We start from the raw sequence: 56,684 nt of genomic DNA on the forward strand, positions 1-56,684 counted from the left end.
AAGATGACGAGGGGGAAGTCCGGAGCGAAGGCTCCGGACCGCAATCGTGGGCGATCGTGCCCACGGTGACCGCGGCGCCGGGCGACCTACGAAGATCTGCAACACCGAGCTACGAAGATCTGCAACACCGACCTACGAAGCCGTGCAGCACCGACCTACAAAGCCCGGCATCACCGGCCTACGAAGCCCTGCAGCACCAACCTACGAAGCCCAAGGCACCAACCTGCAAAGCCCAAAGCACAAAAGAAAAGTCGGCCACCCAGGCCGCCTCACACTCATCCAGCACATCAAATTCAAAGCCTTCAACCGCCCTGAATCTTCTTCACCAACGCCGTCGTAGACCTCTCGAACTCAAAGGGAATCGCAACCGCACGCCCCCCCCAAGTCTTCACCAACGCCGTCTCCGGCAACGTCTCCATGTCGTAATCGCCACCCTTGACGATCAGATCCGGCCTCAGCTCCCCGATCAACGCCTCAGGCGTATCCTCGGAAAACGACGTCACCGCCGACACAAACCCCAACGCCGCCAGCAACGCCGCCCGATCTTCCATGCGATTGAGCGGGCGCTCCGCCCCCTTGCCAAGCCGCCGCACCGATTCATCGGTATTCACGGCGACAATCAGCGTCGCGCCCAGCTGCGCCGCCTGGTCCAGATACGTCGCGTGCCCCCGATGCAGGATGTCGAACACCCCGTTCGTGAACACCAGCGGCCGCGGAAAGCGGCCAGCGGCGACGGCGGCGACGAGTTCGTCGCGGGACAGGACCTTGGATTCGAAACGGGCGGCAGGCATGCGGCGATTATAGGAGGGATCAGCTGCCCGCCAGGATGATCTCTTTGTCCTTCGGAACGATCAGCGCCGTCATTTCCTTGCGGTAGCGGTTCAGATCCTTCACCGTCTCGAAGCTGCGATCCATCAGCTTGGACAGGATGTGCAGGATGCGGCTGGCCACCTTCTGTTCCCACACGCCGTCAAAGCGAATCTGCGTGTCCAGCCAGTGTTCCAGCCAGCCTGGCTCCGGCAGGCGCGACTGCACCGTGTCGTTCGGGAACAGATCCTTGTTCACGTGCAGATTCGTCGGATGCAGCGCCTGCTGCGTGCGTCCCGCCGAAGCCATCAGCACCCCGATCTTCGAGAACGCCAGACGGGCTTGCTCGCTCGTTTCCTGCCCGCGGTCGTGCAGCGCACGGCGCATGTATTGCAGGTAGGCGCCCGCGTGACGGGCCTCGTCCTGCGCCACCGTCTTGTAGATCGCCTTGATGACCGGCTCCGTATGCCAGTCGGCCGCGCGGCGGTACCAGTGGTTCAGGCGGATCTCGCCGCAGAAATGCAGCATCAGCGTTTCGAGTTCCGGCGCCTGATCGAATTCAAAGCGCACGTTGTGCAGCTCTTCTTCGGTGGGCACCAGATCCGGCCGGAAGCGGCGCAGATATTCGATCAGCACCAGGGAATGCTTCTGTTCTTCAAAGAACCAGACCGACATGAACGCGCAGAAATCACTGTCGCCGCGGTTGTCGCGCAGGAACATCTCGGTGGCCGGCAGCGCCGCCCACTCCGTGATGGCGTTCATCTTGATCGTGTGGGCCTGCTCGTCCGAGAGCTTGCTGCGGTCGAAATCGCCCCAGGGAATATCGTGCGCCATGTTCCAGCGCACGGCTTCCATGGTCTTGAAGAGTTCAGGATAAAGCATGTTCTGCCCTTGTATTCGTCCCGCTAGTGGGGCTATGAAAATTGATGAATGGCGCGCGCGTTCTTATAGGCGTCGGCGCTGCATGCCACCTCTCGCAGCGCTATTTTTCGCCGTCTCCCGCGAAGCTATGATGACCGTCTCATGAATGAAACATGACAGTAAGGTCTAGATCATCGCGCCGCCTATCGGGTCAGCGCCCATATCGCGACCCCCACCGCCAGCGCCAGTACGCCAACCAGCGCTGCAACCAGCCGGTTGTTCTGCTCTTGTGCGCGACGTAGCTGCATCATCTCGGCCAGCATCGCCGGCGAGACATTGGGGCGGCTCAGATGGTCATGGACCAGCCTGGGCAGGGCGGGCAGCATCTGCGACCACTGCGCTGCCTCTTTTTCCAGGCTTTGCCGCAGGCCCTTGAATCCGACACGCTGGCGCATCCAGCGTTCCAGATAGGGCTTGGCGGTCTTCCAGAGATCGAGGTTGGGGTCGAGCTGACGCCCCAGTCCCTCGACGTTCAGCAGGGTCTTCTGCAACAGGACCAGCTGCGGCTGGATCTCGACGTTGAAACGGCGCGAGGTCTGGAAGAGCCGCAGCAGCACCTGCCCCAGCGAGATCTCCGACAACGGCCGGTCAAAATAGGGTTCGCAGACGGCGCGCACCGCGCCTTCCAGTTCTTCCTCGCGCGTATCCGGCGGCACCCAGCCCGATTCGATATGCAGTTGCGCCACCCGGCGATAGTCGCGGTGAAAGAACGCCAGGAAATTCTGCGCCAGGTAATTCTTGTCGAACTCGGACAGCGAGCCCACGATGCCGAAGTCCAGCGCGATGTAGCTGCCCAGCGTGTCCGGGCGGTCCGACACGTAGATGTTGCCCGGGTGCATGTCGGCGTGGAAAAAGCCGTCGGTAAAGACTTGCGTGAAGAAGATCTCGACGCCCGTGCGCGCCAGCGTCGGAATGTCGATGCCGGCCTCGCGCATGCGCTCGACCTGGCCCACCGGCATGCCGTACATGCGCTGCATCGTGAACACGGTGGAAGCCGTGTATTCCCAGATCACCTCGGGCACGATCAGCATGTCGCCACGCCCCGATTCCGGACCGAAGTTGCGCCGCAGCTGGCTGCAATTGGAGGCCTCGCGCACCAGGTCCAGCTCGTCGTGCAGGTACTTGTCGAATTCGGCCACGACCTCGCGCGGCTTCAGGCGGCGGCCGTCCGGGCCCAGGCGCTCGATGATGCGCGCCACCACCTTCAGCAGCGACATGTCTTTTTCGATGATGCTGAGCATGCCCGGACGCAGCACCTTCACGGCGACTTCACGGCCGTCGTGCAGCACCGCGAAGTGCACCTGCGCGATCGACGCCGACGCCACCGGGTCCACATCGAACTGCGCGAACAGCTTTTCGGGCGGCGCGCCCAGCGCCGCCTCGATGCAGGCCGCTGCCTGCGCCGACGGGAACGGCGGCACGCGGTCCTGCAGCAGCGCCAGTTCGTTGGCGATGTCGGCGGGGATCAGGTCTCGGCGGGTGGACAGCACCTGCCCGAACTTCACGAAGATCGGGCCCAGCGATTCCAGGGCAAGTCGCAGCCGTTGCCCGCGCGGCGAACGCGGGCGCGTGCCCAGGCGCATGACGCGCAGCAGGCAGGTGGCCAGCGGATGATTCAGGCTGGACAGCACCAGCTCATCCAGGCCGTAGCGCAGGGAGACAACGATGATGCGAAACAGGCGCAGCAAGGGGAACATGGATCAGGCGCCCCGCTTTGCGCCGGCCGTGGCCAGGCGGGTTTGCAGCGCAGCCGCGGAACGCGCCAGCGCGTCGGCGCGGGTATTCAGGTCGGCCAGGTCCAGGCGCCATTGCTCCAGGGCCGGACGGCCCGCCAGCACACCGCTTTCCTCGGACAGGTATTCGGATACGTTTTCGGCCAGGCGCTTGCCCGCCGTGCGCGCGCCATCCGACACGGCGCGCGCGCCGCCCACGATGCGCAGCGCGGCGATGTCGCCCACCACGCGGGCCAACGCGTCCTCCGGATCCCAGCGCAACTGCTTGGACAAATCGGCAACCACCTGGGCCAGCGCCGCGTCGCCTGAAATATGCGTGGCCTCGGCAAAATCCGGCTTCTCGTGCCCGGCGCCCAGGCGCGGCAGCGGCAGCTTCTCGGGCGACACCGTCAGCGTCACGTCGGGCACCACGGCCGGATCAGCCTGATCGGCCAGCCCTTCGCTATCGATGGACAGGCCCAGCGTGAAGCCGCCCATGGCAAACCGGACGGTCTTGCCGGCATGCCGAGCCAGGCGTTCGCGCGCCCAGTCCTCGCGCCGCAGCAAGGCATTGAGGGCGCTGATGGCCAGACGCTTCGGTGTGGGCAGGAACGAAAAAGGCAGCATGGCGGTTGCAAGAACCCTGAGAGGGCTTGCCGAAGTTGATGGGTAAATCGGGAGTGTAACGGGTTAGATGGGAGCCTGTTTTGCGTAGGCACATTGAAAAACCGGCCCTCTGGGGGCCGGTTCGGGCGGACGCCTTGCGGCGCCCGCGGCAGATGGCCGGTTGCGAGCCGGACCGCCAGGTTTAGCTGGCGTGTTCCACCGGGATCTGCTGGATGCCGGCCAGCAACCAGCCGCCATTGGCCGGCTTGAACAGGTTCCAGACTTCTTCGAAGCGGAACGCTTCGGTGCCCGGCGCCTCGCGCAGCATGCCCGAGAAGCGCACGCTGGCCAGGTGGCCGTCGGAGACGGTCTCGATGCCCAGCATCTCGGCGTTCAGCAGGACCACTTCGGTCTTGTTGGGCGCCGCGCCGCGCTCGGCCAGCTGGGGCTTGAGCTCGGTGATCAGGTCATCGGTCAGGAATTCGCGCAGACCGTCGGTGCTGCCGCTGTCCCAGACCGCCTGGATGCGAACGAACTGTTCCTTGGCTTGCTTCAGGAAGTTCGGCGTGTCGAAATCGCCCGGCACGAACCAGTTGTTGTCGTCGCCCGCCTTGGGCAGGACAGCCGGCGGCTCGACCGGCGCGGCGGCCACCGGAGCGGCAGGCGCGGCGGCGCCCGGCTTCAGCGATTCACGCCACATGGGCTGCTGTTGCTGGCCCGAGGCGTTGTTGGCCCCGCCGAACGCACCTTGCGTGGCAGTGCGCGGACCGGCGCCGCGCAGACGGCGGATGATGAACATGACGGCGAAGACCACGGCGGCGATCAACAGCGCGGACGACAGGAACTCCAGGAAAGCGCCGGACAGGCCCATGCTGGAGAGCAGCGCGGCGATACCGAGGCCGGCGGCGATGCCGGCGATGGGACCCAGCCAACGCGAGGCGCCGCTCTTGGCGGCGGCGCCTGCCGCGCCAGCCGTGGCCGCGCCGGCAGCTGCCGGTGCGGCGGTGGCGCCCGCGGTGTTGTTGGTGGCAGCCGGCGGCGTGGTGGCCTGGCGCTGCGTCGTGACGTTGGAAGACTGGCGGCCGACACTGGCGCCGCCGCCTGCGCGGCGAGCTTCGGCGTCAAACGACGCCGTCACCAGCGCCGCGCCCGAAACGGCGATGAGCGCCGCGGCGACAAAGCGCGAAAGACTGAATTTAGACATGAGTTTGCTCCCTCGTACTCGCGCCCCCGCTGCCCCGAGCAACGGGAGGGCCCCGCAATGCGCGGGGCCATCTGCGCGACTTTTCTTACAGTAATCTGAATGGCGTAAGAATAACGGACAAGCTGCCGCCCCACAAGTTCCCCGCGGGGTGGCGAAATCCGCCGTGGTCGCCGGGCGTCAGCCCAGGCGCACGCCTTCGTGCAACGCGGCGATGCCCGCCGTCAGGTTGAAGTACTGCACCCGCTCCAGGCCGGCGGTGCGCAGCATGGCGGCCAGGGTTTCCTGGTCCGGGTGCATGCGGATCGATTCGGCCAGGTAACGATAGCTGGCCTCGTCCTTGGCGATCTTCTTGCCCAGCCACGGCAGCACGTTGAAGGAATACCAGTCGTAGGCCGGGGACAGGGGCTTGGCGATGCGCGAGAACTCCAGCACGAGCAGCTTGCCGCCCGGCTTGAGCACGCGGGTCATTTCGGCCAGCGCGCGGTCCTTGTGGGTCATGTTGCGCAGGCCGAAGGCCACGCTGACGCGGTCGAAGTAACCGGTGGGGAACGGCAGGCGCTCGGCGTCGCACACGGCGGCGGGCACCAGCAGGCCGGCGTCGGTCAGCCGGTCGCGGCCCACGCGCAGCATGGAATCATTGATGTCGGTCAGCCAGACCTCGCCCGTGGGGCCGGCGCGCTTGGCGAACGCGCGCGCCAGGTCGCCCGTGCCGCCGGCAATGTCCAGCACCTTCATGCCGGGGCGGATGGCCGCGCGGCCGATCGTGAACGCCTTCCAGACGCGGTGCAGGCCCGCCGACATGAAATCGTTCATGACGTCGTAGCGCTGGGCGACCGAATGGAACACTTCGGCAACCTTGCGGGCCTTTTCGCTTTCGGGGACCGATTGGAAGCCGAAGTGCGTGGAGGTCGAGCCGGCGCCGGCGGATTGTTGCGATTCGGAGGGGTTTTGCATGGTGTATTCCCGATATATCGTTCAATGGTAGCCTATCGGGCGCGCGCCTGCGGCGGGCGAGCCCGCCAGATGGCGCGCCGCGGTCACATACCTGAAATATTGCGGCCATACTATCGCAATGTTCGCGCCGCGCCGGCGCTCCGAAGTGTGCCCAATTCGATATGTCCAGCACCATCCTCGTCGTCGAAGACGAACCCGCCATCCAGGAATTGATCGCCGTCAACCTGTCCTTCGCCGGCCACAAGGTGCTGCGCGCCTTCGACGCCGACCAGGCCCAGACGCTGATCCGTGCCGAGCTTCCCGACCTGATCCTGCTGGACTGGATGCTGCCCGGCACCTCTGGCCTGGCCATGGCCCGCAAGCTGCGCAACGACGAGCGCACCCGCGCCGTCCCGGTCATCATGCTGACCGCCAAGGGCTCCGAGCAGGACAAGGTCGACGGCCTGGAAGCCGGCGCCGACGACTACATCACCAAGCCCTTCTCGCCCAAGGAGCTGATGGCCCGCATCAAGGCCGTGCTGCGCCGCCGCGCGCCCCAGCTCACGGACGACGTCATCGACGTCGGCGGCCTGAAGCTGGATCCGGTGACGCATCGCCTGTCGGGCAACAGCCAGTCCCTGCAGATCGGCCCCACCGAATTCCGCCTGCTCCACTTCTTCATGACGCACCCCGAGCGCGTGTTCTCCCGTTCGCAGCTCCTGGACCAGGTGTGGGGCGACCACGTCTTTGTCGAAGAGCGCACGGTCGACGTGCACATCCGCCGCCTGCGCAAGGCCCTGGAACCCAGCGGCCATGACGCGCACGTCGAAACGGTCCGCGGCAGCGGCTATCGGTTTACGGCACAGCTCCCGACGCGGTAAAACGTGCGCACGATGATCTGGCTGCGCACCCTTATTCTGGTCGTCCTGTGGGCGGCATTTGCCTTGTTGGCGCAATGGCTCATTGGAGACCCCGCGGGCTGGATCGTGTTTTCGGTGTCGCTGTGTGCCATGCTGCTCTGGCGCAGCTGGCGCCTGTCGCTGGTGTCCAAATGGGCCAATCACCCGGATTCCGCCCCGCCGGCCTCCGTGGGCCCGTGGGACGATATTCTTGCCCCGCTCTATCGTTACACCCGCGCCCGCGCGCGCGAGCTGGCTGAAACCCGCGACACCATGCAAGGGATGCTGGCGGCTGCCCAGGCCCTGCCCGACGGCGCCGTCACACTGAACGAGGATTTCCAGATCGACTGGTGCAACCGCATGGCGCGCCAGCATCTGGGCCTGCGCCTGCCGGCCGACCGCGGCCACAATCTGCTGAACCTGCTGCGGGCCCCGGAATTCGTGGAATACGCGCATCGTCCGTCCTGGCCCGAGCCCATTCTGGTGCGGCTGGGCCAGCAAGGCCAGGAACGGCTGATGATGATGCAGCTCACTGCATACGCGAGCAACCAGCGCCTGCTCATCACCCGCGACGTGACCCAGATCGAACGCCTGGAAACGACGCGCCGCGACTTCGTCGCCAACGTGTCGCACGAATTGCGCACGCCGCTGACGGTGCTGGCGGGTTTTCTGGAAACGCTGCGCGACATGCCCGACGAGGCGCTGCCCAAAGAGCAGCGCGAACAATACATCGACATGATGTACGAGCAGGCCCACCGCATGCAGGCCATCGTTGAAGACCTGCTGACGCTGTCCACATTGGAATCGTCGCCGGGCAGCGATCCGCGCGCCGTCAACATGGGCGCACTGCTGCAAAAGGCGCGCCAGCAGATCGAGGCGCTGTCGGGCGGCCGTCATCAACTGGTCTGGCACATCGACGAAACCCTGGACGTGCTGGGCGCCGAAAACGAACTGACCTCGGCGCTTTCCAACCTGCTGACCAACGCCGTGCGCTACACGCCGGACGGCGGCACCATCACCGTCCGCTGGGAACGCGACCCCGAAGGCGGCGCATGCTACAGCGTGCAGGACACCGGCATCGGCATCCCGGCGCGCCACCTGCCGCGCCTGACCGAACGTTTTTACCGCGTGGACAGGGGCCGCTCGCGCGCCGTCGGCGGCACCGGGCTGGGGTTGGCGATCACCAAGCACATCGCCATGCGGCACGACGCCGAACTGCTCATCACCAGCGAACCCGGCAAGGGCAGCGTCTTCTCGCTGCGCTTTCCCGCCGACCGCATCGCCATCGCCGAAACGGCATGATTCCGCCCGCCTGCCCGCCTGACGGCGGCGCGCGGGTGGTAAATTTTTGGCCATGCGCATCCTGGTCATCGAAGACGAACCCAAACTGGCCGACTACCTGAAGAAGGGACTGTCGGAGCAAAGCCACGTCGTGGACGTGGCGCGCGACGGCGTAGACGGCCTCCACCTCGCGCTTGAAGGCGCGTACGACCTCATCGTGCTGGACGTGATGCTGCCCGGCGTGGATGGATTCGAGATCCTGGCCTCGGTGCGCGCGCAAAAAGACACCCCCATCCTGATGCTGACCGCTCGCGATGCGGTGGAAGACCGGGTCCGCGGCCTGGAAGGCGGCGCCGACGACTACCTGGTCAAACCCTTTGCGTTCTCGGAACTCTTGGCGCGGGTGCACGCGCTGCTGCGCCGCGGCCGCTCGCAGGAGCCCACGCTGCTGCGCCTGGCGGACCTGGAGCTGGATCTGGCGCGCCGGCGCGCCCAGCGCGGCGGCCAGCGGCTGGACCTGACCGCCAAGGAATTCAGCCTGCTGGCGCTTCTGCTGCGCCGCCAGGGGCAGGTGCTGTCGCGCACCACCCTGGCCGAACAGGTCTGGGACATGAACTTCGACAGCGACACCAACGTCATCGACGTCGCGGTGCGGCGCCTGCGCGGCAAGCTGGACGATCCCTACGCCACGAAACTGCTGCACACCGTGCGCGGCATGGGATACGTGCTGGAATCGCGCCCTGCTGACGGCCACGCCGGATGAGCCGCCCCCGCGTGCGCTCCATGCAGGCGCGGCTGACGCTGCTGCTGGGCGCCATCGCGCTGTTTGTTTCCAGCGTGGCGGGCGCCACCCTTTTCTGGGCGCTCAAGCGCGAAGTCGAGCGCCAGGAGATCACCGAAGTCAGCGGCAAGCTCGAGCTCATCGACCACTTGATCGACATGCAGAACAGCGCGAGCGGCCTGCACGACCTGGCGGCCACCTTCGATCAGATGCGCGCGGGCCAGGGGCAGCTTGGCATCTGGATCGTGGACGCGCAGGGCCAGGCCGTCTATGGCGGCGCCGCGCCCGAAACGCTGGAAACCACGGATGGCCGGCAGGTCCTCTTGCAGACGCCGGATGGCGGGCGCATGCGGGGCCTGCGCGTTGCCATGAACGATCGCATCCTGCCCGGCGCGCAGCTGACCGTCGCGGTCAGCACGCGCACCAGCGCGCAATTCCTCTATGCCTACGGCACGGCGCTGGCGCTGATCTGCGCGTTGTGGGTTGGCGCGACGGTCGTCCTGGCCGCGTGGGCCGTGCGGCGCAGCATGGCGCCCGCGCGGCGGCTGTCCGGGCAGGCCGCGGCCATCCAGCCCGACAACCTGGCGCGCCGCCTGCCGCTGCAAGACACCGACCGCGAGCTGCATGAACTGGTGCGGTCCTTCAACCGCACACTGGACCGGCTGCAGGCCGCCTACCAGCAGATGGAGGGCTTTAACGCCGATGTGGCGCACGAACTGCGCACGCCGCTGGCGACCCTCATCAATGGCACGCAGGTCATGCTGTCGTCGCCGCGCGATGCGGCCGAGTTGCGCGACGCGCTGGAATCCAACCTGGAAGAACTGGAAGACCTGAAGACGCTGGTCAACGACATGCTGTTCCTGGCGCGGGCCGACCGCGGCGAGCGCGCCGCCGACCTGGCGCCGGTGTCGCTGGCCGCCGAAGCCCGGCGGGTGGCCGAATACTACGAGGCCACGCTGGAAGAACACGCCGTGCGCCTGCGCTGCGTGGGCGACGCCACTGTGGCCGCCAACCGGGGGCTGGCGCGCCGCGCGCTGGCCAACCTGATCTCCAACGCCATCAAGGCGACGCCCCCGGGCGGCGAGATCGTGCTGACGTGCACCCCCACCGCGCGCGGGGCGCGGGTCACGGTCCACAACCCCGGCACGCCAATCCCGCCCGCGGACCTGCCCCGGATCTTCGACCGCTTTTTCCGCTCCGGCCAGACGCGCGCGCCACGCAGCGAAGGTCACGGCCTGGGCCTGGCCATCGTCCGCGCCATTGCGCGCATGCATGGTGGCGACGTGGATGCGGCGTCCGGCGCCGCCGGCACCGTGGTCGGCATCACCTTCAACAACCCGGGGCCGGCCGCGAACATTACAAAAACGTAATCTGCGCGACAGGATCGGGTCACCCCGGTCTTCCTACAGTGTCATCACGCCCATTCCCATTGCAAGGATTCCCGTGAAAGGCACCCAGTTACGCACTTGCGCCGCCGCATTGGCGCTGATGATGTCCGGCGCCGCGTTCGCCGCAGGCGACCATGCGCACGGCGGCCACGCGCCGTCCGCGGCGGCCGCGCCCATCGGCGCGCCGGGCGATCCCGCCCGCGTCACGCGCACCATTGACGTCGACATGACCAACGCCATGCGCTTCACGCCCGCCAGCATCGATGTCAAGGCCGGCGAAACCGTGCGGCTGAACGTGCGCAATGCCGGGAAGATCCGGCACGAACTCGTGCTGGGCACCGACGCCGACCTGAAGGCGCATTACGCCATGATGATGAAGGACCCCGGCATGCGTCACGATGAACCCAACGCGGTGTCGCTGGACGCGGGCAAAAGCGGCCAGATCGTCTGGCGCTTCGGCAAGGCCGGCACGGTGGCCTTCGGCTGCCTGGAGCCAGGCCATTACGGCGCCGGCATGAAGGGCGCCGTCTCGGTGCTGTGACATGACAGCGCACACGCTCACGACCCGCCGCCGCTTCGTGCAGGGCCTGGCCGCCGGCGGCGCGCTCGCCGCCCTGGGCGGCTGGCGCCAGGCATCGGCCCAGTCCGGCGCAGCAGCGGCCGCCGAACTGCGCGGCACCGAGTTTCACCTGGAGATCGGCGAGACGCCCGTCAACTTCACGGGCGCCGCGCGCGTGGCCACCACGGTCAACGGCCGCCTGCCCGCGCCGCTGCTGCGCTGGCGCGAGGGCGATACGGTGACGCTGCACGTCACCAACCGGCTGCGCGAGCAGACCTCCATCCATTGGCACGGCATCCTGCTGCCCACCGGCATGGATGGCGTGCCCGGCCTGAGCTTTGCCGGCATCGACCCCGGCCAGACGTTCACTTACCGTTTCGACGTGCGCCAAAGCGGCACCTACTGGTATCACAGCCACTCGGGATTCCAGGAACAGACGGGCCTGTACGGCGCCATCGTCATCGACCCGCGCCACCGCGATCCCATCGCCTCCGACCGCGACTACACGGTGCTGCTGTCGGACTGGACGGACGAAGACCCGATGCGCGTGTTCGACAAGCTGAAGGTGATGCCGGATTACTACAACCGCATCCAGCCCAGCATGCAAAGCCTGGCAGACAACGCCGGAGACAAGGGATGGCGCGCGGCGCTTGCTGACCGGCTGATGTGGGAACGCATGCGCATGAATCCGACGGATCTGGCCGACGTGTCCGGCGCAACCTACACCTACCTCACCAACGGCGCCACGCCCGCGGCCAACTGGACGGGCCTTTTCAAGCCGGGCGAGCGGGTGCGGCTGCGGTTCATCAACGGCTCGGCCATGACGTACTTCGACGTCCGGATCCCGGGCCTGACGATGACCGTCGTGGCCGCCGACGGCCAGGATGTCCGGCCCGTGGATGTCGAGGAATTTCGCATTGGCGTCGCTGAAACGTATGACGTGATCGTCACGCCCGCGCAGGACCGCGCCTACACGATCTTCTCGCAAGCCATGGATAGATCGGGCTATGCGCGCGCCACGCTGGCGCCCCGCGCCGGCATGCAGGCAAGCGTGCCCGAGATGGACCGTGTGCAGGTGCTGGGCATGATGGACATGGGCATGGCCCACGACGTGAGCGGGTCGCAGCCGATGCCGGCCGGACACGCCGGGCACGGCGCGGGCGCGGACCAGGGCGGCATGGTCGAGGTCAGGCACCCCTATCCTGCCGAGCGCGGCGTGGGCAATTCCATGCTGCCTGACGTGGTGTCGACGCGCCTGGACGATCCCGGCCCCGGACTGCGCGACAACGGCCGCCGCGTGCTGACGTATGCCGACTTGCGGTCGGTGCGGGAGCCCGACGACAACCGCGCGCCCTCGCGCGAGATCGAGCTGCACCTGACGGGCAACATGGAGCGCTACATGTGGTCGTTCAACGGCGTGAAGTTCTCGGACGCGCGGCCCATCGTGCTGCGCCACGGCGAGCGCGTGCGCTTCGTGCTGGTCAACGACACGATGATGACGCATCCCATCCATCTGCACGGCCTGTGGAGCGACCTGGAATCCCCGGACGGCGCGTTCCAGGTCCGCAAGCACACGATCTCGTTGAACCCGGCGCAGCGCATCAGCTATCGCGTCAGCGCCGACACGCGTGGGAACTGGGCCTACCACTGCCATCTGCTGTATCACATGGAGGCCGGCATGTTCAGGGCGGTCGTGGTGGAGTAAACGATGAAGCCGATCAGTTTCCAGAAACACGCGCCGGCCCTTTGCGCCATCGCCCTCGCGCTGGCGCCCCCCTTGGCCGCGGCGCAAGCGGCGCAAATGGATCATGCCGGCATGACCGGGATGGACCACGGCTCGATGGACCACGGCCAGGCGCCATCACCGGAAAGCCCGGAAAACCACCAGGGAATGGACCACGCAGAGGCGAACCATGACGCGCCCACCGCAGACGCCCCGCCCATCGGCAGCCTGCCTGCAAGCGATGGCGAAGGCCCGCGCGGCTACGACAGCTACGGCATCCATCCGCACATGATGGACAACGCGCCCACGTGGCAGGTGCTGTTCGACAAATTCGGCGCATCGCGCAATCGCAACGGGCAGAACGCGCTCGAATGGGATGGCCGCTTCTGGTTCGGCACCGCCACGGACCGCCTGCTCGTCAAGAGCGAGGGCGAGCGCGAAAGCGGCGGCGGGTCGGACGGCAAGGTCGAGGCCTTCTGGAGCCACGCCATCTCGCCCTTCTGGGATCTGCAACTGGGTGCGCGCCGGGACGTCGGCGCAGGCCCCAAGCGCAACTGGGCCGCGGTCGGCGTCGAGGGCTTGCTGCCCTACAACATCGAACTGACGGCCACCGCCTATGCAGGCCCGTCAGGCCGCAGCGCCCTGGCACTGAAGGCCGAATACGATCTGCTGCTGACCCAGCGCCTGATATTCACGCCCGAACTGCAAGCCAGCGTCTACGGCAAGAACGACCCGCAACGCGGCATCGGTTCCGGTCTGTCGCAGGGATCCCTGTCCCTGCGCCTGCGTTACGAGGTCACGCGCGAATTCGCCCCCTACGTTGGCGTATCCTTTGAACGGAAGTTCGGCCAGACGGCGAGCTATGCCTCGGACGCCGGCGAAAGCCGATCGCAGGCAGCCGTCATCGCGGGCGTGCGGTTCTGGTTCTGACCGGCCCTCGCCTGAACATCCCCCCTTTATGCCCCGGAGCATCATGAACGTTTCCCGTCTTACGCGCCGCCTCGTCCTTGCCGCGGCCCTCAGCATTCCCGCGATTGCCGCCGCGCAGGCGCCCGTGAAAGTCGAGGTCTGGAAGACGCCCACCTGCGGCTGCTGCGAGGATTGGGTCAAGCACATGCGCGACAACGGCTTTGCCGTGACCACGCATGACGTCGAGGACACCGGGCCCATCCGCCGCAACGCCGGCATGTCCAACTACGGTTCCTGCCACACCGCGATGGTCGATGGCTATGCGGTCGAAGGCCACGTGCCCGCCAGCGACGTGCGCCGCCTGTTGCTGGAAAAGCCCGACGCAGCGGGTCTGGCCGCCCCCGGCATGCCGCTGGGATCGCCCGGCATGGACGGGCCGGAATACGGCGGACGCAAGACGCCGCACGACGTGGTGCTGGTCGACAAACGTGGCGGCGCCCAGGTTTTTCAGGCCTATCGCTAAGGCTGGCTTGAAACAATTCATCCACAACGCTTCAATGGCTACTCCTTGCACCGCAGCAAAAATGGTCCACAATAAATAAAAGCGTTTCTCACCCACCCCTTGGCAGTCATGGCACAAATCGTCCTGTTCGAGAACATCCACCCGAGCGCCCGCGCCGTCTTCGAGGCCGCCGGCTACACCGATATCGTCACGCATGCCGCGGCCCTGCCGCCGGCGCAATTGCACGACGCCCTGCGCGGCGTGCAAGTGGCGGGGATCCGTTCTCGCACGCACCTGGATGCCGCCCTGCTGTCCGGCAACCCCGACCTGCGCGTCGTGGGATGCTTTTGCATCGGCACCAACCAGGTCGACCTGGACACCGCCATGCAGCGCGGCATTCCGGTCTTCAATGCGCCGTTCTCGAACACGCGCTCGGTGGCCGAACTGGTGTTGGGCGAGGCCATCCTGCTGCTGCGCCGGATTCCCGAAAAGAATGCCCGCGTCCATCTGGGCCACTGGGATAAAAGCGCCGCGGGCGCTTTTGAGACCCGCGGCAAGACGCTGGGCATCGTCGGCTACGGCAACATCGGCTCGCAGATCAGCACGCTGGCCGAAAGCCTGGGCATGCGCGTCATCTATCACGACGTGGAAGCCAAGCTGCCGCTGGGCAACGCCCGGCCGGCCGGCACGCTGAACGAACTGCTGGAGCAGGCCGACGTGGTGACGTTGCACGTGCCCGGCGGCAAGTCCACCGAAAACATCATGAACGCCGAGACCATCGGCCGCATGCGCCGTGGCGCGATCCTGATCAACGCTTCGCGCGGCACCGTGGTTGATATCGCCGCGCTGCACGCAGCACTCAAATCCGGTCATCTGGCCGGCGCCGCGCTGGACGTGTTCCCCACCGAGCCCAAGAGCGCCGATGAACCGCTGGCCAGCCCGCTGATCGGCATGCCCAATGTCATCCTGACCCCGCACATCGGCGGCAGCACGCAAGAGTCCCAGGAGAACATCGGCCGCGAAGTGGCCGAAAAACTCGTGCGCTTCCTGCAGGCCGGCACCACCAAGGGCGCCGTCAATTTCCCCGAGCTGCCTTTCCTTGAGCAGGCCGGCGGCACGCGCATCCTGCACGTGCACCGCAACGCGCCGGGCGCGCTGGGCACGCTGGACAACCTGATGGCGCAGCACGGCCTGAACATCGTCAGCCAGACCTTGCAGACACGCGGCCAGATCGGCTACGTGATCACCGACGTGGAAGGCCAGGTCGACGATATCGTCATGACCGCCTTGCGCGATCACCCGATCACGGTCCGCTGCGACCGGCTGTAAAGCAGCAAGCGCCAGGCAGCAAGGGCCCCTTCGGGGGCTTTTTTATTGCCCGGCAGTTGCCTGGAACGGTGTCAGACACCGGCCCAATCCGCTTGGGTCACGCCCCATCCGGCTCAGCCGCCGCCCGGTGCAGGCACTGCGCGATCTTCTCGCGCACGCTGCCCGCGTCGAACGGCAGCCGGCCGATGATGCCGATGTCGCGATGAAACGCGTGTTCGCCCAGCGGCAGCAGCCGCAGACCCGTCATGTCCAGCCGCCGCAAGCGCGGCAGCAGCGCCACGCCAAGGCCATGCCGCACCATCCCCGCGATCGCCTCGATCTCGTCGAGCTCCACGGCCTCGTTCACGGTGATGCGGTGCTTTTTCAGGAACACGTCGACCACGCGGCCCCCGAATGAGGCGCGGTCGTAGCGGATGAAGGGCTGGGTCGCCAGCAGCTCCCGCCACGGGGCGACCGGCATGGATTCGGGCATGGCCAGCATGACGGGCTCGGTCATGAGCGGCTGCCAGCCCAGTTCGGGCGGCAGGGCGAAGGGCGGGCGGATCAGCACGGCCAGGTCCACTTCGCCGGCGTCCACCTGGCCCAGCAACGACAGCGAGACGCCCGGCACGATGCGCACGCGCACATCGGGATAGACCGCGCGGAACTCGCCCACGGCATGGACGAGAAGATCCTGCTGCACGGAGGCGATGGCCCCGATGCGGAGCAGCCCGCTGACGTGCGCGGCGCCAGCCGAGGCCGCCATGCGCTCGGCCATGGCGACCAGCTCTTCGGCCTGGGGCAGCATGTCCCGGCCGTTGGCGTTGAGCGCCGCCGCGCGCGGACCTCGGTCGAACAGCTCGACGTCCAGGTATTCCTCCAGCCGCCGGATCTGGGCGCTGACCGCGGACTGCGTCAGGCCAAGCTGGACCCCGGCCCCGGTGAAGGTCCCGTCCCGCGCCACGGCGATGAAGGTCTTGAATTCCTTGAGCACAATCAATTTTTTCGATGCTAAGACTCGAAAAATATCGTTTTGCTATAAAAAAAACAATACCTAAACTATGCCCTGGTGATAACGCCGACACATTGCGGCGTTCGCTGAACTGAATAACCCTCTTTTGCCTGACCCGGAGCCTTGCATGTCCGCTCAAACCAACCTGCCGCCGTTCCACCTGGCCTTCCCCGTGCGGGACCTGGCCGAAGCCCGCGCCTTCTATGGCGAAAAGCTGGGCTGTCCGGAGGGCCGCAGCTCGTCCGAATGGATCGACTTCAATTTCTACGGCCACCAGATCGTGGCGCACCTGGCGCCCAGCGAATGCGGCCACAAGGCAACCAGCGCGGTCGATTCGCACAATGTGCCCGTGCGCCATTTCGGCGCCGTGCTTTCCATGGAACAATGGGAAGCCATGGCCAAGCGACTGACCGACGCCGGCACCGAGTTCGTCATCGAGCCCTACATCCGTTTCAAGGGCGAGGTGGGCGAACAGGCCACCATGTTCTTCCTGGATCCGTCGGGCAATGCGCTTGAATTCAAGGCGTTCAAGAACATGGATTCGTTGTTCGCCAAGTAACCCGTCACTACAGGTTTCGTGCCGTTGAACGTCAATTCCAATTCGCTTTCTCCGGCCGAAACCCGCTGGCGCATCCTGCCCCAGGGTGACCGCTGCCTGATCGTCTCCTTCGGCGAGCGCATCGATGCCGCCATTGGCCGGACCTGTCTGGCGGCGGCCCGCAAGCTGCGCGACGCGCGGCTGCCGGGCGTCACCGACGTGGTGCCCTCCTTCGTCGCCGTGGCCGTGCACTACCGGCCGGGCGGACATGGCGAAGGGCCCACGTACGCGGCGCTCTCCGAGCACATCCAGGCCCTGCTTGCCGAGGGCATCCCGACCGCCGACGCGGGGGGACGCGAGGTCGACATCCCCGTCTGCTATGGCGGCGAACACGGCCCCGACCTGGAAGAGGTCGCGCGCACGGCCCGCATCAAGCCCGAAGACGTCATCCGGTTGCACAGCGAACCGCGCAGCATGGTGTTCATGCTGGGGTTTGCGCCCGGCCACGCCTATCTCGGCGTGCACGACGAAAAACTGAACATTCCCCGCCGTCCGTCGCCGCGCACCGCCGTGCCCGCCGGCGCGGTGGCCATCGCCAACCGGCAAACCGTGATCTACCCGAACCGGCTGCCCGGTGGCTGGAACATCATCGGCGCCACGCCGCTCGTCATGTTCGACCCCGCGCGGGAACCCGCCGCGCTCCTGCAGCCCGGCGACACGGTGCGGTTCGTGCCGATTACGCCCGACGAATTCGACCGCATCCGGGGGAGCCGGCCATGAGCGTGACGGTGATCAAGCCCGGCATGCTGTCCAGCTTCCAGGACCACGGGCGCGAAGGCTACCAGCATCAGGGCATTTCGGCAGCCGGCGCCATGGACGAGCGCGCCCACCGGCTGGCCAATGCCCTGGCGGGCAACGAAGGCGATCCGGCCACGCTGGAGATCACGCTGACCGGCCCCACGTTGCGCTTTGACGCGCCGGCCTGCTTTGCGCTGGCCGGCGCCGACCTGGGCGCCACGCTGAACGGCCAGGACATTCCCCTGTTGCGCCCGCTTATCGCGCGGCCCGGCGACGTGCTGGCCTTCGGGGCGCGGCCCGCAACGGGCGTGCGCGCGTATCTGGCCGTGCATGGCGGTTTTGCGCTGACGCCCGTGATGGGCAGCGAGACCACGTATCTGCGCAGCGGTTTCGGCGGTTTTCAGGGGCGCGCACTGGCAAAGGGCGACGTCGTTCCGCTGCGCAGTCCACTGGCGCCGGACTGCAATACCGCCGCCTTGCAAAAGGCGCTGTGGCAGGTGCGCGTGTACCTGCCCGCGGCGCTGGGCAACAAGCAGCGCGAATGCATCCGCTTCCTGCCCGGCGTGCACTGGCCCGAATTCTCGCAATCCAGCCGCCGCGCCTTTTTGGAATCCGAGTTTCGCATCAGTCCGCAGTCCGACCGCATGGGCTACCGCCTGCTTGGCCGGCCGCTGACCATGAATCAGCCGCGGCAGATGCTGTCCGAGGCCGCCTGCTTTGGCACCGTGCAGGTGCCCTCGGGCGGCGAAGCCATCATTCTCATGGCCGACCGGCAAACCACCGGCGGCTATCCCAAGATCGCGCAGATCGCCACCGTGGACCTGCCCGCGCTGGCGCAGTCCGCACCCGGCCAGGTGCTGCGTTTCCAGCGGATCGAGCTGGACGAGGCGCAGCGCCTGGACGGCGAGCGCGAACGCGCGTTCGCGCAATTGCACGACGCGCTTGCGCCGCTGCGCGCGCTGCTGAACTAGAAAGGAAACCGCCATGACCACCCGCATCGACTTGAACTGCGACATGGGCGAAAGCTATGGCGCCTGGACCATGGGCAACGACGCGGCCGTGCTGCAGTACGTCAGCTCGGCCAACATTGCCTGTGGTTTCCATGGCGGCGACCCGGCCACCATGCGCAAGACGGTGGCCGCCGCGCTGGCCCGGGGCGTTGCGCTGGGGGCCCATCCCAGCCTGCAGGACCTGGCCGGTTTCGGCCGCCGCGTCATCCAGATCAGCCCCGACGAAGCCTACGACATCGTCGTCTATCAGATCGGCGCGCTGGCGGGTGTCGCGGCCTCGCAAGGCGCCCGCCTGCATCACGTGAAGGCGCACGGCGCGCTCTACAACATGGCGGCCAAGGATGAGCCGCTGGCAAAGGCGATCTGCCAGGCGGTCAAGGATGTGGATGCGTCGCTGATCCTGTACGGACTGGCCGGCAGCAAGCTGATCGACGCGGCCCGCGCCATCGGCCTGGCGTGCGCCAGCGAAGTCTTCGCGGACCGCTCCTATCAGGACGATGGCTCGCTGACGCCGCGCACGCGCGCGGGCGCCATGATCGAGGACGTGGACGTCGCGGTCGCACAGGTCGTGCGCATGGCGCGCGAAGGCCTGGTACGGTCGGTTGACGGCAAGGATGTGCCGGTGCAGGCCGACACCCTGTGCATCCACGGAGACCAGCCCAATGCGCTGGTCTTTGCCGATGGCATCCGGCGCGCCTTGACGCAGGCCGGCATCGAGGTGCGCACGCCGCCTCGCGCCTGAAGGCGCGCGCGCAGGCCTCTTCCTAAGCGGCGTCCAGCGACGCCTCGCGGTAAGCGCCCAGGATCTCCGGCAGCACTTCCACCACGTACTTGCGGGTCAGTCCGGCGGCGCGGTCGAAATCCCGGCTGCCGAGCGCCTGGATGATGCCTTCCGTGTAGGACGGGATCGTATTGGCTTCGAGCGATTGCCGGGCCAGCATGTAGCCCAGCGGTTCGATCTGTTCGTACAGTTTGCTGAGCATGCTGGTCAACGGCGCGTTGCCGGTGTAGCGCGCCGCGGCCAGATAGAAGTCGCGCGAGGCCGAGATGAAACCGCGCGCGTCCTGACGGCCCATCGCGGCGACGATGGCCTCGTGCAACGTGCCAAGTTCAGCCACCAGCGGCCCGACGTCGGGCATCTCGGCGACCTGCCGGATGCAATACGCCTCCAGTTCCGCACGCAGCATGTACAGATGGCGGATCTGGGTTTCGGTATAGAGCGTGACCCGGAAGCCCTTGCGCTGGATGTGCGTGACCAGGCCGCTCAGCTCCAGCAGGCGCAGCGCCTCCCGGATGGGGCTGCGGCTGGTGCCGAAGCGCTGCTCCAGTTCCTGTTCCCGTAACGGCTGTCCGGGCCGGATAGTGCCGTTCACTATCAACTCACGAATCTGTTCCTGTAGGAAATACGGAATCGTGGCGGGCGCTTTGACGTCCAATCGGCTCCCCTTTTACTGCGACTACGCATGACATGAGACCGTGACAAGATACTCGAAATCTCTTGAAACACAAGTAGAAATAATGTTTCATACTCAAAAGACGGCCGTGTGCCTGCCCGCGAGGGACGGCGTTGTCTGACGATGCGGGGATCAGTGCCAGTCGTCGCGGTAGACGAACTTGGGCATTTGCCAGTTGAAGCGCAGGGCCATGAGGCGCATGGTGAGGCCCGCCGCCAGCGCGATGGGCACCGACGCATTGGCCGACAGCCCGAGCGCCATCGAGCCCAGATACAGCGCGCCGGTCACCAGCGACACGCTGGCGTACAGCTCCTTGCGGAACAGCAGCGGGACCTCGTTGCAGAGCACATCGCGCAGCACCCCGCCGGCGCACCCGGTGATCATGCCGCTGATCAGCACTACGGTGATCGGCAGCTGCATCATCTGCGCCACCTGGCAGCCAATCACCGTGAAAGCCACCAGCCCCAGCGCATCGGCCAAGAGGAACACGCTGCGCAGCCGGCGCATGACCGGCGCGATCAGCGCGGTCAGGATCGCCGCGCCGCCCGTCATCCACAGGTATTCGGGATGCACGACCCAAGTCAGCGGATAGTGCCCCAGCAGCACGTCGCGCAACGAACCGCCGCCCAGCGCCGTCACGCACGCGATGATGCAGACGCCCATCCAGTCCATGTCGCGCCGCCCCGCCGAAAGAGCAGCCGTCATGGCTTCGGCGACGATGGCGACCAGGTACAGCGTGTGCAGCAGGGCGGGCGAAAGATCGGTGAACATGGGTTGGGCGGTAGCGTTGGCAGGCCTCATTGTATTGAGCCTTGCCGGCGCGCGCGCCATTGCCTGCGCGCGCATCATCCCGTACCCTCGGAGCTGTGTTGATTGCGATCAAGCCCCATCTCGTTTCGCGGCGAGACAATGGAGACGTGCCCGACCGGGCGCTATTGGGCCAGGCAGCGCGGACGCGGGAGCCGCCTCTCTGGCCGTAACCGGGAGATTAGGTATGACACAGCAAGTTGGCCCCATACTTCTGGCCACCGACCTCAGTGCGCGCGGCGACCGAGCCCTCGACCGCGCCTTGCAGTTGACCAAGGAACTGAACACCAAGCTGATCATGCTGCATGTCATGGAATCCCATGCCACGCCGCTCACCACGCCGGTATGGCGCCGCCTGTCGCCCGACCACAAGGCCCTTGTCGAACGTGAATTGGCCGAAGACGTGGCCGCCGCCAACGTGCCCGCCGAAGTCGTCGTCACCAAGGGCGAGCCCGTCGCCAGCATCATGGAAACCGCCGACACCTTCGGCTGCTCGCTGATCGTGGCCGGCATTGCCCGCCAGGAAACGCTGGGCCGGCTGCTGCTGGGCACCACGGTCGAAAAACTGGCCCGCCAGGCGCGCCAACCCGTGCTGGTCGTCAAGAACCGTCCGCGCCGCCCCTACCGCGACGTGCTGGTCGCCACCGATTTCTCGGACGGCTCGCGCCAGGCGCTGCGCGCCGCGCTGCAACTGGTGCCCAATGCCGACATCACCTTGTTCAATGCCTACGAAGTGCCGTTCCAGGGCGTGACCAAGCCTGACGACGCGGTCGTGGACAACCTCTACCGAACCGCCGAACAGTGCGCCGAGCGCTTCATCGCCGAAACGCCCGAACTGCCCAAGGGCCGCCCGACCAAGGTGGTGCTGGAAGCCGGCCAGCCCGAAACCGTGCTGGCCGATTACTCCTTCAACCATCGCTCCGATCTGGTCGTCACGGGCACCCATGGCCGCACCGGCATCTTGCGCACCGCCATCGGCAGCGTGGCCGAGCGGCTGCTGGAATCCCTGCCCAGCGATGTGCTGATCGTGCGGCTGAGCGGCGAAGAGTAATCCTGGCCAAGCAAAAGGCGGCGCCCACGCGCCGCCTTTTTTTGGTCTGCCTTCAACTTACGCGCTACGCGTCGCCCTGCTTTTCCATGGTGTCGATCGTGCCGCGCAGGATCTTCAGCAGCACCAGCCCCGGGATGGCGATCACCACCGTCAGCAGGAAGAACCCCGGCCACCCCAGGTGATTGACCAGCGGCGGCGTCAGCGGCCCGGCCAGGTAGGTGCGCCCCACGGCTGACAACGCCGACAGCAGCGCGAATTGCGTGGCCGAGAACCGCTGGCGGCACAGGGCCATCAACAGGCCCACGAAAGACGCCGTGCCCAGCCCGCCGCACAGGTTTTCAATGCCCACGCCGGTGGCCATCAGCCACAGATTCTTCGGACTGACCGCGATCAGCCAGTACGCCAGGTTCGACACCGCCTGCAAGAGGCCAAAGGCCATCAGCGACCGGTACAGCCCCCACCGCGCCATCAGGGATCCGCCCGCCAGCGCGCCGATGATCGTCGCCGCCAGCCCCAGCACCTTGTTCACCGTACCCACTTCGGTGGGCGTGAAGCCCGCGCCGCGGATGAGGAAGGTGGTGGACAACGCGCCGGCGAACGCGTCGCCCAGCTTGTACAGCACGATCAACAGCAACACTGCCAGCGCGCCGCGGCGTGTGAAGAACTCATGCAGGGGTTCGGCGACCGCCTCGCGCAGGCTGCGGGGCGCGCGCGCGACGTGTTCGGGTTCGGGCGCCCACAGCGTGGCAAGCGCGCACAGCAGCATCAGCCCGCCCATCACCATGTAGGTGTTGCCCCACCCGATCCATTGGTCCGCCATGATGAGCGCCAGGCCGCCCGACACGATCATGGCCAGCCGGTAGCCCATGACCTTGATGGCCGCGCCCGCCCCGCGTTCCTCCTTGCGCAGCACGTCCGTGCAATAGGCATCGAAGGCGATGTCCTGCGTGGCGGAAAGAAAGGCGACCAGCACGGCCAAGAGCGCCAGCGGCATCAGCGCCGACGACGGCGACAGCGCGCCCATCGCCAGGATCGCCGCCGCCAGCAGCACCTGCGTGACCAGCATCCAGCCGCGTCGCCGGCCCAGCAGCGGCGGCGCAAAACGGTCCACCAGCGGCGCCCAGAGAAATTTGATGGTGTAGGCCGTGCCTACCAGGGTGAGGAAACCGATTTCCTGCAGCGGCACGCCTTCGACGGTGGCCCAGGCCTGCAATGTGCCGCTGGTCAGGGCCAGCGGCAGCCCGCTGGCAAAGCCCAGGACCAGCAAGGGGGCAACGCGCGGGCTGGTGTAGACGTTGGATACAGCGGTGATGACGGTCTCCTGAGACTAGGCCGGCGGCGTTGCAGATGCTGGCCGCGGGCGTGCCGGCATTTTAGGGCCTGTTGCCCCGTGCCGTCAGGAGGATGCGTGTCGGAATGTCAGGGGGATGCGAAGCGGTACACCGCAAGCGTGCTGCGCCAGCTTGGGAACGCCTTCACTTCCTTGCCTTCGTTGAACGTGGCGCGCTCCAGGATGCGCAGGCCCACTTCGCCGGCCAGCTGTTCGAAGTCGCGCAGCGTGCATAGGTGGATGTTGGGCGTGTTGTACCACTGGTAGGGCATCTGCCCCGTCACGGGCATGCGGCCGCGCAGGATGGCCCAGCCGTGCGGCCAGTAGCCGAAGTTGGGAAACGACACCACGCCGTAACGCGCCACCCGCGCCATTTCGCGCAGGATGTGTTCGGTGCGGTGCATGGACTGCAACGTCTGCGACAGCACGACGGTGTCGAACTGCTTGTCGTCAAAGAGCGCCAGGCCGTCTTCCAGGTTCTGCTGGATGACCTCGACGCCGCGGCGCACGCAGGCGATCACGCAGGTGTCGTCGAGCTCGACGCCGGCGCCCTTGACCTGGCGATGATCGCGCAGATGCGCCAGGAGGGCGCCGTCGCCACAGCCCAGGTCCAGGACGCGGCTGCCCGGTTCGATCCAGCTGGCGATACGCGCCAGGTCGGGCCGCAGCGCGCCGTGGGCATAGCGAGGGGTCACGGGAGTCATTGGGCAGATCCTTCGGTCAACTGAGCCTCAAGGCCCAGCTCGCGTGCGATGCGTTCGTAGTAGCCGCGCACGACCGCGTGGTAGCGGGCGTCTTCGAGCAGGAAGGCGTCGTGGCCGTGCGGCGCGTCGATCTCGGCGTACGTGACGGGGCTGGCGTTCTTGAGCAGCGCGCGCACGATCTCGCGCGACCGTTCCGGCGGAAAGCGCCAATCGGTCGAGAACGACACAAGCAGGAAGTTGGACTTGGCGGGCGCCAGCGCACGGGCCAGGTCACCGCCCGTGGTGCGCGCCGGATCGAAGTAGTCCAGCGCGCGCGTGATGAGCAGGTAGGTGTTGGCGTCGAAATAGCGCGTGAACTTTTCGCCCTGGTAGCGCAGGTACGACTCCACCTCGAATTCGACGTCGTAGCCGTAGCGGTAGGCGCCGTTTTCGGCGGGCGCGCGCTGGGCGCGGCCGAATTTCTCGGCCATGTCGTCGTCGGACAGGTACGTGATGTGGCCGATCATGCGCGCGACCGACAGGCCGCGGCGCGGCACGGTGTCCTGCGCGTAGTAGTCGCCGCCGTGGAAATCCGGGTCGGTGATGATGGCGCGCCGGGCCACTTCGTTAAAGCCGATGTTCTGCGCCGACAGGCGCGGCGTGCTGGCGATGACGATGCAGTTGGCCACGCGCTCGGGCAAGGTGATCGACCAGCTCAGGGCCTGCATGCCGCCCAGCGATCCGCCCATCACGGCCGCGAAGCGCTCGATGCCGAAGTGGTCCGCCACCCGCGCCTGCGCCCGCACCCAGTCTTCGACCGTCAGCACCGGGAACGCGGCGCCCCAGGGCTTGCCGGTCTCGGGATTGATGCTGGCCGGCCCGGTCGAGCCGAAGCACGAGCCCAGGTTGTTGACCCCGATCACGAAAAAGATATTAGTGTCCACCGGCTTGCCGGGTCCCACCATGTTGTCCCACCAGCCCAGGTCGCTGGGATTGTCGGCGGCCTGGCCTGCAACGTGGTGCGAGGCATTGAGCGCGTGGCAGATGAGCACGGCATTGGTGCGCTGCGCATTGAGCGTGCCGTAGGTTTCGACCGCCAGCTCGTACGACGCAAGCGACTGGCCGCTCAGCAAGGGCAGCGGCTCATCGAAACGGATGAAGGTGGGGGAGACGAGGCCGACCGAACCGGGATCAACGGTATCGGACGTCGTGACGGTTGCGGGAACGAACCCGCTGGCCGAATCACCGGCCAAATTCTGGGCAGGAGTGGTCATACGGACCTCTTTAGCTGGATTTATTGGAAGGCGCCCGCAAGCGGATCAGGCAAATCGGCGCCGAAAATTGGATAGTGCGGCAGGAATTCTAGCACTGCTTGGCGCACGGGCAGCAAGCCCCACGGGCCGCGACAACTGCGCGTTGCCCCGGCGCGCAAGACGGCAATCCCCCTCGCGGCCGGCTCAGGCGCCGGCCTCCCAGGGTTCCTGTCCCAGGTACTCGTAGCGTTCGGTGTTCACGCGCGACACGCGCCATTCCACGGGCTGGCGGTTATAGGAAAACGCGATGCGGCGGATCTCCAAGAGCGCGCTGCCTTCGGCCACGCCCAGGCAGCGTGCGTGCGTGCGCTCGGCCAGGCAGGTCCGCAGCCGCTCGTCGGTGGCGATGACGTTGACGCCGAACAGGTCCTGGTACAGCGCGTAGAGCGTGCTGGTGCGCTCGCGCAGGTGCGCTTCCAGCAGCCCCGGAAAGCGCGATTCGGGCAGGCACACGTCGTCGGCCATCACCACGTCGCCGTTGAGCGACAGCACATTCAGGAACTCGAAAACGTACGCGCCTGCGGGCAGCGCCAGCTTTTCGCGCGCCACGGCAGAGGCCTTCACGCGGCGAAAGCGCAGCAGTTCCGTGGTGGGATAGGACTTGCTGCCGTCCTGCCCGACGATGCGAAAAAACTTGAAGAAGTGATGGTTGCGCGTATGCACCGCAACGTAGGTGCCGCGCCCCTGATGCCGCACCAGGATGTTCTCGGCGGCCAGCTCGTCGATGGCCTTGCGCAGCGTGCCGATCGACACGCCGAACCGCTCGGCCAGATGCTTTTCCGGAGGAATCGCCTCGCCCTGCTTCCACTCGCCTTGCGCCAGCGCGGCAAGCACGGCCTGCTTGACCTGTTCGTACAAGGGACTGCCCAAAGGCACAGTCGGTGACAGGCTGGTGTTCATGGGTGCATCGCAAAAATCAAGGACCTCCAGTGTAGCGGCGCAACGGCCGCCCGCTCAAGTCATCTAATTCATATATATGATTTAGTTGACTTTGAAAAAAGCCGGGCCTAAGATTTCCTGGCCGTTGTGATCCGCGCCGCAAGCAGCACCCGGGCGGCGCCCTGACCCCAGAGAGGAAGACAATGATTCACGCCGTATTGCACGATGCGAAGGACACGGTGGCGGTCGCCGTGGTGGAGGGCCTGACCGCCGGAACGGAGCTGAACGCCTGGATCATGGATGAGGACAAGATCATCCATGTGCGGGCGTCGCAGGACATTCCCATCGGCCACAAGGTCGCGATGAAGGACATGGCCGTGGGCGACACCGTCTTCAAGTACGGCGTCGATATCGGCCGCGTGGTGGCGCCCATCAAGGCCGGCCAGCACGCCCACGTGCACAACATCAAGACCAAGCGCTGGTAAGCGCCCGTCCATCGCACAGGAACCCACCATGTCCATCATCACTGCCCAGACCACCTTCCAAGGCTATCGCCGCGACAATGGCCGCGTCGGCGTGCGCAACCACGTCATCGTCCTGCCCGTGGACGACATCTCCAACGCCGCGGCCGAGGCCGTCGCCAACAATATCAAGGGCACCCTTGCCCTGCCTCATCCTTACGGCCGGCTGCAATTCGGCGAAGATCTTGAACTGCACTTTCGCACGCTGATCGGCACCGGCTGTAACCCCAACGTGGCCGCCGTGGTCGTGATCGGCATCGAGGAAGGCTGGACCAAGCGCGTCGTCGACGGCATTGCCGCCACCGGCAAGCCAGTCATGGGCTTTTCCATCGAACTGCACGGCGACCACGACACCATCATGCGCGCCTCCCGCTGCGCCAAGGAATACGTGCATTACGCCACCGCGCTCACGCGCAGCGAATGCCCCATCTCCGATCTGTGGGTCTCCACCAAGTGCGGCGAATCCGACACCACGTCCGGCTGCGGCGCCAATCCCACGGTGGGCAATGCGTTCGACAAGCTCTATGAACTGGGCTCCACGCTGGTCTTTGGCGAAACCTCGGAACTGACCGGCGGCGAGCACATCGTCGCCGAGCGCTGCGCGAACGACGCCGTGCGCGAGCGCTTCATGTTCATGTTCGACCGCTACCAGGCCATGATCGACCGCTGGAAGACCAGCGACCTGTCCGAATCCCAGCCCACCAAGGGCAACATCGCCGGGGGCCTGACCACCATCGAGGAAAAGGCGCTGGGCAACATCCAGAAGATCGGCAAGAAATGCCGCGTTGACGGCGTGATCGACAAGGCCGAGATCCCCGACGGCCCCGGCTTGTGGTTCATGGACTCGTCCTCGGCCGCGGCGGAAATGGTCACGCTGTGCGCCGCCTCCGGCTACGCCGTGCACTTCTTCCCCACCGGCCAGGGCAACGTCATCGGCAACCCGATCCTGCCGGTCATCAAGATCTGCGCCAATCCGCGCACGGTGCGCACGATGTCCGAACACATCGACGTGGACACCAGCGGCCTCTTGCAGCGCGAGATCGACCTGAACCAGGCCGGCGACAAGCTGCTGGAATGCATGCTGGCCACCGCCAATGGCCGGTGGACCGCGGCCGAGGCCCTGGGCCACCGCGAATTCGTCCTTACGCGGATCTTCGAAAGCGCCTAGCGCGCATGCCGGCCGGCGCGCCAAGGAGAACGCGCCGGCCGTCCCTCGCGGCATCATCGCAACATCAACGACAAGAACCTGCAGACCCGGGCGCAGTCCGCGGCAGCAAAGGCGTACGCATTCCTACCCGGGCGTTATCCCCAAGGAGGAAGACAGATGAGTAGCGAACCGCATTACCCCCTGAAAGATGCGCAGCGCCGTCGCCTGCTGGGCGCCCTGGGCGCCGCCGGCCTCTGTGCGCTGGCCCCGTGGGAACGGGCGCTGGCGCAGAAAGGCGCATGGCCCGAGCGTCCCATCAACTACGTGGTGCCTTTTCCGCCGGGCGGCCTGACCGACGTGGCCGCACGCCAGGTGGGCAAGGCCCTGGCGGATGCCGAACGCTGGAACGTGGTGATCGAGAACAAGCCGGGCGGCAGCGCCAACATCGGCGCGGCGCATGTGTCGCACGCCGCGCCCGATGGCTACACGTGGCTGGCCATCACCCTGTCGCACGCGGCCAACGCCACGCTGTTCGCGGGCAAGGCCGGCTACGACCTGACCCGCGACCTGACGCCGCTCGCCGGGCTGGCGTCCTCGCCCATCATGGTGGTCGTCAACGCCAAGAGCAACATCAAGTCCATGGACGACCTGGCGCGCGCAGCCAAGGCCAAGGCCCTGTCGGCCGGTTCCAGCGGCAACGGCACGCCGCCGCACCTGACGCTGGCGCTGTATCAGAAGCTCACGGGCGTGCCGCTGATGCACGTGCCGTATAAGGGCGGCGCGCCATCGCTCACGGACCTGATCGGCGGTCACCTGGATGTGGTGTTCTCGAACTATCCCGAGTCGCTGGCGCATGTGAAGAACGGGTCGCTGCGCGCCCTGGCGATCACCACGCGCGAACGCAGCAAGGACCTGCCCGATCTGCCCACCACGGCCGAAGCCGGCCTGCCGGACCTGATCGTCGAGAACTTCACCGGCGTGCTCGCGCCCGCTGGCACCCCGCCGGAACTGGTCCAGCGGATCGGCGACGCCATCGTCAAGCAGGTCTCGCAGCCCGCCATGCAGCAGGCCCTGCTGCAATTGGGTTTCGTGCCGCAGCCGCGTGGCCCCAAGGAGTTCGGAGCTTACCTGAAGTCCGAGGTCGACCGCTGGGCCAAGATCATCCGCGACGCCAACATCCAGGTCGCCTGAAGCGGCCGCCCTGCCCACCACAAAGAGGAGTCCGGCAGATGCGAGTATTGATTTCGGAGTTCATGGACGCGCCCGCCGTCGATGCCTTGCGGCAACGGTTCGACGTGCGCTACGCCCCCGAGCTGGTGGAGCAGCGCGCCGCGCTGCATGAAGCCGCCGCGGATGCCGACGCCCTCATCGTGCGCAACCGCAGCCAGGTGAACGCCGAACTGCTGGCGGCGGCGCCGCGCCTGATTGCGGTGGGCAGGCTGGGCGTGGGGCTGGACAACATCGATCTGGCGGGCTGCGAGGCGCGCGGCATCAAGGTCATTCCGGCCACGGGCGCCAACGCCCGCGCCGTGGCCGAGTACGTCATCGGCACCATGCTGTCGCTGTTGCGCGGCGCCTATGCGTCCACGGCGGCTGTCGCGGCCGGCACCTGGCCGCGCACCGCGCTGTCGCAGGGGCTGGAGGCGCACGGCCGCACGCTGGGCGTGGTGGGATTCGGGGGCATCGGCCGGCTGGCAGCCCAGCTTGCGCGCGGGCTGGGCATGCGCATCGTGGGCAGCGATGCGGCCCTGCCGCCCTCCCATCCCGCGTGGCAGGAAGCCGGCGCCGAGCCGCTGGCCCTGGACGAGCTGCTGGGCCAGGCGGACGTCGTGACGCTGCATGTGCCGCTCACGTCCGAGACCCGTCACCTGCTGGACGCGGCGCGCATCGCGCGCATGCGCCCCGGCGCCATCCTCATCAACACGTCGCGCGGCGGCATCGTGGACGAGGCTGCGCTGGCGGCCGCGCTGCGCGCCGGGCGGCTGCGCGGCGCCGCGCTGGACGTCTTCGAGCAGGAACCCCTGCCCGCGGGCGGCCCGCTGGCCGACGCGCCGAACCTGATCCTCACGCCGCACATCGCCGGCCTCACGCAAGAGGCCAACACGCGCGTTTCCGACATGGTGGCCGCCGGTGTGACAATGGCGCTTGACGCCCGCGCACGCTGACGAGGCGCGGCGCGCCTCACACGACAGGAAGGATATGGCTCACATCTATCTGGACGAACTTCAACACCTGGCCGCGGCGGGTCTTGCCGCGGCCGGCGCCAACCCGGTCATGGCGGACAGCACCGCCCGCGCGCTGGTCTTCGCGGAAAGCCAGGGGCTCAGTTCCCACGGCCTGTCGCGCGTGCCGTTCTACGCCGGCCACCTGCGCACCGGCCGCGCCATCGGTTCGGCCGTGCCGCGCATCCTGAACGAACGCGGCGGGGCGGCGCTGATCGATGCCGGCTCCGGCCTGGCCTTCCCCGCCTGCGGCATGGCGGTCGACGAGGCCACCGTGCGCGCCCGCGAACATGGCGTGGCGTTCGTGGGCGTGGCCAACAGCCATCATTTCGGCGAGGCCGCCTACCACCTGGAAGCCCTGGCCGACGCCGGCCTGGTGGGGCTGGCGCTCAGCAATTCACCCGCCGCCATGCCCGCATGGGGCGGCAAGCGCCCACTGTTCGGCACCAATCCCATCGCGGCGATCTTCCCGCGCCGTGGCGGCGCGCGGCTGGTCATCGACCTGTCGCTGTCGCAGGTGGCGCGCGGCAAACTCATGATCGCGGCGCGCGACAACCAACCGATCCCGCTGGGCTGGGCGCTGGACGCGGACGGCCAGCCGACCACCGATCCGAAGGCGGGCCTGGCCGGCAGCATGCTGCCAGCGGGCGGCGTCAAGGGCGCGATGCTGGCCCTCATCGTGGAACTCATGGCCTGCGCGCTGACCGGCGCGCGCTTCGGCTACGAGAACGAGTCGTTCTTCGTGGACGAAGGCGGCCCGGCGCGGCTGGGACAGGCGTTCATGGCGATCGACCCCAACGCGTTGGCGGGCAACGACGTCTACCTGGAACGCGTGGAAACGCTGGTCGATGCGATGCTTGAAGACGAGGACGTGCGCCTGCCGGGCGAGCGCCGCCGCAAGCTGCGCGACGAGGCCGTCAAGCACGGACTGGATCTGCCCGATGCGCTGATGACGCAATTGCGCACGCTGGCCGGCGCGGGCTGACCCGTCGCCGGGGCGCCCTGATGCCGGTGTTTAATGCCCGTGCTTAATGCCCGTGCTTAATGCCCGTGGGTGAACCACAGCATCAGCGGCGCCAGCAGCAGAAACACCACGGTGGACACCAGCACGGCGCCCGCCGCGGTGTCGCCCAGCGGCGTGTAGCGCCGCGCGTACATGTAGCTGACCACCGCGCACGGCATGGCCATCTGCAGCGTCAGCGCCCCGGCCAGCACCGGCTCCAGGTTCAGCGCCCACACCACCGCCCCCCCCGTCGCCAGCCCCACCACCAGCCGGATCGCGGCGACCTTGGCGCCGTCGCGCACGCCGTTCGACGGAATGAGCGCCAGCGCATGGCCCAGGCTCAACAGCATCAGCGGCACGGTCACCGCGCCCAGCATGCGCGCCGTCTCGATGATCCACGCGGGCACCGGAATGTTCAGCAGGCGCAGCGCCACCGCCACCACAGAAGCCAGCAGGATCGGACTCTTCCAGCTTCCCTTGGTGTTCACGCCGGGCAGCATGCGCACCGCGATCGTGTGCATCACGAAGGAATTCACGGCAAAGAACGCCACCGCGACGGACAGCCCCGCATCGCCGAAGGCCAGCTGCGAAATGGGCAGCCCCAGGTTGCCGGCATTGGGCAGGAACGCCGTGGGCAGCAGGCTCAGCACGGGCAGCTTCCAGGCCTTGAGCAGCGCCGCGCTGATCAGCGCGCACAGCAGCAGGGCGATCAGCGTTGCGGCGGCCACGTCGGCCAGCGCCCGGTCGTCCAGATGGGTGGTGACGAAGGTATGAAACACCAGCGCCGGCGTGGTGACGGACGTCACCAGCGTGGTGATGAAGTTGCCGCCGAAGGGGAGATCGCGCTTGCCCCAGAAAAGCCCGATTCCCACGCAGGAAAGCAGGGGCAGCATCAGCACAATGGCTGACAGGTAGAACTGCGCGATGGCCAACATGGACTATTCCGTCAGAGATAAAAAGATTGATGCGTCACGGCATCATTGCTTGTCCCCGCTGGGGCGGTCGCAGCAGCATGGGCGCATTGTTCACAAAAGGGCCATCCCGTCCTCGCCGCCATGTCCGCCACACCGATGCGCAGTCTTGCCCACTCATCGCGTTGCGCCGATCGCAGCGCCGACCGCAGTCCGGTCCGAAGCGCCGCCTTGCATCTGTCCGACAGGCAGGCCGCCTGCCTGAAATGGTCGGCCGCGGGCAAGACCAGCTGGGAAACCTCCCGCATATTGGGCGTCAGCGAAAGCACGGTGAATTTCCACCTGCGCAACGCGTGCAACCGGCTTGGCGTGCGGGGCCGGCGCGCTGCCGTGGTGGCGGCGCTGCGGTTGGGGCTGCTCGAGTTCAAGGCTTGATGACGACGGACCGCAGGAATTCGCGCGCACGCTCGGCGGGCAGGCTTTCCTCGGTGCCGGCGGCCACGGCCTCGATCAGCATGGAGTCGGTCACCCACACCCTGGCGTGCAGCCATCCGGGCTTGCCCACTGCCTTGCCGCGCACCTCGATCGTCTCGCCGTACGGCGGCCATTCCGAGGGCGGCGGGGCCTGCATGTTGGTGTACAGCGATCGCATCAGGGCCATGCCCAGCGCCTGCCGGGCGGCGGGACTGGCCGCGATCTCCGGCGGCAGGGGCGCCGATCCCACGGCGAACACGGCTTCGCCAACGGTCGCGCTGGCCAGCGTGAACTGCAAGGCGTGCGTGTCCAGCTTCAGATCGCGGGTTTCGATCGAGACCCGGGCAGGAAACGCCGCGCGGACGTGGCCGTCGGCCACATCCATTTCGCGCCAGTTGTAACTGGGCGAGCAAGCCGTCAACGCCAGCGCCAGCGCCAAAAAAACGCCCGCTTTCTTGAACATGAAACGAAACAGCGATGAAATCGTCATTACCCGAGAACCCACAGGGTCCAGTCATTTCGAGGAATTCAGAAATTGTCGCCGATTTCCATGGCCCCCGCGCCCGACGGCACCCCGCTCGCCAATTATTCCTGGCCCGCCGCCCCCAACGTGCCGCCCCCGATCGCCGGATTGGAGGACTCCGGGGCCCGCCCGGAGACGGCCGGCCCCGGGATGGCCGGCCCCGGGATGGCCCGCCCCAGCATCTACCTGCTGCACGGTTTGAGCGAGCACGCCGGGCGCTACGACCGGCTGGCGCGCTGGCTGACTGCCCGGGGCTGGGACGTGGGCGCGCACGACCACCGCGGCCACGGCCGCTCGGGCGGGCATGCCGCCACGCTGCGCGACCAGGAAGACCTGGTCACCGATGCCGTGGACCGGCTGCGCGCCTGGACACAGCGCTGCGGCCGCCCGCCCATCCTGCTGGGCCACAGCCTGGGCGCCCTGGTCGCCGTGCGCATCGCGCAGCGCCGCCTGGCCGACCTGGACGGCCTGGTGCTCAGTTCGCCGCCCTTTGCCGTCAACGTGCCGCTGTGGGTGCGCCGCACCCTTACATGGATGTCCCTGCACGCCCCCGACCTGCGCGTGCCGCACGGCCTGGCGCCCGCCCGCATCTCGCACGACCGGGCCGTGGTGAAGGCCTACCGCGCCGATCCCCTGGTGCGGCGCCGCATGACCGGCCGCCTGGCGCGCTTTGTCGACGAAGCCGGCCAGCAGGCCCTGCGCGAGGCCAGTCTGCTGCCCTGCCGCACCCTGCTGATGGTGGCGGGTGACGATGCCATCGTGGCGGCCGAAGGCAGCCGCCAATTCGCCCAGCGGGCGCCCGCCGAACTCCTTACCCTGCGCTGGTACGACACGGCCTGGCACGAGATCTTCAACGAAGCCGCCCCCATCGCCGATCCGGTCTATGCTGACCTGGACGAATGGCTGGCGCGCACCGCCCAGGCATTGTCCCTGTCCCCAGTACTGGTTCCCGAAGCACAGGAGGCCAGCACCCCGTAAAATCCGGCGACAGCCCCCAACGAGAACAATCCGTGACCGATACTGCCGCCAACCGCCTCGCCCGCCTAGAGGCCAACCGCTCGCTGCTGACCCAGACCCTGCGGGGCATCGAGAAAGAAGGCCTGCGCGTGGACGAACAGGGCATCCTGGCCCGCACGCCGCACCCCGCCGGGCTGGGCTCGGCGCTGACCAACGAACACGTCACCACCGATTATTCCGAATCGCTGCTCGAACTCATCACGGGCACGCACCAGGACGTGGACGCGTTGCTGGCCGAGCTTGCCGATACGCACCGCCATGTCTACGGCGTGCTGGACCACGAGCTGATCTGGAACCAGTCCATGCCGGCCACGCTGCCGCCGGAGCCTGACATCCCCATCGCCTGGTACGGCACGTCCAACACCGGCATGCTCAAGCACGTGTACCGCCGCGGTCTTGCCGAACGCTACGGCAAGACGATGCAGTGCATCGCCGGCGTGCACTACAACTTCTCGCTGCCCGAAGACCTGTGGTCCGTGCTGGACACGCAGCCCGGCTCCGCGCAGGACCGCCGCTCGCGCGGCTACATTGGCCTGATCCGCAACTTCACGCGCTACTCGTGGCTGCTGATGTACCTGTTCGGCTCGGCCCCGGCGCTGGCCAGCGATTTCCTGCAAGGCCAGGACCATCAGCTGGAAAAGCTGGGCGACCACACGCTGTACCTGCCCTACGCCACCAGCCTGCGCATGAGCGACCTGGGTTACCAGAACAAGGCGCAGTCGCAGCTCAAGCTCTGCTACAACGACCTGGACACCTTCCTTGGCCGCCTGTACGGCGCCGTGACGCAGCCCTGGCCCGAATACCAGAAGATCGGCACGCATCGCAACGGTGAATGGATCCAGCTCAACACCAACGTGCTGCAGATCGAAAACGAGTACTACTCCAGCATCCGTCCCAAGCGCGCCACCGGCCGCTGCGAGCGCCCCATCACCGCGCTGGCCGAGCGCGGCGTGCAGTACGTCGAAGTGCGCTGCCTGGACATCGACCCGTATTCGCCGGTGGGCATCGACGCGGCCACTGCGCGCTTCGTCGACGCCTTTCTCCTGTTCTGCACCGCCTCGGACAGCCCCTTCTTCCCGGCCAATGGCTACTGTCAGCGCAGCGCCGACAACTTCTCGGTGGTCGTCAAGGAAGGCCGCAAGCCCGGCCTCATGCTGGACCGCGAAGGCCAGTCGATCGGCCTTGCGCAATGGGGCCACGAACTGCTCGACCAGATCGCGCCGTACGCCGCGTTGTACGACAGCGCGCTGGGCGGCACCGCCTACGCCGACGCGCTGGCCGCCCAACGCGCCAAGCTCGACCAGCCGGACGCGACGCCGTCCGCGCGCCTGCTGGCCGACCTGAAGGACAGCGGTCTTTCGTTCCACGATTACTCGCTGGCGCTGAGCCGCAAGCAGGCCGATGCCCTGCGCGCCGAACCGCTGCCGGCCGACGTGGCCGCGGCCTACGAGCAAGCCGCGGCGCAGTCCACCGCCGAACAGCTACGGCTGGAGCAGTCGGACACTGAAGATTTCGACACCTACGTCGCGCGCTATCACGCCGCGCTGAAAGCGCCGCGCAAATAAGGCGTATCGTTAGGGCTCGGGTTGCGCCGCGCGCCATACGGCGGCCGGCGCCAGCCTTACCAGTCACATCAGGAGGTTTTCTTCATGCGCCGCACCGCAACATTCCTGCTGGCCCTGGCGGCCAGTGTGGCGGGCATTGCCCACGCCGCGCCGCCCCCCATGCAGACCGTGGAATCCGTAGACCTGAAACGCTACGTCGGGATGTGGTACGAAATCGCCAACTTCCCCATGTTCTTCCAGCGCAATTGCGTGGGAGACACCACGGCGGAATACACCGCGCATCCGGACGGCACGATCGGCGTGAACAACCGCTGCCGCACCAAGGACGGGGATATCGATTCGGCCTCGGGCACGGCCACCGTCGTTGAAGGCAGCAACAACGCCAAGCTCGAAGTCACGTTCTTCAAGCCGTTCAAGGGCGACTACTGGGTGATCGGCCTGGATCCGGAGTACCGCTGGGCGGTCGTCGGCACGCCCGACCGCAAGTACCTGTGGATCCTGTCGCGCTCGCCGCAACTGCCCAAGGAAGAACTGGACAAGGCGTTGGCTGCCGCCACGGCGCAAGGCTACCAGCTCGACGAGCTGCGCTACACGCCGCAGAAGTAAAGACCCTGGAAGTAAAGGACCGCGGAAGTCTGCGGTCCGCTCAGCCCGCGTAGTCGCGGGCCAGCCTGACCACCGTCACGCCGGGCTTCAACTGCCGCAGCGACGGCATGATGAGCGTGCAGTTGTCGTAAGGCGTGACAATCGGCTGCTCGTCGGCCCAGCCGATGGACGATCCGGCCTTCTCGAACGTCTCCAGTCCCGACCAGGGGCCCGCAAAACGCACGTTCATGGACGGCGCCACCACGGCGTCCGTCACCTCCAGCACGCGCTGGTGCGCAGGGTCCGGCAGCAGCCAGCCTTCGGGCAGGTCGGACCGATCCGCCACGCCCGACTCCACCAGCATCCGCGCCACCATGTCGCGCGCCACCTCGCGCGAAGACAGGTCGCCATGAAAGCCGCATTCGATCAGCAGCGCGCAGGCGTCTTCCCGGGCCGGATCGCCGAAATGCTCGAAGTCGCGCATGCGCACGCCGTCCTTGTGGCCGGCATCCACGATGACGTGCTGCGGCGCCTTCAGGCGGCGGGCCAGCGCGACATTGCGCGGCAACACGCCCGTCAACAGCAGCGGCGCGCCCGGCTCGTGCATCGAATGCAGATCCAGCAGCCAGTCGGCGCGCCGCACCCACGGACGCAACGCCGCGCCGCGCTGGCGGTCGGGCGTGGTGGGATTGTCCAGGCGTTCGGCGCTCCAGACGCGGTTCATGTCTTCCTGCACGAATCGGGAGGCATCGTGATTCGCCGCGTCGAAGCGGTCGAACGCATCCAGATTGCAGAAGGCCAGCGTCAGGCTGCCGCGGCGCGGCCGCAGGCCCGACGCCAGCAGGTCCTTCAGCGCCCAGGCGCCGCACAGCTCGTTGCCATGCACCAGCGCGCTCACCATGAGCGCCCGTCCCGGAACGCCCGAATCAAAGTGCCACACGCCGGGCGTGTCGGTATTGCCTGCGCGCTCGGCGGCGATGTCGGGAACGGGAAGCTTGAATTGCATGGTGATATCCGTGTGCTGCGAGGGTCTTTCGATGTCGGGATGTGCCGTGCGGCCTTATTGCGCCTCGATCTTGGCGGCCTTGACCAGCGCGGCGTACTTCTTGGTCTCTTCCGCCTGGAAGGCCACCGGATCCACGCCCGGCTTGGCGACTTCGCCGCCCGCGTCCTGCATCTTGGCGCGGAAGGTGTCGGACTTCAGCGATTCATCCAGCGCAGCGCGCAGCTTGGTCACCACGGGCTCGGGCAGACCCGCCGGGCCGTACAGCGCGAACCACAGGTTGATGTCGACGGACTCGAAACCCTTGGTGGCGGCCAGCGGCGCGATCTCGGGCGCGGCGGGCGAACGCTTGTTCTCGGTCAGGCCCAGCGCGACGATGTTGCCGCTGCGGACCTGCGGCAGACCCGAGGACAGCACCAGCATGCCGAAATCCAGCTGGCCGCTCATCAGGTCCGTGACCAGCGGCGACACGCCGCGGTAAGGCACGTGTTCGGCGCGGGTGCCGGTGGCCTGGTTGATCATCTCGCCCGCCAGGTGCAGCGTCGTGCCCACGCCCGAAGACCCGTAGTTGAACGTGCCGGGCGCGGCGCCCTTGAGCTTTTCCAGGTACTCGGCGGCGGTCTTCACGCCGGAGTTCTTGCTGGCGGCCAGCAGCATCGGCTGCGAGGCCACGATGCCCAGCGCCGTGAAGTCCTTGGCGCTGTCGTACTTGACCGCGGTGTTGATCATGCGGGCGATCACCATTTCGTTGGTGGAGCCCAAAAAGATGGTGTAGCCGTCCGGCGCGGCACGGGCCACGCGCTGCGCGCCGATGGTGCCGCCGGCGCCGCCGACGTTCTCGACCACGACCGTCTGGCCCAGGCGCTTGCCCAGTTCTTCGCCCAGCAGGCGCGCGGTCAGGTCCAGGCTGCCGCCTGCGGGATAACCGACGATCAGCGAAATGCTGCGGGCCGGATAGTCGGCCGCGCTGGCAACGGGTGCCACGGCAAGGGCCGAAGCGGCGCACAACGAGACTAGCGCTGCGCGCAACGGATGCAAGATGGACTTCATGAATTTCTCCCTGGGGTGCTGTGGATGGACGGCGGAGCCGCCTCTTTTGAGTTTCGGGGGCTATTTTCAAGCGCGGCTCAGGGGCATACCGTGCCAAAGCGGCACATCGTTGTGCTAATCCGGTTTGATGTCTGGCAATCAGGCCTTGCGGCTGGCCGTCGCTTCCCAGGCAGCTTCGGCCAGGTCGGTCAGCCGGGCACGCGGGCGGTACAGGCGGACCTCGAAGGCGATCTCGTCGCTACGTCCGCCCAGCTCGGCCAATGCGCCGCGGCGGCAATCCGCCGCCACCATGGACCAGGGCAGCCACGCCACGCCCACGCCCTTGGCGACCGCGCCATGCGCCGCGTCCAGCGAATCGCTGCGCACGAAGGGCGTCAGCGCGTACGGCGTGGCCTCCAGCCGGTCTCCCACGATGCGCTCCATCGCCAGCCCGCCGGTATAGGTGATCAGCGGCACGGGCGCGCCGCCCACCTGCAACTGATAGCGTGGCCGGCCGCGGGCGTCCATCTGGCTGACCGGCACCAGCTTGTCGGTCGCCAGCGTCATGTAGCGGTAGCGCGAGGGGCTGAGCGGCACGGACAGCGCCGGGTGCTCGTAGCAGCACAAGAGGTCCACCTTGCCCTGCTCCAGCCGGACCACCAGGTCCTGCGCCTTGCCGGTGGACAGCTCCACCTGCGTGCCGTCGGTCAGCACCCGGGGCGCGCGGTGCCGCAGCCGCGCAATCCAGTCGGCCACCAGCGTGCGCGCCAGGCTGCGCCCCGTGGCGATCCGCAGCACGGCCTCGCCCCCCGCGCCGGAACTGCGGATGCGATGGCGGACCAGCCCCATCTGCTCGACCACCTGCGTGGCGGTTTTCAGCAGCGCCTCGCCTTCGGGCGTCAGCGTCACCGGCAGGCGCTGGCGCTCCACCAGCGGGGTGCCTGCCCACGCTTCCAGGGCGCGGATGCGCCGGCCGAAGGCGGGATGCGTGACGTGGCGCAGTTCCGCGGCGCGCACGAAGCTGCCGGTCTGCGCCAGCGCGATCAGGTCTTCCAGGAGTTTCAGGTCTGCCATGGACGACAAGCTTACGGCATCACGACGCTAGGCCGCGGCTTGGCCCTCGGGCAGGGCAAGGATGCGCTCGATGACCTGCGCCGTCTCGCGGTAGTGCGTGGCCAGCAGCGCGGCCGCGCGGCCGGCATCGCGCGCGACCGCAGCATCGAGCAGCGCGCGGTGCTCGTCGTCGACGTCGCGTTCATGGCCGTACGCCACGGCCTGGGCGCGCGCCGGCCGGCGATAGCGTTCCGTCTGCGCGTATAGCTGCGCGGACAGGTCCAGCAGCCAGGGCGAGCGGCAGGCGCCGATGAGCGCCTGATGAAACTCCTGGTGCCGGGCCTCCAGCGCGTCCTCGCGATCCGGGTCCAGGCCGGGCGCGGCGTCCGCCCGGCGGGCCGCCAGCGCCAGCGCATGAAACGCCCCCACCAGCCGCGCCTCCCAGGCGTCGTCGGCGTTGGCCAGCGACCGCCGCAGCGCATCGCAATCGATCAGGATGCGGGCTTCGCAAGCATCGCGCATTTCTTCCACGGACAGCGGCGCGATCCGAAAGCCGCGCGACGTGGTGGTAAGCACCATGCGTTCGCTGCGCAACCGGTTCAGCGCCTCGCGGATCGGCGAAAAGCTGCCGCCGTAGCGCTGGCGCAGCAGTTCCAGCCGCAGCGACTGGCCCGGCGCAAACGCGCCGCGCATGATGTCGCGGCGCAACTGCCGGTAGATGTGTTCGGACAGCGTGATGTCTTCGACCCCGGCGCCGCCGTCAGCGGCCGCATCCTCGCGCGGGGCCTTGATTCTGGGTTTCAAGCGTTGTGCTCCTAGACGGCCACCACCGGATGGCGCAGCGTGCCGATGCCTTCCACGCAGGCCACGACCACGTCGCCCGGCCACAGAAATTCCTGCGGCTTGCGCCCGGCCCCCACGCCCTCCGGCGTGCCGGTGGCGATGATGTCGCCCGGTTCCAGCGTGATGCCGGCGCTGATATCGGAAATCAAAAACGGCACCTTGAACAGCATGTGGCGCGTGTTCGAGCCCTGCTTCTTTTCGCCATTGACCGTCAGCCACAGGTCCAGCACCTGCGGATCGGGGATTTCGTCGGCGGTCACGATGCATGGGCCGAACGGCGCGTACGTGTCCTGTCCCTTGGAATAGATCCACTGCCCTGCCCGGCGGCAATCGCGCGCGCTCATGTCCAGCATCACGCTATAGCCAAACACGTAAGACAGCGCGTCGGCCTCGGCCACGCGCGACGCGCGCCGCCCGATGATGACGGCCAGTTCCACTTCCCAATCCAGTTGCTGCGTGATCCTGGCGTTGTGCTCGATGGCATCGCCCGGCCCGATCACCGTGGTGGGCGGCTTGGAAAAGATCACCGGCTGCTTGGGCAGGTCGGCCGACGTGTCCAGCGTGCGGCTGGATTCGGCCACGTGCTCCACATAGTTCAGCCCGATGCCAAAGATGTTCTTGCGCGGACGCGGGATGGGCGCCAGCAGCTTCACGTTCTCCTGCGGCAGGGCCGTGCCCACCGGCCAGTTGCCGCGAAACGTGTCCAACAGGCGCGTCGCCTGCGCGACCGCCACCGGCCCCAGGTCGATGAACTCCAGCATGTCGCCGGGCAGGTCCACCCCGCCTTCCTGGCCCAGCAGGAACAGGTCGATCACATAGCCGTCCACCAGCGCACCCAGGCGGGCGGCGGCGGTGGGATGAGCGCGAAAGGTCACGAGGCGCATCGGGAACTCCAGAAGGTCAAAGGGGGGTGGAACCGGCCGGCGCGGCGCGGCGTCATGCATTCAGAAACTAGATCAGCTGTTGATGGCCGCCGTTGTCCTCTACCGCTTCCTCGCGGTACAGCGCAAGGGCGCGCATGACGGGCAGGTCGTTAAAACAGAAGAGGCACGCGTCATCGTTGGACGACAGGTTCGCGTGTTCGTGAATGGCCCAGGACGGCACGCAGAAGATGTCGCGCTCGGTCCAGTCGTAACGCTTGCCGTCGATCACGGAAAACCCGCTGCCCTTGGCCACCTGATAAATAAAGCTGCCGGTGTGCCGGTGCGCCTGGGTGTGTTCGCCCGGGCGCAGCAACTGCATGCTGGCGCCGATGGTAGGCATGACCGCGCCGCCCGTTGCCGGATTCACGTATTCCAGCAGGATGCCATCGTACGGACTGCCCGGCGCGGTGCGCGCATAACGGCGCAGGGCCTCATACGTAGGCTCCCATTCGTACTTGAAGAGCGGGGAATAGGGCTTGGTCCACCCGGACACCTGCGGCCGCAGCGCCACGCCGCCCCACGCGCCGCTGGTGTCGTCCACCGGGTGCGTGATGGTCTGGTTAAGGTCGGGATGCACGGCATAGAACCCGGCTTCCAGCGCATTGACCAGCGGAATGTCCAGGCCGTCCTGCCAGATGCAGGTCGTGCCGTCCTCGGCCACGCCATGCTCGTGCCACGTGCCGTTGGGCGTCAGCACGAAATCGTTCGCGCCCAGCGTCATCTTGTGGCCGTCCACCACCGTGTACGCGCCTTGCCCTTCCATGATGAAGCGCAGCGCCGAATGCGTGTGCGCGTGCGCACTGGCCAGCTCGCCCGGCTTCATCACCTGCAATCCGGAATACAGCCAGCCCACCGCCGCGGCAACGTCCTGCCGGCCGGGGTTGTTCAGGTAGATCACGCGCCGGCCAGCCTCTTCGGGGGACACCAGCTCGGCGGAGCGCAACACATGACCGCGCAGGTCCCGGTACCGCCAGACCACGGGCACCGACGCCGACCGCGGCGCCCACGGCTCGATCTTGTTCGCCACCGTCCACAACGCGCCCGTCTCAAGCCGCGCCAGTTCCTGGTAGTAGGCCACCCGCTCCGGCGAGTCGGCCACATTGGCGCGGCCCGCGGTGTCCTCGCGGTAAGCGTCGTAGCGGTTCGCTTCCATGTCGTGCCCCTGGTTTTATAAAACGCCGAGGATTTTCGAAAATACTAAGCGCGCCACGAAGGGCGGGCAATGGGCAAGCGCTAGGGGTTTTCCTGCAATGCCGGAAAGGCTGGCAACGCCACGCCGCGAAAATATCTGGACGACCTGCGCAAAAATACTGTACAAAAACACAGTGCGACGTGATACATTTCGCTCGCCCGAAAAACTGTCGTCCAGGGGAGAATTCCTGTGTCAGAAGCTGCTCATCTCGTTCAGTACATCGTCGTTCCCTATCGCGCCGCCGCCAATGGCGTCGCCCCCGGGGAAATCCGTCCGGCCAGCAGCGAATTCGGAGCCATCCGCATCGCGAATTCCATGGCTTCCAAATTTGCAGGCGTTGCCGCCTACGAAGTGATGATCGACAAGGAAACCGGCGACATGGAATCGCCGCGCATCCTGATGCAGATCGGCACCGTGCCTTCACTGGACGACTAGCCAACGCAAATCGCCCGCCCCGCATGCATGCGGGGCGGACGATTCATACGCAAGCTCTGCGCCGCGATCGCTAGAACAGGTACTTGATCCCCACCGAGCCACCCACCGCGCGCAACCCCGACGCGCCGCCCAAACCCTGCTCGGCGTTCAGCTGCACATTGACGAACGTGTTCTTGCCCGCCCGCCGGTCGTAACCCGCCGACAGGCCCACGCGCGATCCGTCCAGCGTGTTCTCAAAGGCAATGTCGCCTTGCGTCAGCGTCTGGTATTCGCTGGACGACTCCCCCAGCGTATGCCGGTAGCTCAGCATCAGCCAGCCGTGGTTCCGCGTGTCGTCCTGCTCGCCCCAGACTTTTGACAGCTTCAGGCTCACGCGTGAATGCAGCGCATGCGACTTCGGCAGCGTCACCCGGCCCAGATCGTCGTCGCTGTCGCGCAGCGCCAGGTGTTGAACCATCACTTGCGCTTGCGGTTCGAGTCGAAGTCCATCGGACGCATCGCCAATGTCGAACGCCTTGCCAGCTTCGGCCGACAGCGCCGCGCCCCAGCCCGACGTGCGCATTGACATGCCGTCCGCGCCGCGCGATTGGGTCTTTACCCCATACCGGCTGATCTGCGTGACGAAATCGGCATACCCGCCCTTGCCGTCCAACATCGTGTAGTACGCGCCCAGGCCGTACATGGTCTGATCGCTGCGCCCGGCGTCGATTATTGAACGCGTGGATGCCTGATAGTGGTCTACCTGCGCGCGGGACACCATGGCCGTGCCAAACATGCCCATGCTGTTGCGACGGATACCCTTGTTGGTCACGAACAGGTCCGTGCCGACCTGCAAACCGCCCAGCGTCGTGCGGCTTCCCACTTGAGACTGCAGGATGCCGCGCGAAGCGCCGTCGCGGTTCTCCCAGGCACCCAGCGTTCTGGCCCAGGCATACGGGTACACCTTGCGGGCCAGCGTTTCTGTCGCGCCCATGCGCTCGTTGAAGGTGCCCACCGCCAGCTCGGACTGCCGCAAGGCCTGGCCGCCCAACTGGGAGTAGATCGAGACCTCGGGGCGGACTTCGCTGATCAAGTACCAATTGTTGGAAAGGTCCGGCGAGCCATCCAGCGCGCCGTGCGTCAGCACATAGCGGAACGCGCCGCCCCGCGGGGCCTGGCCGGGTGTTTGCTGGAACGCGTTGTCCGTGCTGGCGCCCGCCTTGACCACCAGAAAGCCATTGCCGCTGAAGGGATCGCCAAAATCCCCGTCGGTATTCAGCGTCAGGTAGGTCAACCCCGTCGCCCCCGCGTTCAAGGTCAGGTAATCCACGGTGCCAGCCATGGTCGGAATCATGTGCAACTGCACTTCACCGCCGCCGCCCACCAGATTGTTGGCGGTGAACGTACGGCCGATTTCATCGTTGGTCCATGCTGCGGGCGGGGCGAAGGCGACGCTGCCGGCAAGCCGAAGTTCGTTGACGGTGCTGAGATTGTTTGCTTGCGCGGCGTTCGGTGCGGGGTTGGAAGCATCCGTCAGGATGTTCCATTTGCTGGCCGCGTCGATGGAGAGATTCGGTCCATCCACCCAACCGTGAAGTGTGCCGCCGTTGGCCAAGCCCAGGTCGGCACTGCCCGCCCCAACGACCCGGGCAACAGCGTGATCTGGCTGACCCAAGGACGTGCCATCGATGACCAGCGTGCCGTTGTCCACCCGCGTGAAGCCGGTGTACGTAAGCGACCCGGTAAGCGTGGTCGTTCCCGAACCGGCCTGCAGCAGATCGCCCGTGCCAGATATGGCGTGGGACAGGATGACTGCGTCGGCGCGGTCGATGGCCAGAAGGGCGTTGTTCTCGACCTGGCCCGCCCCCAACGAGCCGACGGCCTGGCCCGAGCCCAGCTGCAGCACACCGTCGTCAATCCGCGTTGCGCCGGCGAAGGCATTGTCGCTGTCGATGATCCACGTACCCCCACCGGTCTTGGTCAGCGAGCCCGATCCGGTGATCGCGCCCTGCATCACGGACACCGTGCCGTCCACGGTGCGAATGGCGCCATCTCCCGCAAACTGCATGTCGCGCTGCGACAGGACATTGGCATCCAGTTGCAGCCCGCCGCCATCAACCGTGAGGGCAACGGAGGCGTCGCCCAGGCTAGCGTCGTCGGCGATCGCGAGCCACCCGCCCGACAGGGTCCAGGGCATGATGGCCTGACTGGGCGTGCCCGTCAGCGTCCAGGTTCCCGCCGACGTTTTTTCGAAGGCATTGAAGCCCAGGTACTGGGCCTGCGGGCCGCTTCCAATCAGGCTGACATCGAAGGCCAGCGCCGCGCCGCCATCCAGCCTGAACGTGTTCTTGCCGCCCGACTCCGTGGCGTCGACCAGGCCGATGATTTCACTGCCGTTTTGCAGGACCAGCGTGGAATCATGGGCGGTCGCCGCATACTTGATGGCGATGTTCTGGTTCGCCGGTCCCTGCGAGATCGTGCCCGAATTGATGATCACGGAGTTGGCGCCGGTGACGTGGACACCGTGACCGCTGTTGCCGCCGGCACCGCCCGGGGGGCCGCCGGAGAATGAGGTGCCCGCCCCGCCGGCGCCGCCCGATCCGCCAGCCGCCCCGCCGCCTCCGCCGCCCCCGGCCCAAATTGCTATGTTCGCTATGCCACCACCGACGCCGGCCTCACCGCCAGCGATACCGCCTGATCCGCCTACACCCGGAATTGGGCTGGATAATCCATCGCCCTGCGACCCGCCGTTGGTGTAGGTGCCGCCGCCACCACCACCACCACCTGCATAATTCGACTGGCCGCCACCCGGCATACCATCTTCTCCCCCATTGCCGCCATTGCCGCCGTAGCCCGTTCCATCGATCCCGCCGGGGTTGATATCCGCCGCGCCGCCGCCGCCGCCCCCACCGCCGCCACCAGTGCCCCCCGCGCCGTCACCACCGCGGCCGCCGTCGCTGACAATGCTCTGACTGAAACTACCGCCGCCCCCGCCTCCACCGCCCCCCCCCTTGCCGCCGCTAATAGAGTAGCCGTCGTTATGCAAAACCACGCCATCTCCCGAGATGACAATGCCGTGCCCGCCATTTCCGCCCGCGCCACCTGCGCCGCCCACATAGCCCCCCTGCCCGCCTCCGCCCCCCCCGCCCCCGCCACCGCCGGGCGCGCCTTCAATGTCGTCATAGGTCGTGTAAGAAGTGGTGAGATCCAAGGCGGCATAACCATCCCCGCCATCGCCGCCGTTCCCGCCATTGGCAGCCCCGCCCACGCCGCCCACCCCCGCCTCGCCGACGATCAAGGCACGCGCCGCGGGATGCGGGGACATGCCGAGAGAGATCAGAGACAGGCCAAAACAAAGCTTCAGCGCCATACCGCGCGCCTTGTCGATTCGGTTCGAGATCGAATCCGCATGTTGCAACGCCAAGCAAGAATCCGTGTGCATCGTTGGTTCATCCTGGGTGTGGATTCACGCGCGGCTTCACGAATTCGATTGCACCGGGAGCACAGGGGACGCTCCAGGCAGAATCGTGATCTTGATCTCGCAAGACCGTGGAACACCGGGGCTGCCGGTTGCGCGTTTGAGTAATCCGGTTAATCACATCGAGCGACGGCTTCGAGCTAAAAAGCGTTAAAGCCCGTCTCGTCGGTGTGTCTGATTCTCTTTATGCGTCCCGGCTTTACCCAGAGTAGGATTACTCGGAATGCGCGACAGTCTTCATAAGAATCAGTTGCCGTGGAAAATCAAACGATCGCTATGGCGCATGTTCCAAGACCGTGCCAGCGATCCCGCGGGTCTCTTCATCCAAGGTTGCTAGAACAGATACTTCACCCCCACCGAACCGGCCACCGCCCGCAATCCTGACGAGCTGCCCAAGCCCTGTTCGGCCTGCACCTGCACATTGACGAAGGTGTTCCTGCCCGCGCGCCGGTCATAGCCCGCCGCCAGGCCGACGCGCGATCCATCCAGATCGTTGTCGAATGCGATATCGCCCTGCGTCGCGGAGGGATACGAACTGGAGGAGCTTCCCAGCGTGTGGCGGTAGCTCAGCATCAGCCAGCCGTGGCTTTGCGTCTGGGCTTGCTCGCCCCAGACTTTCGATAGCTTCAGACTCACACGCGAATGCAGCGCGTTCAATCCCGGCAGGGCAACTCGGCCCACGCTGTCTTCAGCGTCACGCAATTTGACGTGCTGGACCATCACCTGGGCTTGCGGCTCAACGCGCAGACCGCGGCCGTCGCGAATATCGAAGGCCTTTCCGGCTTCGGCCGACAGCGCGGCGCCCCATCCGGATGTCTGCAGGGACGTGCCATGCGCACCGCGCGATTGCGTCTTCACGCCATATCGGCTGACCTGTCCGACGAAATCGGCGTAACCGCCCTTGCCGTCCATCAACGTGTAGTAAGCGCCCAGGCCATACAGGGTTTGATCGCTGCGGCCGGCATCCACCGTCGATCGCGTGGATGCCTGATAGTGCGACACGTCGTTACGGGAAGCCATTGCCGTTCCAAACACGCCCACGCTCCGGCGGCCGATACCTTTGCTGGCCACGAACAAGTCCGTTCCCACCTGCAGTCCGCCCAACCGCGAATCCACGGCGACATTCGCTTGCCGGATCCCTTGAGGCGCGCCATCCCGGCGTTCCAGGACGCCCAGCGACCGCGCCCAGACATAGGGGTAGACCGTTCGCGCCAGCGTTTCGGTCGCTCCCATCCGTTCGTTGAACGACCCCACCGCCACCTCGGACTGCCGCAAGGCCTGATTGCCCAACTGCGAGTAGATGGACACCTCGGGACGGATATCGCTGAACAGATACCAGTTGTTGGCCAGATCCGCTGCGCCGTTTCTCGCGCCTTGCACCAGCCCGTAGTTGAATGCGCCCGCCTGCGTGGGTTGTCCGGGGGTTTGTAGAAACGCGTGGTCGGTGCTGGCGCCGGCCTTGACCACCAGCAACCCGTCTCCGGCCAACGGATCTCCGAAGCCGCCCGGCGTGATGAGCTTCAGATAGGTCAACCCCGTGGCGCCCTGGGTGAGCGTCAGGTGATCCGCGGCGCCGGTCGGGTTCACGTGCAGCTGCACTTCGCCACCGGCGCCCACCAGGTTGTTGGCGGTGAAGGTGCGGCCGGCCTGATTGTTCGCCGCTTCGGAGGGCGGCGAAAAGGCGATGCTGCCAGCAAGCTGAAGTGCGTTGACGCTGCTGAGGTTGATGCCCTGCGCAGCGGTAGCGGCATCGGCCAGGACGTTCCATCGGCTCGTCGCATCGATGATGAGGTTCGGTCCGTCCATCTGGCCGTCAAGCCTGGCGCCGTTCGCAAGGCTCAATGTCGCATTGCTGGCGCCAGCGACGCTGGCGGCCGCGTGATCGGCCTGGCCCAGGGCCGTGCCATGGATGACCAGCATGCCCTCGTCGACACGCGTAACGCCGGTATGGGTGAGCGGCCCCGCCTGCGTAATGTTGCCCGATCCGCTATCGCTGCCCAGGATGATCCATGTGCCGGAACCTGTCTTGGTGAGGCTGCCCGCGCCGCTGATCGTTCCCTGCATCACGGACACCGTGCCGGCGGCCGTGTGGACCGCGCCATCACCGCGCAACTGAAAATCGCGCTGCGACGACATGCTGGCGTTCAGTTGCAACCCGCCGCCGTCAAAGACAAGGCCGCCAGCCACATCCCCCAGCGCGGCGTCGTCCGTGATCGCAAGCCATCCCCCGAGAAGCGTCCAGGGCGTAAGCGCCAGTGAGGGCGACCCCGTCAGCGCCCATATGCCGTCAGACGTCTTCTCGAATGCGTTGAAGCCCAGATACTGACCCTGCGCGCCGTCGCCAATCTTGCCAACGTCAAAAGCCAGCGCGGCCCCGCCATCGAGGACCAGCGTGTTCCTGCCGGCCGATTCGGTGGCGTCGACGAGGCCTTGAATCACGCTGCCCTCCCGGAGCATCAAGGTCGCGTTGCTGGCGGTCCCCGCATACTTGATGGCGGTGTCCTGGTTGACGGGCCCCGCCATGATGGCGCCCGAGTTGATGATGACGGAATCGGCTCCCGTGACGTAGACGGCATGATTGCTGCTGCCGGCACCACCACCGCCGTTCAAATCGAGACGCGTGTACTGTCCGCCGTCGCCCCCCGCGCCGCCTGGCGCGCCTCCGCCCCCTCCGCCGGGCGCAAAACCTTCGTACGGCTGGGCATCATCTCCGTTCACGCCAGACGCCCCGCCAGCAGTACCGCCCGTTCCGCCCACCCCTTCACTCAGCACTGGCCACACGTCCTGGCCTGCACTCCCGCCGTTGATGGATGAGCCGCCGCCGCCGCCACCGCCGCCCGCCCAGGAGACACCGAGGGGACCACCGCCCCCCACGAGGCCATCTTCTCCGCCGTGGCCGCCGTCTCCTCCGAAGCCCGTCCGGATATACGCCCCGCCTCCCCCGCCCCCGCCGGCGGCGCCGCCTGCGCCCGTCGAGCCGTCGCCACCGCGACCACCATCTGCTTCCACAGAGAAATGGAAGGTGGAGCCGCCTCCTCCGCCGCCGCCACCGCCCTTGCCGCCGCGGATCGACCAGCCGTCGTTGTGCAATACCACCGCGTCGCCTGAGATGACGATGCCGGCCCCGCCGTTCCCCCCGGCGCCGCCAGCGCCGCCCATGGAATGGCCGTGCCCGCCGCCACCGCCGCCGCCGCCGCCGCCGCCGGCCCCGCCCTCCACGTCGCCGGCCGTGGTGTACGAGGTCGTAAGGTCCAAGGCGGCATGGCCATCTCCACCGTCGCCGCCGCGCCCCCCATTGGATGCGCCTCCCTGGCCGCCAGCCCCCGACGCGCCAACGATCCCGCCAGCGGCAACGGCAGGGTGCGGCACATCGACGGAGAGCAGCAGCAGGCCAACGCAAAGCTTGATCGTGTTTGTTCGGGTTTTGAGAAACGGCGTTGAATTGGCACGTCGCAGCGCCGCGCGGGAATCCACGTTCATCGATCAGATCATCCTGGGGGGTCGGATTCACGCGCAGGGACTTTTCGTTCCGCCTGGAATGCAACTGACGCTGCCCGGGCAGTTGACCGCTTGCGCGTGAATATCCGTTTGTTCACGTTGAACGACGGCGCTGGGCCACAGATCGCTGGAGCCCGACTTCGTCGGAGTGATCGATTGTCTTCAGACAGTCCGCATTTACCGAGAGCACTATTACTCCGATGGCGTGACCGCTTTTTCAACCATCAACGGACGCATCGAAATCCGACAGATCGCCATTGCGTTCGAATCGTTGCCGTGCCAGCCATCCGGACAGGAGACCATCGACCGAGCAGGGGTCATACGGGTGCTGGACGTAGTGCAAATTTGCGCCGTGTCGGCGCAATAATGCGCTCACGCGTTTTCATTGCGCAGTTACGCTGGAGCCTTCTGATACCGAACTTCGTTTCCCCAACCTCCCAGGAGAAAACCATGACGACGCAATCGAATGCACTCGAAAAGAAAACCGCCTATTGGGGCGTGCCGTGGGAAGACGCGTATGGGTATGCGCAGGCGGTGCAGGTGGGCAACGAGATCTACGTGTCGGGCCAGCTCAATCACGACCAGGATGGCAACCTGATCGCGCCGGCCGAACTCGACGACCAAGGCAAGCCGCGTAATTTTTCCACCATGGAAGCGCAGATGCGTGCGACCTACGAGAACCTGGCGGCCTTGCTGGGCAAGTTCGGCGCCACGCTGGATAACGTCGTGGAAGAAACGCTGTACGTCTTGGACGTCGATGCCGCCTTTGCGGCGGCGGGCAAGGTGCGCAAGGCCGCCTACGGCACCGATCGTCCCCAGGTCGCCAGCAACCTGATCGGTGTCTCCCGGTTGGCGATGCCCGCGCAGTTGATCGAGATCGCCTGCAAGGCGGTGCTGCGCCCTCGCACTGCCGATTGAGGATCCGTCAGGTCCTTGACGGGGGCCGCGCCTGGCGGCCCTCGATCAAGGCCTTGTGCTTGGCCACGGCCGCGGCGCAAAAACGCATGAAGATCTGAACGCGCCGTGAGCGCCGGATGTCGGGATGGGTGAGCAGCCAGAGTTCATCCGCAAGCTCGGGCACGACAGGACCCACGCGCACCAGGTCGGCCATCGTGTCTCCCAGCATGCAGGGCAGATAGCCCACCCCGAGCCCCGCGGCGATGCCCGCGCCGACGGCGGCGACCGAATCGGATCGGTACGCGATATTCGCGGGCGCAACCCGGCCTTCAATAACGCGAGCGGCCTTCAATCCAGCCAATCCGCCCGCGTAGGACACCCAACTCAGGTCGTGAATGCGGTCCGCCGCAGGCGCCTTGCGCCGAAACTGTTGCGCGCTTCCGTAAGGCGCCCACGCGATGCCCGCCAGCTTGCGCCCGACCCAGCTCTGCGGCGGCCGTTGGGTGGCTCGTAGCGCGATGTCCGACTCGTCCCGGGCAAGGTCCAGCGTGTCGTTCCCGACCAGGACCTCAATCGACAGCGAGGGGTGGCTTGCCCTGAATTCGGCAATGATGGGCGTCAGGAAATACAGCAGCAGCGAGTCGCTGGTGGCAACCCGAAGCGTGCCCTGCGGGTCATGCGTGGAACCGGAAATGCGGCGAGCCACACTGACGACATCGAGTTCGACACGCTCGCTCAGCGCGCGAAGCTCCATCCCTTCGGCGGTCAGCTTGTAGCCTGCGCGCCGCCGGTCAAACAAGGCAACGCCCAGCGCAGCCTCGGCCTGCGCCACGCGGCGCGATACCGTCGAGGCATTGATGCCGAGCTTTTCGGCCGCCAAGGACCGATTGCCGCAATCGCTCAACACTTTGACGATGCGCAGGTCATCCCATGACAACGTGTTCGGCGCGGCGGCGTTGTCCAAGACGAGGCTGGTCGCAGACGGGGGAAGGGCTTTGGCAGGTTTTGGCGGCGCCATGATCGGCAGATGTTCTTACGTGGGCGTGAGACGTAAGCGTAAAACGTAAGCCCCCATCGCAGGCGTCAAATCAAAGCGTTGAACGGAAAGGATGCTTAACGCCGTGAAAAGCGCTTAAGCACAGAGAATGCGCATAACCGAATCCGCATAACCGAATCCGCATAACCGAATCCGCATAACCGAATCCTCATAACCGAATCCGTATAACCGAAGGGCGCATAAACAAAAGGCCCCTATGAAGGGGCCCTGGAAAGCGTACAGCTTGTCTGGATTGGCGCGCCCGACAGGAATCGAACCTGTATCAAGAGCTTCGGAAACTCTCATTCTATCCATTGAACTACGGGCGCAGCGCAAGGAGGCGGTATTGTACCCAGTTTTGCGGGATCTGCATGAACTGGATCAAATCTTCCGGCAAACTCATCGAAAACCCGTCCTGACACATTGGACGATCGTCCCTGACACCGTTATATAATCCAGCGTTTGCTTGCAGGCGGGCATGGGTTGCCGCCGACTTGTGCAGTACTGATTTTCTGTTGCCGCCGCCAAGGCGCCCCCGGTACCCGTTAGCAGGATTTGGTCATGAGCAACGAGCAGGAACACATAGAAGAGCACTCCTCCCCCATCAAGACCCCGAAGCAACTGATCGTCACGGTCGTCCTGGCTTTCGTGGTTCCCATCGCCATCATCATCCTTCTGGTGAACATGGTGGTCACAGGCACCAAGACCGGGGCCGGGTCGGACGCCCTGTCCGGCGAAGCGGTCGCCCGGCGGATCGCCCCCGTGGCAGGTTTCGAACTGGTTGATGCCAACGCGCCCAAGGTCTTCAAGACCGGCGAGCAGGTCTTTGCCGCTGTCTGTACGGCCTGTCACACCGCTGGCGTGGCGGGCGCTCCCAAGATGGGCGACAACGCCGCGTGGGCGCCGTTCATCAAGGCAGGCTACGACGAGATGCTGAAGGTCGCGCTGCACGGCAAGGGCGGCATGCCCGCCAAGGGCGGCAACCCGGCCCTGTCCGACTACGAAGTCGCGCGCGCCGTGGTGTACATGGCCAACAAGTCCGGCGCCTCGCTGGAAGAACCCGCCGCTCCCGCTGAAGAAGGCGCCAAGAAGGAAGGCGAGGCCGCAGCCGCGCCGGCTGCACAGGCCGCTGCTCCGGCTGCTGCCGCACCGGCTGCCGCAGCACCGGCTGCCGCAGCCGCACCCGCTGCTGCCCCGGCCCCCGCCCCGCAGGCTGCCGCCGTTAATCCGGCCGGCGAAAAGCTCTACAAGACGGCCTGTTTCGCGTGCCACGCCACGGGTGTCGCCAATGCGCCCAAGTTCGGCGACAAGGCCGCCTGGGAGCCCTACATCAAGACCGGCATGGACACTATGGTGAAGGTCGCCATAACGGGCAAGGGCGCAATGCCTCCCAAGGGCGGCGCCGCCAACGCCTCCGAAGAAGACATCCGCGCCGCCGTGCAATACATGGTGGATGCCGCCAAGTAATACCCCGCCGGCACGACAGGCAACAAAAAGCCCCTTGATGATTCAAGGGGCTTTTTTCATGGCCGCAACGTCTTCATACGTTGAAAAGGTGTCTGACACCCGTTGAGACACCGCCGCATATTGACGACCATCTCGCCTGGGTGTCAGACACCTTCCCTCCGTGTCAGACACCTTGCCGCGCAGCGATCACTTCGCCGTCGACTTCAGCAGCGACATGCCCAGTTGCACGCGGCGTTGCAGCCACAGGCTCGGACGGTAACGGGTGTCGCCCGTGACGCGCTGCATGCTCTTCAAGATTTCCAGGATGCGGTCCGCGCCCAGCTTGTCGCCCAGCGCCAGCGGACCCACCGGATACCCCAGACCCAGCGTCACGGCCAGGTCGATGTCTTCGGGCGTGGCGATCTTTTGCTGCGCGATGTCGCAGGCGATGTTCACGATGTGCGCCACGATGCGCTGGGCGATGAAACCCGGCGAATCCTCGATCACCGTGACGGGCACGCCGTCCGCAGCCAGCAGCGCATGCGCGGCGTCGCGCCACTTGGCTTCGGTGGCCGGCGACACCATGATCGTGCGGCGCTTGGCGCCGTCGAACGCATACAACGTGTCCAGGCCCACGGTACGGCCCGCATTCAGGCCTTGCGCGGAGACGGTGGTGGACACGTCTTCACCGAAGGGCGTGACCAGAATCAGCGCATCGGCGTCGGGCGTGGAACCCGTGACCAGCGTGCCGCCCAGCTTTTCCACCAGCGCGGACGCGCGGGCGTAGCCTTCGCCATGCTTGGGGCTGACCCAGACCTTCAGGCCGTCGGGCAGCGCGGGCGCGGCCGCTTCGGCCGGCACCTGCTTCTGGCCGTCGGCGTAGACGTAGAAGCCCTCGCCGGCCTTGCGGCCGATCAGGCCTCCGGCCAGGCGCACCGTCGTGATGGGCGACGGGCGGAAGCGCGGCTCGTCGAAGAACTGGCGGTAGATGGATTCCATCACCGGATGCGAGACGTCGAGCGCGGTCAGGTCCAGCAGCTCGAACGGGCCCATGCGAAAGCCCGCCTGCTCGCGCATGACGGCGTCGACCTGGGCGAAGGTGGCCACCGCCTCCTGCGCCACGCGCAGGCCTTCGGTATTCATGCCGCGGCCGGCGTGGTTGACGATGAAGCCGGGCATGTCCTTGGCGCGCACGGGGGTGTGCCCCATGCGGCGGGCCAGGTCGGCCAGGGCGTCGCCGACTTCCGGCGCGCTGCGCAGGCCGTCGATGACCTCGACCACCTTCATCAGCGCGACCGGGTTGAAGAAGTGATAGCCCGCCACGCGCTGCGGCCGCTTGCAGGCGGCGGCAATCGCCGTGATGGACAGCGACGAGGTGTTGGACGCCAGGATGCAGTCGTCGGACACCACGCCTTCCAGCGCCGCGAACAGATCGCGCTTGACGTCCAGGCGCTCGACGATGGCCTCGACCACGAGCTGGCAGTTCGCCATGTCGGTCAGCGCGGTGGCCGATTCGACGCGCTCGAGCGCGGCCTGCGCGTCGGCGGCGGTCAGCTTGCCCTTCTGGGCCAGCTTCTCCCAGGTCTGGCGCAAGGACTCGCGCGCGGCCGCGATGGCGTCGGCGCTGGTGTCGTACAGGCGCACACGCAAGCCGGCCTGCGCCGCGATCTGCGCGATGCCGCGCCCCATGGCCCCGGCGCCCACGACGCCGATGGTTTGAATGTCCGTCATCAACTATCTCCTGCCTGTATTGGAATGGATCGTGCGCCTGGCGCGGCGCGGCATGCGCAAAAGGCGGCCAGGCCGCCTTCTCGCGCGCGTCAGGCGCGGCTCTGGGCCAGCGCCTGGATTTCTTCGGCCGACAGTCCCAGCTTTTCGGACAGGACCTGCTCGGTGTGCTCGCCCAGCATGGGCGGCGCGCGGCGGTACTCGACCGGACTGCCGGAGAACTTCAGCGGGCTGGCCGCCACGGGCACGGTGCCTGCGGCCGGATGGGGCAGCTCGCGCTTCATGTTGCGGGCCAGCACGTGCGGGTCTTCGTAGACCTGGTCCAGCGTGTTGATGGGACCGGCCGGAACGCCCACGCCTTCCAGCGCGGCGAGCCAGTGGTCGCGCTCGCCAGTGGCCATGCGCTCGGCCAGCAGCGGCACCAGTTCCTCGCGGTTTTTCACGCGCTGCGGGTTGGTGGCAAAACGCGGGTCGGCCGACAGCTCGGGCAGGCCAATCGCGCCGCAATAGTTGCGGAACTGGCTGTCGTTGCCGACCGCCACGATGAGGTGGCCGTCGCTGGCCGCGAACACCTGGTAGGGCACCAGGTTCTGGTGCGCGTTGCCGGCGCGGCGCGGCGCCACGCCGGAGGCCATGAAGTTCAGGTTCTGGTTGGCCAGCATGGCGACCTGGCAATCCAGCAGCGCCATGTCGATGTGTTGGCCCAGGCCGCTACGGGCCCGTTCGTGCAGCGCCGCCAGGATGCCCACGGTGGAATACATGCCGGTCATCAGGTCGGCCACGGCAACGCCTGCCTTCTGCGGACCGCCGCCGGGCAGGTCGTCGCGCTCGCCGGTGATGCTCATCAGGCCGCCCATGCCCTGGATCATGAAGTCATAGCCGGGACGGCTGGCGTAGGGGCCGGTCTGGCCGAAGCCCGTGATCGAGCAGTAGATCAGGCGCGGATTCAACTCCTTCAGGCTCTCGTAGTCCAGGCCATATTTGGAAAGGCCGCCGACCTTGAAGTTTTCTACCAGGATGTCGCTCTGCAAGGCCAGTTCGCGCACGAGTTCGGCGCCACGCGGCGAGGCGATATCCAACGCCACCGACATCTTGTTGCGATTGGCCGACAGGTAATACGCGGCCTCGGTGGTGTCGTGGCCCGCTTCGTCCTTCAGGTACGGAGGGCCCCAGGCGCGCGTGTCGTCGCCCGAGCCGGGCCGTTCGATCTTGATGACCTCGGCGCCAAGGTCAGCGAGGTTCTGGGTGCACCAGGGACCCGCCAGCACGCGGGTCAGATCCAGCACACGTATGCCGGTTAGGGGAGCGGGACGTTGCGACATCGGTAATCTTTTCGCTAGAAGGGAAATGAGAACTTCCCGCCCGCGCCGGGGCGCAAGGCGGACTGGGATTCCGTCATGCCAGAAGGCGGCCCGCCGGGGGCCGCCTTCCGATCAACATTCGTCAGACTGGATATTAGCCTCTCGAACGCGTTGGCCGGACCGCTGGCGGCGGAAAGATCAGGAATGGGCCTTGATGGTCTCGCGCGCAATGACCAGCTGCTGGATCTGCGACGTGCCTTCAAAGATGCGGAACAGGCGCACGTCGCGGTAGAAGCGCTCCACCGCGTACTCGGACATGTAGCCCGCGCCCCCGTGGATCTGCACCGCGCGGTCCGCCACGCGGCCCACCATTTCCGTGGAGAAGAGCTTGCAGCAGGCGGCCTGCATGGTGGTGTTCTCGCCGCGGTCACGCATGCGGGCGGCGTCCAGCACCATGCAGCGGGCCG

General features: G+C 66.8%; 53 protein-coding genes, 1 tRNA gene and 1 riboswitch (1 of these 55 running past the window's edge). Of the genes, 26 read left to right on the forward strand and 28 right to left on the reverse strand.

Features of this window, described 5'->3' with window-relative positions:
- Window positions 1–302: 302 nt before the first annotated feature.
- The 6 genes from KVT32_RS09070 to ubiE form a co-directional block, all read right to left on the reverse strand.
- A complete protein-coding gene (locus KVT32_RS09070) occupies window positions 303–791 on the reverse strand; it encodes an adenylyltransferase/cytidyltransferase family protein (RefSeq protein ID WP_128827068.1) in 489 nt (162 codons plus the stop codon).
- Window positions 792–810: 19 nt separating this feature from the next.
- Window positions 811–1,689 (reverse strand): ferritin-like domain-containing protein, encoded by an 879-nt coding sequence (locus KVT32_RS09075; protein WP_056327535.1) that lies wholly within the window; start codon window positions 1,687–1,689, stop codon window positions 811–813.
- 182 nt (window positions 1,690–1,871) lie between these two features.
- Complete coding sequence (ubiB, locus tag KVT32_RS09080; protein WP_056327537.1) at window positions 1,872–3,425, reverse strand: ubiquinone biosynthesis regulatory protein kinase UbiB; 1,554 nt, start codon at window positions 3,423–3,425, stop codon at window positions 1,872–1,874.
- 3 nt (window positions 3,426–3,428) lie between these two features.
- Window positions 3,429–4,067 (reverse strand): SCP2 domain-containing protein, encoded by a 639-nt coding sequence (locus tag KVT32_RS09085; protein ID WP_056327539.1) that lies wholly within the window; start codon window positions 4,065–4,067, stop codon window positions 3,429–3,431.
- Window positions 4,068–4,248: 181 nt separating this feature from the next.
- A complete protein-coding gene (locus KVT32_RS09090) occupies window positions 4,249–5,250 on the reverse strand; it encodes a Tim44 domain-containing protein (RefSeq protein WP_152383276.1) in 1,002 nt (333 codons plus the stop codon).
- Window positions 5,251–5,427: 177 nt separating this feature from the next.
- Window positions 5,428–6,204: a bifunctional demethylmenaquinone methyltransferase/2-methoxy-6-polyprenyl-1,4-benzoquinol methylase UbiE gene (gene ubiE / locus KVT32_RS09095; protein ID WP_152383275.1), complete on the reverse strand. Its 777-nt coding sequence runs from the start codon at window positions 6,202–6,204 to the stop codon at window positions 5,428–5,430.
- Window positions 6,205–6,365: 161 nt separating this feature from the next.
- On the opposite strand from ubiE, the gene phoB reads away from it, so the two are divergent.
- The 9 genes from phoB (at window position 6,366) to serA (ending at window position 15,554) form a co-directional block, all read left to right on the forward strand.
- Window positions 6,366–7,064 (forward strand): phosphate regulon transcriptional regulator PhoB, encoded by a 699-nt coding sequence (gene phoB, locus KVT32_RS09100; RefSeq protein WP_006227196.1) that lies wholly within the window; start codon window positions 6,366–6,368, stop codon window positions 7,062–7,064.
- Window positions 7,065–7,076: 12 nt separating this feature from the next.
- Entirely contained in the window at window positions 7,077–8,384 is a 1,308-nt protein-coding gene (gene phoR / locus KVT32_RS09105; protein ID WP_152385409.1) for a phosphate regulon sensor histidine kinase PhoR, read from the forward strand.
- A 52-nt stretch (window positions 8,385–8,436) separates the two neighbouring features.
- Complete coding sequence (locus KVT32_RS09110; RefSeq protein WP_152383274.1) at window positions 8,437–9,126, forward strand: heavy metal response regulator transcription factor; 690 nt, start codon at window positions 8,437–8,439, stop codon at window positions 9,124–9,126.
- Window positions 9,123–10,514, forward strand: coding sequence for a heavy metal sensor histidine kinase (locus KVT32_RS09115; RefSeq protein ID WP_152383273.1), 1,392 nt, complete (start codon window positions 9,123–9,125; stop codon window positions 10,512–10,514). The genes KVT32_RS09110 and KVT32_RS09115 overlap by 4 nt, the downstream gene beginning before the upstream one ends.
- 73 nt (window positions 10,515–10,587) lie before the next feature.
- A complete protein-coding gene (locus KVT32_RS09120) occupies window positions 10,588–11,073 on the forward strand; it encodes a plastocyanin/azurin family copper-binding protein (RefSeq protein ID WP_371825575.1) in 486 nt (161 codons plus the stop codon).
- A gap of 1 nt (window position 11,074) precedes the next feature.
- Complete coding sequence (locus KVT32_RS09125) at window positions 11,075–12,796, forward strand: copper resistance system multicopper oxidase (protein WP_152383272.1); 1,722 nt, start codon at window positions 11,075–11,077, stop codon at window positions 12,794–12,796.
- Between the two features lie 3 nt (window positions 12,797–12,799).
- Window positions 12,800–13,744, forward strand: a complete 945-nt coding sequence (locus KVT32_RS09130; protein ID WP_152383271.1) for a copper resistance protein B — start codon at window positions 12,800–12,802, stop codon at window positions 13,742–13,744.
- A 43-nt stretch (window positions 13,745–13,787) separates the two neighbouring features.
- Window positions 13,788–14,246 (forward strand): DUF411 domain-containing protein, encoded by a 459-nt coding sequence (locus KVT32_RS09135; protein WP_142051494.1) that lies wholly within the window; start codon window positions 13,788–13,790, stop codon window positions 14,244–14,246.
- A 108-nt stretch (window positions 14,247–14,354) separates the two neighbouring features.
- On the forward strand, window positions 14,355–15,554 hold the full coding sequence (serA, locus tag KVT32_RS09140) for a phosphoglycerate dehydrogenase (protein WP_062840253.1): 1,200 nt from the start codon (window positions 14,355–14,357) through the stop codon (window positions 15,552–15,554).
- A 97-nt stretch (window positions 15,555–15,651) separates the two neighbouring features.
- On the opposite strand, the gene KVT32_RS09145 is transcribed toward serA, so the two are convergent.
- Window positions 15,652–16,527, reverse strand: coding sequence for a LysR substrate-binding domain-containing protein (locus tag KVT32_RS09145; protein WP_217618147.1), 876 nt, complete (start codon window positions 16,525–16,527; stop codon window positions 15,652–15,654).
- Window positions 16,528–16,672: 145 nt separating this feature from the next.
- Between KVT32_RS09145 and KVT32_RS09150 the strand changes: the two genes are divergently transcribed.
- Genes KVT32_RS09150 through KVT32_RS09165 form a run of 4 tightly spaced genes read left to right on the forward strand, consistent with a single transcriptional unit; the run spans window position 16,673 to window position 19,633 of the window.
- Complete coding sequence (locus KVT32_RS09150) at window positions 16,673–17,104, forward strand: VOC family protein (RefSeq protein ID WP_056327555.1); 432 nt, start codon at window positions 16,673–16,675, stop codon at window positions 17,102–17,104.
- 24 nt (window positions 17,105–17,128) lie between these two features.
- Entirely contained in the window at window positions 17,129–17,863 is a 735-nt protein-coding gene (gene pxpB, locus KVT32_RS09155) for a 5-oxoprolinase subunit PxpB (protein WP_152383270.1), read from the forward strand.
- Window positions 17,860–18,852 carry a biotin-dependent carboxyltransferase family protein gene (locus KVT32_RS09160; protein ID WP_217618073.1) on the forward strand — a complete coding sequence of 331 codons (993 nt, stop codon included), beginning with the start codon at window positions 17,860–17,862 and terminating at the stop codon, window positions 18,850–18,852. Before pxpB ends, KVT32_RS09160 begins: the two co-directional genes overlap by 4 nt.
- Before the next feature lie 13 nt (window positions 18,853–18,865).
- Window positions 18,866–19,633 (forward strand): LamB/YcsF family protein, encoded by a 768-nt coding sequence (locus KVT32_RS09165; protein WP_056327558.1) that lies wholly within the window; start codon window positions 18,866–18,868, stop codon window positions 19,631–19,633.
- Between the two features lie 22 nt (window positions 19,634–19,655).
- Here the strand turns inward: KVT32_RS09165 and KVT32_RS09170 are convergent, their stop codons facing one another.
- Both KVT32_RS09170 and KVT32_RS09175 read right to left on the reverse strand, forming a co-directional pair.
- Entirely contained in the window at window positions 19,656–20,327 is a 672-nt protein-coding gene (locus tag KVT32_RS09170) for a GntR family transcriptional regulator (RefSeq protein ID WP_056327559.1), read from the reverse strand.
- Window positions 20,328–20,477: 150 nt separating this feature from the next.
- Window positions 20,478–21,116, reverse strand: a complete 639-nt coding sequence (locus KVT32_RS09175) for a trimeric intracellular cation channel family protein (protein WP_056327560.1) — start codon at window positions 21,114–21,116, stop codon at window positions 20,478–20,480.
- Between the two features lie 223 nt (window positions 21,117–21,339).
- Here KVT32_RS09175 and KVT32_RS09180 point away from each other — a divergent pair, with 223 nt between their 5' ends.
- The gene (locus KVT32_RS09180; RefSeq protein WP_152383267.1) at window positions 21,340–22,203 is read left to right on the forward strand and encodes a universal stress protein; all 864 of its coding nucleotides are present in this window, start codon (window positions 21,340–21,342) and stop codon (window positions 22,201–22,203) included.
- Window positions 22,204–22,267: 64 nt separating this feature from the next.
- On the opposite strand, the gene KVT32_RS09185 is transcribed toward KVT32_RS09180, so the two are convergent.
- The 4 genes from KVT32_RS09185 to KVT32_RS09200 form a co-directional block, all read right to left on the reverse strand.
- On the reverse strand, window positions 22,268–23,515 hold the full coding sequence (locus tag KVT32_RS09185; RefSeq protein WP_217618148.1) for a muropeptide transporter: 1,248 nt from the start codon (window positions 23,513–23,515) through the stop codon (window positions 22,268–22,270).
- Window positions 23,516–23,622: 107 nt separating this feature from the next.
- Window positions 23,623–24,237, reverse strand: a complete 615-nt coding sequence (metW, locus tag KVT32_RS09190; protein ID WP_056327562.1) for a methionine biosynthesis protein MetW — start codon at window positions 24,235–24,237, stop codon at window positions 23,623–23,625.
- Entirely contained in the window at window positions 24,234–25,490 is a 1,257-nt protein-coding gene (locus KVT32_RS09195; protein ID WP_175157386.1) for a homoserine O-acetyltransferase, read from the reverse strand. The genes metW and KVT32_RS09195 overlap by 4 nt, the downstream gene beginning before the upstream one ends.
- A riboswitch (SAM riboswitch) is annotated at window positions 25,480–25,561 on the reverse strand. (Overlaps the previous gene by 11 nt.)
- Before the next feature lie 112 nt (window positions 25,562–25,673).
- Window positions 25,674–26,429, reverse strand: coding sequence for a GntR family transcriptional regulator (locus KVT32_RS09200; protein WP_056327563.1), 756 nt, complete (start codon window positions 26,427–26,429; stop codon window positions 25,674–25,676).
- Window positions 26,430–26,611: 182 nt separating this feature from the next.
- On the opposite strand from KVT32_RS09200, the gene KVT32_RS09205 reads away from it, so the two are divergent.
- The 5 genes from KVT32_RS09205 (at window position 26,612) to KVT32_RS09225 (ending at window position 31,283) form a co-directional block, all read left to right on the forward strand.
- Window positions 26,612–26,893 (forward strand): UxaA family hydrolase, encoded by a 282-nt coding sequence (locus KVT32_RS09205; RefSeq protein ID WP_056327564.1) that lies wholly within the window; start codon window positions 26,612–26,614, stop codon window positions 26,891–26,893.
- A 28-nt stretch (window positions 26,894–26,921) separates the two neighbouring features.
- Window positions 26,922–28,097, forward strand: coding sequence for a UxaA family hydrolase (locus tag KVT32_RS09210; protein WP_056327565.1), 1,176 nt, complete (start codon window positions 26,922–26,924; stop codon window positions 28,095–28,097).
- Window positions 28,098–28,253: 156 nt separating this feature from the next.
- Entirely contained in the window at window positions 28,254–29,267 is a 1,014-nt protein-coding gene (locus tag KVT32_RS09215; RefSeq protein ID WP_152383266.1) for a tripartite tricarboxylate transporter substrate binding protein, read from the forward strand.
- 38 nt (window positions 29,268–29,305) lie between these two features.
- Entirely contained in the window at window positions 29,306–30,241 is a 936-nt protein-coding gene (locus tag KVT32_RS09220; protein ID WP_217618074.1) for an NAD(P)-dependent oxidoreductase, read from the forward strand.
- Window positions 30,242–30,275: 34 nt separating this feature from the next.
- A complete protein-coding gene (locus tag KVT32_RS09225; RefSeq protein ID WP_217618075.1) occupies window positions 30,276–31,283 on the forward strand; it encodes an Ldh family oxidoreductase in 1,008 nt (335 codons plus the stop codon).
- 56 nt (window positions 31,284–31,339) lie between these two features.
- Here the strand turns inward: KVT32_RS09225 and KVT32_RS09230 are convergent, their stop codons facing one another.
- Entirely contained in the window at window positions 31,340–32,236 is an 897-nt protein-coding gene (locus KVT32_RS09230) for an AEC family transporter (protein ID WP_056327569.1), read from the reverse strand.
- A 207-nt stretch (window positions 32,237–32,443) separates the two neighbouring features.
- Here KVT32_RS09230 and KVT32_RS09235 point away from each other — a divergent pair, with 207 nt between their 5' ends.
- Window positions 32,444–32,647, forward strand: coding sequence for a helix-turn-helix domain-containing protein (locus KVT32_RS09235; RefSeq protein ID WP_056327570.1), 204 nt, complete (start codon window positions 32,444–32,446; stop codon window positions 32,645–32,647).
- On the opposite strand, the gene KVT32_RS09240 is transcribed toward KVT32_RS09235, so the two are convergent.
- Window positions 32,637–33,176, reverse strand: a complete 540-nt coding sequence (locus KVT32_RS09240; RefSeq protein ID WP_152383263.1) for a hypothetical protein — start codon at window positions 33,174–33,176, stop codon at window positions 32,637–32,639. The two genes, KVT32_RS09235 and KVT32_RS09240, sit on opposite strands and share 11 nt — an antisense overlap.
- A gap of 45 nt (window positions 33,177–33,221) precedes the next feature.
- Here KVT32_RS09240 and KVT32_RS09245 point away from each other — a divergent pair, with 45 nt between their 5' ends.
- The 3 genes from KVT32_RS09245 to KVT32_RS09255 all read left to right on the forward strand — a co-directional run bounded on the left by KVT32_RS09245 (window position 33,222) and on the right by KVT32_RS09255 (window position 36,397).
- Window positions 33,222–34,187 (forward strand): alpha/beta hydrolase, encoded by a 966-nt coding sequence (locus KVT32_RS09245; protein ID WP_217618076.1) that lies wholly within the window; start codon window positions 33,222–33,224, stop codon window positions 34,185–34,187.
- Between the two features lie 32 nt (window positions 34,188–34,219).
- Window positions 34,220–35,791, forward strand: coding sequence for a glutamate--cysteine ligase (gshA, locus tag KVT32_RS09250; RefSeq protein WP_152383261.1), 1,572 nt, complete (start codon window positions 34,220–34,222; stop codon window positions 35,789–35,791).
- A gap of 84 nt (window positions 35,792–35,875) precedes the next feature.
- The gene (locus KVT32_RS09255) at window positions 35,876–36,397 is read left to right on the forward strand and encodes a lipocalin family protein (protein WP_056327573.1); all 522 of its coding nucleotides are present in this window, start codon (window positions 35,876–35,878) and stop codon (window positions 36,395–36,397) included.
- A gap of 40 nt (window positions 36,398–36,437) precedes the next feature.
- Here the strand turns inward: KVT32_RS09255 and KVT32_RS09260 are convergent, their stop codons facing one another.
- The 6 genes from KVT32_RS09260 to KVT32_RS09285 all read right to left on the reverse strand — a co-directional run bounded on the left by KVT32_RS09260 (window position 36,438) and on the right by KVT32_RS09285 (window position 42,380).
- Complete coding sequence (locus KVT32_RS09260) at window positions 36,438–37,382, reverse strand: succinylglutamate desuccinylase/aspartoacylase family protein (RefSeq protein WP_217618077.1); 945 nt, start codon at window positions 37,380–37,382, stop codon at window positions 36,438–36,440.
- Window positions 37,383–37,436: 54 nt separating this feature from the next.
- Window positions 37,437–38,429 (reverse strand): tripartite tricarboxylate transporter substrate binding protein, encoded by a 993-nt coding sequence (locus tag KVT32_RS09265; RefSeq protein ID WP_056327575.1) that lies wholly within the window; start codon window positions 38,427–38,429, stop codon window positions 37,437–37,439.
- A gap of 138 nt (window positions 38,430–38,567) precedes the next feature.
- Window positions 38,568–39,482, reverse strand: coding sequence for a LysR family transcriptional regulator (locus tag KVT32_RS09270; protein ID WP_152383259.1), 915 nt, complete (start codon window positions 39,480–39,482; stop codon window positions 38,568–38,570).
- A gap of 27 nt (window positions 39,483–39,509) precedes the next feature.
- A complete protein-coding gene (locus tag KVT32_RS09275) occupies window positions 39,510–40,265 on the reverse strand; it encodes an FCD domain-containing protein (RefSeq protein ID WP_152383258.1) in 756 nt (251 codons plus the stop codon).
- An 11-nt stretch (window positions 40,266–40,276) separates the two neighbouring features.
- The gene (locus KVT32_RS09280; RefSeq protein ID WP_108006446.1) at window positions 40,277–41,188 is read right to left on the reverse strand and encodes a fumarylacetoacetate hydrolase family protein; all 912 of its coding nucleotides are present in this window, start codon (window positions 41,186–41,188) and stop codon (window positions 40,277–40,279) included.
- 67 nt (window positions 41,189–41,255) lie between these two features.
- Window positions 41,256–42,380, reverse strand: coding sequence for a cupin domain-containing protein (locus tag KVT32_RS09285; RefSeq protein ID WP_056327579.1), 1,125 nt, complete (start codon window positions 42,378–42,380; stop codon window positions 41,256–41,258).
- Window positions 42,381–42,608: 228 nt separating this feature from the next.
- On the opposite strand from KVT32_RS09285, the gene KVT32_RS09290 reads away from it, so the two are divergent.
- Window positions 42,609–42,854 carry a hypothetical protein gene (locus tag KVT32_RS09290; RefSeq protein ID WP_056327580.1) on the forward strand — a complete coding sequence of 82 codons (246 nt, stop codon included), beginning with the start codon at window positions 42,609–42,611 and terminating at the stop codon, window positions 42,852–42,854.
- 70 nt (window positions 42,855–42,924) lie between these two features.
- On the opposite strand, the gene KVT32_RS32605 is transcribed toward KVT32_RS09290, so the two are convergent.
- Both KVT32_RS32605 and KVT32_RS32540 read right to left on the reverse strand, forming a co-directional pair.
- Window positions 42,925–46,110: an autotransporter outer membrane beta-barrel domain-containing protein gene (locus KVT32_RS32605; protein ID WP_217618078.1), complete on the reverse strand. Its 3,186-nt coding sequence runs from the start codon at window positions 46,108–46,110 to the stop codon at window positions 42,925–42,927.
- Window positions 46,111–46,644: 534 nt separating this feature from the next.
- On the reverse strand, window positions 46,645–49,566 hold the full coding sequence (locus KVT32_RS32540; protein WP_217618079.1) for an autotransporter outer membrane beta-barrel domain-containing protein: 2,922 nt from the start codon (window positions 49,564–49,566) through the stop codon (window positions 46,645–46,647).
- A gap of 693 nt (window positions 49,567–50,259) precedes the next feature.
- On the opposite strand from KVT32_RS32540, the gene KVT32_RS09305 reads away from it, so the two are divergent.
- Window positions 50,260–50,727, forward strand: coding sequence for a Rid family hydrolase (locus tag KVT32_RS09305; RefSeq protein WP_217618080.1), 468 nt, complete (start codon window positions 50,260–50,262; stop codon window positions 50,725–50,727).
- A gap of 7 nt (window positions 50,728–50,734) precedes the next feature.
- Here the strand turns inward: KVT32_RS09305 and KVT32_RS09310 are convergent, their stop codons facing one another.
- Window positions 50,735–51,670, reverse strand: a complete 936-nt coding sequence (locus KVT32_RS09310; protein ID WP_217618081.1) for a LysR family transcriptional regulator — start codon at window positions 51,668–51,670, stop codon at window positions 50,735–50,737.
- Window positions 51,671–51,996: 326 nt separating this feature from the next.
- Window positions 51,997–52,071 (reverse strand) — tRNA-Arg (locus KVT32_RS09315).
- A 232-nt stretch (window positions 52,072–52,303) separates the two neighbouring features.
- On the opposite strand from KVT32_RS09315, the gene KVT32_RS09320 reads away from it, so the two are divergent.
- Complete coding sequence (locus KVT32_RS09320) at window positions 52,304–53,209, forward strand: cytochrome c5 family protein (protein ID WP_152383252.1); 906 nt, start codon at window positions 52,304–52,306, stop codon at window positions 53,207–53,209.
- A gap of 186 nt (window positions 53,210–53,395) precedes the next feature.
- Here the strand turns inward: KVT32_RS09320 and KVT32_RS09325 are convergent, their stop codons facing one another.
- The 3 genes from KVT32_RS09325 to KVT32_RS09335 all read right to left on the reverse strand — a co-directional run.
- Entirely contained in the window at window positions 53,396–54,919 is a 1,524-nt protein-coding gene (locus tag KVT32_RS09325; protein WP_217618082.1) for a 3-hydroxyacyl-CoA dehydrogenase, read from the reverse strand.
- A gap of 89 nt (window positions 54,920–55,008) precedes the next feature.
- Window positions 55,009–56,238 (reverse strand): CaiB/BaiF CoA-transferase family protein, encoded by a 1,230-nt coding sequence (locus KVT32_RS09330; protein ID WP_217618083.1) that lies wholly within the window; start codon window positions 56,236–56,238, stop codon window positions 55,009–55,011.
- Window positions 56,239–56,415: 177 nt separating this feature from the next.
- Window positions 56,416–56,684, reverse strand: partial view of an acyl-CoA dehydrogenase family protein gene (locus KVT32_RS09335; RefSeq protein ID WP_063956629.1) — the final stretch only. The gene runs 880 nt beyond the window's last position; the window shows 269 of its 1,149 coding nt (coding positions 881–1,149); its start codon lies beyond the right edge, outside the window; it ends in the stop codon at window positions 56,416–56,418.

The sequence above is a fragment of the Achromobacter sp. GbtcB20 genome (genome assembly GCF_019091095.1).
Taxonomy (GTDB): Bacteria; Pseudomonadota; Gammaproteobacteria; order Burkholderiales; family Burkholderiaceae_B; genus Achromobacter; species Achromobacter mucicolens.

Excerpts from the sequence above, each read along its gene's own strand:
- KVT32_RS09070 (WP_128827068.1), bottom strand. The coding sequence starts at position 791 with ATGCCTGCCGCCCGTTTCGAATCCAAGGTCCTGTCCCGCGACGAACTC.
- KVT32_RS09075 (WP_056327535.1), bottom strand. The coding sequence starts at position 1,689 with ATGCTTTATCCTGAACTCTTCAAGACCATGGAAGCCGTGCGCTGGAAC.
- ubiB (WP_056327537.1), bottom strand. The coding sequence starts at position 3,425 with ATGTTCCCCTTGCTGCGCCTGTTTCGCATCATCGTTGTCTCCCTGCGC.
- KVT32_RS09085 (WP_056327539.1), bottom strand. The coding sequence starts at position 4,067 with ATGCTGCCTTTTTCGTTCCTGCCCACACCGAAGCGTCTGGCCATCAGC.
- KVT32_RS09090 (WP_152383276.1), bottom strand. The coding sequence starts at position 5,250 with ATGTCTAAATTCAGTCTTTCGCGCTTTGTCGCCGCGGCGCTCATCGCC.
- ubiE (WP_152383275.1), bottom strand. The coding sequence starts at position 6,204 with ATGCAAAACCCCTCCGAATCGCAACAATCCGCCGGCGCCGGCTCGACC.
- phoB (WP_006227196.1), top strand. The coding sequence starts at position 6,366 with ATGTCCAGCACCATCCTCGTCGTCGAAGACGAACCCGCCATCCAGGAA.
- phoR (WP_152385409.1), top strand. The coding sequence starts at position 7,077 with ATGATCTGGCTGCGCACCCTTATTCTGGTCGTCCTGTGGGCGGCATTT.
- KVT32_RS09110 (WP_152383274.1), top strand. The coding sequence starts at position 8,437 with ATGCGCATCCTGGTCATCGAAGACGAACCCAAACTGGCCGACTACCTG.
- KVT32_RS09115 (WP_152383273.1), top strand. The coding sequence starts at position 9,123 with ATGAGCCGCCCCCGCGTGCGCTCCATGCAGGCGCGGCTGACGCTGCTG.
- KVT32_RS09125 (WP_152383272.1), top strand. The coding sequence starts at position 11,075 with ATGACAGCGCACACGCTCACGACCCGCCGCCGCTTCGTGCAGGGCCTG.
- KVT32_RS09130 (WP_152383271.1), top strand. The coding sequence starts at position 12,800 with ATGAAGCCGATCAGTTTCCAGAAACACGCGCCGGCCCTTTGCGCCATC.
- KVT32_RS09135 (WP_142051494.1), top strand. The coding sequence starts at position 13,788 with ATGAACGTTTCCCGTCTTACGCGCCGCCTCGTCCTTGCCGCGGCCCTC.
- serA (WP_062840253.1), top strand. The coding sequence starts at position 14,355 with ATGGCACAAATCGTCCTGTTCGAGAACATCCACCCGAGCGCCCGCGCC.
- KVT32_RS09150 (WP_056327555.1), top strand. The coding sequence starts at position 16,673 with ATGTCCGCTCAAACCAACCTGCCGCCGTTCCACCTGGCCTTCCCCGTG.
- KVT32_RS09160 (WP_217618073.1), top strand. The coding sequence starts at position 17,860 with ATGAGCGTGACGGTGATCAAGCCCGGCATGCTGTCCAGCTTCCAGGAC.
- KVT32_RS09165 (WP_056327558.1), top strand. The coding sequence starts at position 18,866 with ATGACCACCCGCATCGACTTGAACTGCGACATGGGCGAAAGCTATGGC.
- KVT32_RS09175 (WP_056327560.1), bottom strand. The coding sequence starts at position 21,116 with ATGTTCACCGATCTTTCGCCCGCCCTGCTGCACACGCTGTACCTGGTC.
- KVT32_RS09180 (WP_152383267.1), top strand. The coding sequence starts at position 21,340 with ATGACACAGCAAGTTGGCCCCATACTTCTGGCCACCGACCTCAGTGCG.
- metW (WP_056327562.1), bottom strand. The coding sequence starts at position 24,237 with ATGACTCCCGTGACCCCTCGCTATGCCCACGGCGCGCTGCGGCCCGAC.
- KVT32_RS09195 (WP_175157386.1), bottom strand. The coding sequence starts at position 25,490 with ATGACCACTCCTGCCCAGAATTTGGCCGGTGATTCGGCCAGCGGGTTC.
- KVT32_RS09200 (WP_056327563.1), bottom strand. The coding sequence starts at position 26,429 with ATGAACACCAGCCTGTCACCGACTGTGCCTTTGGGCAGTCCCTTGTAC.
- KVT32_RS09205 (WP_056327564.1), top strand. The coding sequence starts at position 26,612 with ATGATTCACGCCGTATTGCACGATGCGAAGGACACGGTGGCGGTCGCC.
- KVT32_RS09210 (WP_056327565.1), top strand. The coding sequence starts at position 26,922 with ATGTCCATCATCACTGCCCAGACCACCTTCCAAGGCTATCGCCGCGAC.
- KVT32_RS09215 (WP_152383266.1), top strand. The coding sequence starts at position 28,254 with ATGAGTAGCGAACCGCATTACCCCCTGAAAGATGCGCAGCGCCGTCGC.
- KVT32_RS09220 (WP_217618074.1), top strand. The coding sequence starts at position 29,306 with ATGCGAGTATTGATTTCGGAGTTCATGGACGCGCCCGCCGTCGATGCC.
- KVT32_RS09225 (WP_217618075.1), top strand. The coding sequence starts at position 30,276 with ATGGCTCACATCTATCTGGACGAACTTCAACACCTGGCCGCGGCGGGT.
- KVT32_RS09230 (WP_056327569.1), bottom strand. The coding sequence starts at position 32,236 with ATGTTGGCCATCGCGCAGTTCTACCTGTCAGCCATTGTGCTGATGCTG.
- KVT32_RS09240 (WP_152383263.1), bottom strand. The coding sequence starts at position 33,176 with ATGACGATTTCATCGCTGTTTCGTTTCATGTTCAAGAAAGCGGGCGTT.
- KVT32_RS09255 (WP_056327573.1), top strand. The coding sequence starts at position 35,876 with ATGCGCCGCACCGCAACATTCCTGCTGGCCCTGGCGGCCAGTGTGGCG.
- KVT32_RS09260 (WP_217618077.1), bottom strand. The coding sequence starts at position 37,382 with ATGCAATTCAAGCTTCCCGTTCCCGACATCGCCGCCGAGCGCGCAGGC.
- KVT32_RS09265 (WP_056327575.1), bottom strand. The coding sequence starts at position 38,429 with ATGAAGTCCATCTTGCATCCGTTGCGCGCAGCGCTAGTCTCGTTGTGC.
- KVT32_RS09270 (WP_152383259.1), bottom strand. The coding sequence starts at position 39,482 with ATGGCAGACCTGAAACTCCTGGAAGACCTGATCGCGCTGGCGCAGACC.
- KVT32_RS09280 (WP_108006446.1), bottom strand. The coding sequence starts at position 41,188 with ATGCGCCTCGTGACCTTTCGCGCTCATCCCACCGCCGCCGCCCGCCTG.
- KVT32_RS09285 (WP_056327579.1), bottom strand. The coding sequence starts at position 42,380 with ATGGAAGCGAACCGCTACGACGCTTACCGCGAGGACACCGCGGGCCGC.
- KVT32_RS09305 (WP_217618080.1), top strand. The coding sequence starts at position 50,260 with ATGACGACGCAATCGAATGCACTCGAAAAGAAAACCGCCTATTGGGGC.
- KVT32_RS09320 (WP_152383252.1), top strand. The coding sequence starts at position 52,304 with ATGAGCAACGAGCAGGAACACATAGAAGAGCACTCCTCCCCCATCAAG.
- KVT32_RS09325 (WP_217618082.1), bottom strand. The coding sequence starts at position 54,919 with ATGACGGACATTCAAACCATCGGCGTCGTGGGCGCCGGGGCCATGGGG.
- KVT32_RS09330 (WP_217618083.1), bottom strand. The coding sequence starts at position 56,238 with ATGTCGCAACGTCCCGCTCCCCTAACCGGCATACGTGTGCTGGATCTG.